The organism is Rathayibacter sp. AY1C6 (assembly GCF_002931535.1).
Lineage (GTDB): Bacteria > Actinomycetota > Actinomycetes > Actinomycetales > Microbacteriaceae > Rathayibacter.
Map to the genome: position 1 here is coordinate 1 of NZ_PSWC01000009.1, position 54448 is coordinate 54448.

The window sequence follows — 54448 nt, forward strand, 5'->3', positions numbered from 1 at the left end:
AGGCCGGGGTATAAAATTGGCATTGAACATAGTGCACGCTGTTGAGTTCTCAAGAATCGGACACATCCCGCCTCCACACCAGAACGGTGCTTCACAACGGAAGTGATCGAAGATATTGTTGCTTGCGTCATACGCGTCTTCTCGGTAGACTAGGAGAAGTTTCTTTCTCCCTGTCGCCGTGGCAACTTGTATAACTTAGCACATCCGCAGGCCGTGTCAAATCCGGCTTCTTCGCGATGCCGTCACGCTTATAGGCGCTCCGACGTTGCTCGGTTCAGGACCTGAGTCCTGCGCCGGGCGGCGAAGTTGCTGGATCCGAGGAATCCTGCGAAGGCTTTACATCCGCGCGGCAGACCTGCTCCTAAAAGCTGTCTTGCCGAGTGGATGGTCCCGATTGAGGCCGGGACGTCGGAGCTGCTGCTCTTTCCGTTTCCCTGCGGCCTTTGTGGCGACTCGGACTAAGTTACGCAGCGATCGCGGTGCTGTCAAACGACGGGCCGAAGTCGCACATCCCGGGCGTGTCGGGATCGGGGGTCCTCCCCGTCGGCGCCCGGTTCCGCGGGCGGATCTTGGGTCCGAGCCGGCTGCATCGGACCGAGGCGGGCACCCGCGCGCGGGATCCGACTCCACCGAGTGGAAGGACCCTCCCCGGAAACGACGAGGAGCGCGCGGCCCGGATCGCTCCGGTACCGCGCGCTCCTCGAGGGGATGCCGGGACTACGCCCCGATGCCGACCGCCTCGGGGGAGACGTCCGCACCGGGAGCCGAGGGCTCGAGCGCCTCGGCGACGCGCTGCGAGAGCGACGAGTCGACGTTCGCCCAGTACTGGAGCACGCGCTGCCGCAGCTCCGGACGGGTGACCTTCGACACGTGGCCGGCGATGTTCGCGACCAGGCGGGCGCGCGCGTCGTCGTCGAGGACCTCGCGGTAGAGCGTCCCCGCCTGACCGAAGTCGTCGTCCTCCGGGTGGAGGGTCGCCGCGGCGCGCGTCAGCTCGCCGTCGGTCTCCCAGCCGGCCGACTCCGCCGCCCGAGCGGGATCGGCGTGGGCGCCGCCCATCGTGTTCGGCGCGTAGACGGGCACCTCGGACTTCTGGAAGTCGAACCGCATGGGGCCGTCCTTCGAGTACGAGTGCACCGGCGACTTCGGCGCGTTCACCGGCAGCTGCGCGTGGTTGGTCCCCACGCGGTAGCGGTGCGCGTCGGCGTAGCTGAAGATGCGCGCGAGGAGCATCTTGTCGGGGCTTGCCGCGATCCCGGGCACGAAGTTCGAGGGGGCGAACGCCGCCTGCTCGATCTGCGCGAAGTAGTTCTCGGGGTTCCTGTCGAGCGTCATGGTGCCGACCTCGATCAGCGGGTAGTCCGCGTGCGGCCAGACCTTGGTGAGGTCGAACGGGTTGAACCGGTAGCTCTTCGCGTCCTCGTACGGCATGACCTGCACGGACAGCGTCCACGAGGGGAAGTCGCCGCGGTCGATCGCGGAGGACAGGTCGCGGATGTGGAAGTCCGCGTCCTCACCGGCGATCTGGTCGGCCTGCTCCTGGCTCAGGATCTCGACGCCCTGGTCGGTCTTGAAGTGGTACTTGACCCAGAAGCGCTCGCCGGCGGCGTTGATCCACTGGTAGGTGTGCGAGCCGAAGCCGTCCATGTGCCGCCACGAGGAGGGGAGGCCGCGGTCGCCCATGAGCCACGTGACCTGGTGGGCCGACTCGGGCGAGAGGGTCCAGAAGTCCCACTGCATGTCGTGGTCGCGCAGGTGGCTGCCGGGCAGGCGCTTCTGCGAGCGGATGAAGTCGGGGAACTTGATGCCGTCGCGGATGAAGAAGACGGGGGTGTTGTTGCCGACGAGGTCGTAGTTGCCCTCGCTCGTGTAGAACTTCAGCGCGAAGCCGCGGGGGTCGCGCCAGGTGTCGGGCGAGCCCTGCTCGCCGGCGACCGTGGAGAACCGCGCGAGCATCTCGGTCTCGACTCCGGGCTGGAAGAGCGCGGCACGCGTGTAGGCGCTGACGTCGGCGGTGGTGGTGAAGCGTCCGAAGGCTCCGCCGCCCTTGGCGTGGACGACCCGCTCCGGGATGCGCTCGCGGTTGAACTGGGCCAGCTTCTCGACGAGGTAGTGGTCGTGGAGCGCGAGGGGTCCGTCGGCTCCGACGCTCAGCGAGTGGTCGTCGCTCGCGACCGGTGCTCCGGAGTTCGTGGTGGTGAATCGTTCCTCGGTCATGTTCCTCCTGTCGGCGAGGGGCACGGAGCCCGCCGCTGCGGTGTAGCGGATGTCGGTCAGTGGGCCAGGGCCAGGCAGTCGGGGCAGGTGCCCCAGAACGTGACGTCGGCGGTGTCCACGGCGAAGCCGCTCGCGGTCTGCGGATGCAGGCACGGCGCCTCCCCGACGACGCAGTCGACGTCGGCCACGGCCCCGCAGCGCCGGCACACCACGTGGTGGTGGTTGTCGCCGACCCGCAGCTCGAACCGGCGGGGGTGGCCCTCCGGCTCGATGCGGCGGACGATCCCGGCGTCGGTGAACGCCGAGAGCACTCCGTAGACCGCCTGGGCCGAAGCCTCGGGGAGGCCCTCGCGCACTCGGGCCAGGACCGCGTCCACCCCGGAGTGCGGGTGCTCCTCGAGAGCGAGGAGCACCGCGCGCCGGGTGGCGGTGACCTTGAGCCCGGAGGCTCGGAGCCGCTCGTTCACTGTCGTCATGCCGAGGACACTACCCGAGTTGTCTTGAGCGGATCAAAACAACGGGCGGCGTGGCGCGCTCGTCCGGGTGAACGGCCGGGAACGCTCCGGCGGCCACGCGGAGGCTCCGATCAGGCGACCGGACCCTCGACCAGCACGACCTGGGCGGAGCGGGCGGCGCCCGCGGTGTCGGTCCACGAGATCGTCACCGACTCCCCGGGCTCGCGCTGCGCGAGCGAGGCGGACAGCTGATCGGCCGAGGCGACGGCGACCCCGTCGACCGCGGTGACGACGTCCCCCGCCTCGAGGCCCGCCTGCGCGGCCGGCCCGCCCTCGACGACTCCGCCGATCACGGCGCCGGACGCGGTGGTCGCGAGCGCGCGCGAGGTCGGCGACGCGGTGCCGGAGGAGAGGGAGACGCCGAGGAAGGCCGGGTAGCCGATCTCGACAGTGGCCGTGTCGGCGCCCGCCTCGATGGTGGCCACGATGTCCAGGGCCTTCGAGATCGGGATCGCGAAGCCGGTGATGTCGGCCGTCCCGCTGGAGGCGGCGGTGTCCATCCCCACGACGCGGCCGGCGGAGTCGACGAGCGGGCCGCCGGAGTCGCCGGAGACGATGTCGGCGTCGGTCTGGATCAGCCCGGTCAGCGTCTCGGCGGAGATCCCCGACTCGGAGCGGGTGGTGATCTGCTGATCGAGACCCGTGACCGTGCCGGTGGCGGCGACCAGGTCGCCCGTCCCTCCCGCGTTGCCGACGGCGGTCACGGTGTCGCCCACAGCGACCCCGTCCGTGTCGAGCGAGGCGGGGGTGAGGCCGGAGGCGTCCTCCAGCTGCAGGACGGCGACGTCGTTCGTCGCGTCGGTGCCGACGACGCGGGCGGTGTAGCTGCGGCCCGTCGACTCCACCGTGACCGAGATCGCGGTGGCGCCCTCGACGACGTGGTTGTTGGTGAGGATCATGCCGTCGGAGGTGAGGATCATGCCGGTGCCGGCCGAGCGGGCGCCCTGGTAGGTGAGCTCGGAGGTGATCGTGACCACCCCGGCGGTCTGCGCGGTGCTCGCGGCCACGGCGTCGGTCGCGCCGGTGGCCGGCTCGGAGGCGGAGGAGCCGCCCTGCGTCGAGCCGTACGGGGAGGAGCCGCCCTGCGTCGATCCGCCCTGCGTCGATCCGCCCCAGGAGGGGACGATCACGTACCCGCCGCCGAAGGATCCGCGCGAGCCGCCGGGGTAGACGATCGTGGTGGCGCCGGCCGAGGCCGAGGAAGCCGCCTCGGTGCGGCCGGCGGTGGCGACTCCGCCTGCTGTCACTCCGATCAGCACGGCGAGGCCGAGGCCGCCGGCGATCAGCGCCCGACGACGACGACGGCGGTCGTCCGCGCGCAGCGCGCGCACCTCGTCGGCGCCCGTCGCCTCGGTGGTGGCGGGCTGGTCGGTGAGCTCTCGCTCGTCGGATTCGTGTCGCTCGTTCATGGTGTCGTCCTCGTGCCGGGGCCGCCCCTGACGGCGACCGGTTCCCATTCCACGCCCGGCCTCCCGGCGCCGCCTGGATGCCGCTTATGCGGTTCCTATGAGCGCTCGCTCCTCTGAATGGTTGTAGCGTCAACCAAAAGCGGGTAGCGTCTCCGCCGTGACCACCTCCTCCCCCGACCTGCTCGCTCCCGACACCGCGATGGGCGCGGTGACCCTCCGCGTCGCCGACCTCGACGGGATGATCGCCTACTACCGCGACGCCGTGACGCTCGAGCTGCTCTCGCACGACGGACCGGTCGCGGTGCTCGGCCGCGGCGGAGTGCCGGCCGTGATCCTCCAGCACGCGCCCGAGCTGGTGCACGCCTCGCCGCGCAGCGCCGGCCTCTTCCACACGGCGATCCTCTTCGAATCGGAGGCGGCGCTCGCCGCGGCCGTGTACAGCGTCGCGAGCCGGCACCCCGGCTCCTTCACCGGCAGCTCCGACCACCTGGTCAGCAAGGCCTTCTACTTCGACGACCCCGAGCACAACGGCGTCGAGCTCTACTGGGACCGCGACCGCACGCAGTGGTCGTGGACGCACGGGCGGATCGAGATGAGCACGCTCTTCCTCGACCCGAACGCGTTCCTGCAGGAGCACCTCACCGAGGAGTCGATCGCGCAGCCGCGCCTCGGCGGCGCCTCCGTCGGCCACGTGCACCTGAGCGTGGGCGACGTCGCCACGGCGAAGGAGTTCTACGTCGACCGGCTCGGCTTCGAGACGACGATCGCGTACGGCGGGCAGGCGCTCTTCGTCTCGGCGGGCGGCTACCACCACCACATGGCGATGAACACCTGGAACTCGGCGGGCGCCGGACGCCGGCAGCAGGCCCTCGGCCTCGGACAGGTGGAGATCGTGGTGCCCGGCGCCGACGACCTCGGCGCGCTCGGCGAGCGGCTGGCCCGCTCCGGAGTCGCCACCCGCGACGACGGCCGCACCCTCGCCTTCGAGGACCCCTGGGCGAACGCGATCCGCGTCACGACCTCCTGAGCGCCGCCGATCGCGGGGACCCCCGCGGGTACGATGGTCGCGCGGAAGACCGCACTCCCCCGAGACTCCGGAGAACACGGTGCCCACGATCGTCGTTGAAGTCATGCCCAAGGCCGAGCTGCTCGACCCGCAGGGGAAGGCCGTCGCCGGCGCGCTCGCGCGGCTGGGCCACTCCGCCCTCCACGGCGTGCGGGTGGGCAAGCGCTTCGAGATCACCGTCGACGAGGTGACCGACGAGGTGCGCGCCTCGGTGCAGCGCATCGCCGACGAGATGCTCTCGAACTCGGTGATCGAGGACGTCGTCGGGATCCACTACCCGGCGGAGGCCGCCCGATGAGGATCGGCGTCATCACCTTCCCCGGCTCGCTCGACGACCGCGACGCCCAGCGCGCCGTCCGGTTCGCGGGTGCGGAGCCGGTCGCGCTGTGGCACGGCGACCACGACCTCGACGGCGTCGACGCGATCGTCCTGCCGGGGGGCTTCTCCTACGGCGACTACCTGCGCTGCGGCGCCATCGCCTCCCACTCCCCGATCATGCGCGAGGTCGTCGACGCGGCGAACGCCGGGACCCCGGTCCTCGGCATCTGCAACGGCTTCCAGATGCTCACCGAGGCGCACCTGCTGCCCGGCGGCCTGATCGCGAACGACATCGGATCCTTCGTCTGCCGCGACCAGCGCCTGATGGTCGCGAGCACCGAGACCGCCTGGACGAACGGCTTCGAGCCCGGCCAGGAGATCACGATCCCGCTGAAGAACGGCGAGGGCGGCTACATCGCCTCGGCCGCCACGCTGCTCGAGCTCGAGGCGGAGGGACGCGTCGTCGTCCGCTACCTCGGCCACAACCCGAACGGCTCCATGAACGACATCGCCGGCATCAGCAACCGCCGCGGCAATGTGGTGGGGCTCATGCCGCACCCGGAGCACGCCGTCGAGGAGGGCTTCGGGCCCGACACGGCCGCCGCGATGCGCTCGGGTGTGGACGGGCTGACCTTCTTCACGTCGGCGCTGAAGTCGCTGCTCGCCTCCGCCTGACGCATCCGGTCCGGGCGGCTCCGCCCGCCCGCGACGCACGAGACCCCCGGTTCCGGCCGGGGGTCTCGTGCGTGATGGGCGATGTTCGCGGGGCCGCTCAGGGCCCGGTCAGGACCTCGGGCTCGGGGGTCATCGAGATGGTGGGGATCGAGGCGGTGATCACGGTGCCGTCGGAGCGGCGGGTGCCCTCGATGTCGGACGTGGTCGGCGCGCCGTGCAGGCGGCGGCCCTGGTGCGTGAGCGGGACGCGCACGGGGCTGCCGGCAGCGACGTGCACGCGCTCGTCGCGGACGGTGATCGCGGCGGAGTCGCCGGTCTCGACCGTCAACAGGACCTCGGTCTGCGTCACCTCGACGCGCACGCGCGTGCCGTGGAGGGTGATGCGGAAGGCGAGGCGGTCCCAGTCGTCGGGCAGGCGCGGGTCGAGCGTGATCCGCCCACCGTGGTCGCGCATCCCGCCGAAGCCGTAGACGAGGGCGCTCCAGACGCCGCCCGTGGAGGCGACGTGGATGCCGTCCGCGGTGTTGCGGTGCAGGTCGGCGAGGTCGACGAACAGCGCCGACAGGAAGTAGTGGCGGGCCAGGTCGCTGTAGCCGACCTCGGCGGCGATGATCGACTGCACGACGGCCGAGAGGGTCGAGTCGCCGGTGGTCAGCGCGTCGTAGTACTCGAAGTCGGCGCGCTTCTGCTCGGCGGTGAACTCGTTGCCCTGCAGCAGCAGCGCGAGCACGACGTCGGCCTGCTTGAGCACCTGGAAGCGGTAGATCACCAGCGGGTGGAAGTGCAGCAGCAGCGGGCGCTTGCTCGCGGGGGTGTTCTCGAGGTCCCACAGCTCCTTCTCGAGGAAGGCCGCGTCCTGCGGGTGGATGCCCGCCCGCGCGTCGAAGGGGATGTGCATCTTCTCGGCAGCGCGCGCCCACTCGAGCACCTCGCCCTCGTCGAGAGCGAGGCGGTCGGCCATCCGCTCGTACGCGGCGGGCTCGACGGCCTTCAGCAGCTCGACGGCGCGGGCGGCCGAGCGGAGGTTCGCCCGGGCCATGACGTTCGTGTACAGGTTGTCGTTGACGACGGTCGTGTACTCGTCCGGCCCCGTCACTCCGTGGATGTGGAAGTGGTCGTCGCCGTTGCTGCGCCAGAAGCCCAGATCGGCCCACATCCGCGCGGTCTCGACGAGGATGTCGATCGCTCCGCGGGCGAGGAAGTCGTCGTCGCCCGTGGCACCCACGTACTGCATGAGCGCGTAGGAGATGTCGGCGTCGATGTGGTACTGAGCGGTGCCGGCGGCGTAGTACGCCGACGACTCCTGCCCGTTGATGGTGCGCCAGGGGAACAGCGCGCCGCGCTGGTTGAGCTCGGAGGCGCGCGCGCGGGCCGCCTCGAGCATGTTCTGCCGGAAGCGCAGGGCGTTCCGGGCGACGAGGGGCGCCGTGTAGCTGAGGAACGGGAGGACGTAGACCTCGGTGTCCCAGAAGTAGTGGCCGCCGTAGCCGGAGCCCGAGACGCCCTTGGCCGCGACTCCGCCGCCGTCGGTGCGGGCGGTGGACTGGGCGAGCTGGAAGAGGTTCCAGCGGGTGGCCTGCTGGATCGCGGGCTGGCCGTCCAGCTGCACGTCGGAGCGGGTCCAGAAGTCGTCGAGCCATTCGCGCTGCTTGACGAACTGCTCCTCGACCGGCGTCTCGCGGGCGCGGTCGAGCGTGCGGTCGCAGCGGTCGGCGAGCTCGCGCACGGGCACGCCGCGGGAGGTGTGGTAGGTCAGCGTCTTGACCAGGCGGACCGGCCGGCCGGCCTTGGCCTTCACGCGGTAGACGTGCTTGGCGAGGTCGTCGTCGATCTGGGAGGTCTGGTCCCACTCGTTCTCGGTCTCGAGCTGGTGCTCGGCGCCGCAGGCGACGGTCATCTGGGAGTTGGTGGTCCGGTAGCCGAGGAGGTAGCGGGTGCCGCTGACGCGCTTGAGGCGCGGCTGGAGCACGCGGTCCTCGAACGACTCCGCCTTGCGCGGGTCGAAGCCGGCCCCCTCGCTGCCGGAGGGGGCGTGGTACTCGTCGACGCCGTCCTGGCGATTGAGGATCTGGCTCGAGATCAGCACGGACGCATCGTGGTCGAGCATCTCGACCTCGTAGTCGAGGATCGCGAGGTGCCGGTCGGTGAAGGAGACCAGGCGGCGCGAGCGGATCAGGACGCGCTTGCCGGAGGGGGTGCGCCACTCCAGCTCGCGGGTGAGCACGCCGTTCGCGAAGTCGAGGCGGCGCGAGTAGGCGAGGACGTCGGCCTCGCTCAGCACGAAGGGCTCGTCGTCGACGTAGAGGCGGATGATCTTGGCGTCCGGCACGTTGACGATGGTCTGGCCGACGCGGGCGAAGCCGAACGCCTCCTCCGCGTGGCGGATGGGCCAGGTCTCGTGGAACCCGTTGATGAAGGTGCCGTAGGCGTAGCCGTCGCGCCCCTCCTCCACGTTGCCGCGGAGGCCGAGGTAGCCGTTGCCGGTGGCGAAGAGCGTCTCGGTGCGGCCCTGCAGCTCGGAGGCGAACTCGGTCTCGACGAGGGCCCACTCGTCGATCGGGAAGCGGTTCCGGTCGAGCGGGTCGGAGGTGATGGGGTTCATGCGGCGTCCTCGGGGGCGGGAGCGGTGGGGAGGAAGGGGAGCAGCTCGGCCAGGTCGTCCACGACCAGGTCGGCGCCGTGCTCGAGCAGGGTGTCGGCCCCGACTCCGCGGTCGACGCCGACGACGAGGCCGAAGCCGCCCGCGCGGCCTGCCGCGACTCCGGAGTGCGCGTCCTCGAGGACGGCGCACTCCGCGGCCGGGAGGCCGAGGAGCTCGGCCGCGTAGAGGTAGGTGTCGGGCGCGGGCTTGCCGGCGATCGAGCGCTCGGCGGCGAGGAGCCCGTCCACGACGACCTCGAAGCGGTCGCGGAGGCCGGCCGCCTCGAGCACCGGCACGCCGTTGCGGGAGGAGGTGACGACGGCGACCTGCACGCCCGCGGCGATCGCGGCGTCGACGAAGCGGAGCGAGCCCGGGTAGGGAGCGACGCCGGTCTCGGCGAGGGTGCGGTTGAAGGCGTCGTTCTTGCGGTTGCCGAGCCCGCAGACGGTCTCGAGCGACGGGTCGTCCTCGGGCGCGCCCTCGGGGAGGGTGATGCCGCGCGAGGCGAGGAGCGCCCGGACGCCGTCGTACCGCGGGCGTCCGTCGATGTACCGGAAGTAGTCGGCGTCGGTGTAGCCCTCGACGATCCCGCGCGAGGAGAGGTACTCCGTGAACAGCCGCGACCAGGCCTGCATGTGGACGTCGGCGGTCGGCGTGAGCACGCCGTCGAGGTCGAACAGGAGCGCGCGGACGCCGCGGAGGGCGGAGGCGTCGGGGCGCGTCGGGGATGCAGTCACGGCGGGGAGGACCTCTGATCGGGGGCAGGCGTTCGGCGGTTCCGCCGATGACGGTCGTCCGCCGCGGACTGCAGGTATCGTATACGCCCCCCGGCCGCCGTGTGGAACCGTTTACACGTCCGTCATCTGCGCGCCGCCGGGGGCGTCGATCCGCTCGGGGGCGAGGCGGTGCCGCCCGAGGGGGAGCATCAGCGGGGTGCCCGAGGTCGGGTCGGTGATGATGCGGCTGTCGAGGCCGAACACGGCGAGCACCGTCTCCTCGGTGAGCACCGCGGCCGGGGTGCCGGAGGCGTGCACCGCGCCGTGCGCGATGGCCACGAGGTGGTCGGCGTAGCGGGCGGCCAAGTTGAGGTCGTGCAGCACCATCACCACCGTCGTCCCGCGGGTGCGGTTGAGGTCGACGAGCAGGTCGAGCACCTCGATCTGGTGGCTGACGTCGAGGAAGGTGGTCGGCTCGTCCAGCAGCAGCACGTCGGTCTCCTGCGCGAGTGCCATCGCGATCCAGACGCGCTGGCGCTGCCCGCCGCTGAGCTCGTCGACGGAGCGGTCGGCCAGGGCGGCGGTGTCGGTCGCGTCGAGCGCGGTCGCGACGGCCTCGTCGTCGTGCGCGCTCCAGCGGCTCAGCATCCCCTGGTGCGGATGGCGGCCTCGGCCGACGAGATCCGCGACGGTAATGCCCTCCGGGGCGATCGGCGACTGCGGGAGGAGGCCGAGCGTGCGGGCGAGCTGCTTCGCCGGCGTCCGGTGCACGGCCCTGCCGTCGAGCAGCACGGCGCCGGAGCGGGGCGCGAGCAGGCGCGACATCGAGCGCAGGAGCGTCGACTTGCCGCAGGCGTTCGCTCCGACGATCGCGGTGATGCGGCCGGGCGGGACGACGAGGTCGAGGCCGTCGACGACCGTCCGGTCGCCGTAGCCGAGGGTGACCCCCTCGGCCGTCAGGGTGTGCGCGGTGGTCACAGTGAGCCTCCCGCTCTGTTGCTGCGGACGATGAGGTAGACGAGGTAGGGCGCCCCGAGGACGCCGGTGACCACTCCGACCGGGTAGCGCAGGCCCAGCCCGAACTGCCCGGCGAAGTCGGCGACGAGCACGAGCAGCGCGCCGACGAGGGCCGAGGGGATGAGGAGCGACGCGCCGGGCCCGATCAGGCGGGCGGCGATCGGGCCGGAGAGGAAGGCCACGAACGCGATCGGGCCGGCGGCGGCCGTCGCGAAGGCGATCAGCCCGACCGCGGCGACGATCACGACGAGGCGGGTGGCGTTCACGCGGATGCCGAGCGCGGAGGCGGTGTCGTCGCCGAGCTGCGTGGCGGAGAGGTCGCGCGAGCGCGAGAGCAGGACGGGGGTGAGGACGACGACCGCGGCGAGGACCGGCACGACCTCGCTCCAGCTCGCGCCGTTGAGGCTCCCGGTGAGCCAGCGGGACGCCTCCTGCAGGTCCCACGCGGCGGCCTGCGAGAGCACGTAGGCGGTGAGGGAGTCGAGCATGGCGGCGACCCCGATGCCGATCAGGATCAGCCGGGTGCCGGCGACTCCGCTGCGGTAGGACAGGGCGTAGACGAGCAGGGCGACCACGAGTCCCGCGACGATCGCGAGGGCCGAGACCTGCGCGGCCCCGAGCGAGAGCGTCACGATCGCGAAGGCCGCGGCGGCGCTCGCCCCGGCGCTGATCCCGATGATGTCGGGGCTGGCGAGCGGGTTGCGGAGCATGGTCTGGAAGCTCACTCCGCCGAGCCCGAAGCACAGGCCCACCAGCAGGGCGAGGACGGCGCGCGGGAGGCGGAGGCGCCCGACGGTGAAGCTCGCCCCGGGGACCTGCTCGCCGAGGATCACGCGCAGCACCTCGTCGGGCGAGTAGACGGTCTGGCCGACCAGCAGGGAGACGGCGAGGACGGCCGCGATCAGGACAGCGAGCACGGCGACGACGACCCGGCGGCGGGCCCCGCGGCGGCGGCGGCCGGCCGCGACGGCGCGGGCGGTGGCGGAGGGCGCCTCGAGCAGCGCGGTCACAGCTCGCGCACCTTCTGGCGGCGGACGATCGCGATGAACACCGGGGCGCCGACCAGCGCGGTGACGATGCCCACGTCGATCTCGCTCGGGCGCGCGACGACGCGGCCGACGATGTCCGCCGCGATCAGGAGCACGGCGCCGGTCACCGCCGAGAACGGCAGCAGCCAGCGGTGGTCCACGCCGACGAGGAGGCGGCAGGCGTGCGGGACGACCAGGCCGACGAAGCCGATGGGCCCGGTGACCGCGGTCGTCGCTCCGCAGAGCACGACCGCGCCCAGGGCGGCCCCGCCGCGCGCGAGGGCGACCCGCTCCCCCAGGCCCGCGGCGAGCTCGTCGCCGAGCGCGAGGGTGTTGAGGCTCTTGGCCGAGAGAACGCAGAGGACGAGGCCGGCCAGGAGGAAGGGGAGCACCTGCGCGATGCTCGCGGACGTGGCGCCGCCCACTCCGCCGATCTGCCAGGAGCGGATGCCGCCCGCGATGTCGGCGCGCGGCAGGACGATCGCGCTGATGACCGAGACGAGCGCGGCCGAGGTGGCGGCGCCGGCCAGGGCGAGCTTGAGCGGAGTCGCGCCGCCGCGCCCGAGCGAACCGACCGTGTAGACGAAGACCGCGGCGACCGCGGCCCCGCCGATCGCGACCCAGACGTAGGCGGCGGAGCTCGTCAGCCCGAAGAAGACGATGCCCGTCACGACCGCGAGCGAGGCTCCGGTGTTCACCCCGAGGATGCCGGGGTCGGCCAGCGGATTGCGGGTCACCCCCTGCATCAGCACGCCGGCGACGCCGAGGGCCGCGCCCGCGATCGCGGCGAGCACGGTGCGCGGGATGCGCTTGGCGACCGCGGCCTGCGCGAATCCGTCCGTGGACCCGCCGAACGCGGCGACCACGTCGCTCCACGCCACCTCCCGCGACCCCACCAGCACCGAGACCACGGCGGCGGCGAGCAGCACGGCCACGGCCGCGACCAGCCAGAGGGCGCGCAGCCGCCTCGGGCGGCGCACGGCGGCGACGCCCGAGGCGGCGGGAGGAGCGGCGAGGGTCACGCGGGTCGGGTCCCGGCTCAGGCGGCCGGAGTGCTCTGCGCGGCCTTGGCGGCGGCCTCGTCGAGCAGGTCCAGGTAGTCGTCGAGGACCCACGAGATCGAGAGCGGCGTCGGGTTGGCGGCGGTGCCGAGCGGGGTGGAGGGCAGGCGCACGATGGCGTCGTCGGCGACCGCGGGGATCTGCGAGAGCAGCGGGTCGGCCTTGAGGGTGCTCACGAGCTCGTCGTCGCCGTAGGTGACGATCACGTCGACGTCGCTGAAGGCGTCGGCCTGCTCGGCGCTCTGCGTGAGCGAGAACTTGTCGGTCGCGGCGGAGGCGGTGGCGATGCTGCCCGGGGTGGCCATGCCGAGATCCTCGAAGAACGCGGGGCGGGTGTCGTGCGAGGTGTAGAAGCTGACCTGGCTGAGGTCGGTCGGGTCGACGTGGGTGAGGAACATCGCAGAAGTGCCGGCCAGCTGCGGGTGCGCGGCGACCTTCTCCTCGATCTCGCTCTCGAGCTCGGTGATCAGGGCGGCGCCCTCGTCGGCCCTGCCCATCGCCTCGCTGTTCAGCGTGATCATGTCGCGCCAGGAGGTGCCCCAGGCGGTCTCGGGGTAGGCGACGACCGGGGCGATCTCGCTCAGGGTGTCGTAGTCCTCCTGCGTGAGGCCGGAGTAGGCGGCGAGGATGACGTCCGGGTCGGTGTCCGAGACGGCCTCGAAGTCGATGCCGTCGGTCTCATCGAAGAGGACGGGGGTCTCGGCGCCGAGCTCGTCGAGCTTCTCGCTCACCCAGGGGAGGAGTCCGTCGCCGTCGTCGTCGCCGAAGTTGGCGGCGGCCATGCCCACGGGGACCACGCCCAGCGCGAGCGGGACCTCGTGGTTGGCCCAGTTGACCGTCGCCACGCGCTCGGGCGCCGACTCGATGGTGGTGGTGCCGAGAGCGTGCTCGATCGTGATCGGCGTGAAGCCGCTGTCGGCGGCGGCGTCGTCTCCGGCGGCCGAGCCGCTGCAGCCGGCGAGGCCGATCGTCAGCGCGGTGGCGGCGAGCAGGGCGAGGGGCGTGGTGGCGCGGGGCATGGGTCCCTTTCGAGAGGCTGTGCGGGAGGCGGCGCAGGGTCCGAGTGGATCGGCACTAAGGACAGCCTAACCAAATAATGTGCGGGCTCTCAGCCCCGATTCCTCGCCTCCCGAGGTCGGAGGCGCCCGGAGGTGCCGCTCGCGAAGCCCGGACACGGCCCCGCCACGGCCGCGGACGTCACGCCGTCGCGAGCCTCTCGACGGTGCGCAGGTTCCGGGTCGTGGTGCTCGAGCGGTAGGCGGATCGGGCGAGGATCCGTGCGACCGGCGTGTCCGTCGAGGAGCCGCGCGGGCAGCGCCAGTAGAGGACACCGGCGCCCCGGGTGACGAGCTCGACCGCCGGATCCGGCTCGCCGATCGCAGCCTGCGCGGCGTCGAGCGCCTCCTCGTCCGAGCCGAAGACGACGTACGGATGCGCCTCCTCGTCGATCCGCGGGAACGGGTAGGCGGCGAGCACCGCGGCGAGCGCCTCCTGCGTCACGAGCACGATCCAGGCGTCGTAGCCGAACCGCTCGGCGAGCGCCGCCTCGAGCGCGGGCTTCAGCTCGGCGGCCGGGCGGTCGGAGTCGAAGGCCGCGTTGCCGCTCGCGAGGACCGTCCGCACCCGGTCCACGCCGATCCCGGCGACCGTCTCGGCGAGCTCGGCGCTGCGGACGGTGCGGCCGTTGACGTTCACTCCGCGGAGGAGGGCGAGGAACCGGGTCATGCGGCCGACGGTAGCGTGACGGCATGGCGCGCGGAAGCGGACGACGACGACCCCGGCGGACCCTCGAGGAGGAGATCCTGCGGGCGAGCGGGCGCGGACCCGGGGCGAGGACGCGGGCGGAGACCGTCCCTCCCTCCGGACGCCGGCTGGTGGCGCCGCCCGCCTCGGGCACCCTTCTCCACGTCGACGTGGACGCGCTGGTGGCGCTCGCCGCGCGGGAGGACCTGCTGATCGCGCTGGAGCGGCGGATCGGCGAGCACGCGGTGGCCGCGACTCCGGTGCTCTCGTGGTGGTCGGCGACTCCGTCGGTCCCGGGCGAGGAGGAGGAGCGCCGGCTCGACGCGCTCGTGCTGCGGACGGTGGAGCTCGGGGCGGGGCCGGCCGAGGACGTGGACTCGCGGCTGCGGGAGCTGGCGCACGAGGGCGGTCTGGACGAGCTGGGCGCCGCGCTGGCGCTGCTCGCCCGGATCCCGGATCCGCCGGCGGCGTTCCAGGATCCGGACGGGTTCCTGCGCGTGACGGTCCCGGAGTCGCCGTTCGAGCGGCGGCTCGAGGTCCTCGCGGAGGCGCAGGGCCGGGCGGGCGAGCTGCTGGTTCTGCTGCGCGACTGCGCGTTCACCGCGACCCTGCCGCGGCGGCGCTCGGCGATCGCGGCGATGAGCGGGCGGATCAGGGCGGCCGCGGACCCGGGGCGCCTCGACTCCCGGCGGCTGGACGAGCTCGCGGAGGCGGTGGACGCGGCGCTCGAGAAGCGGTGGACCGTGCTCTGACGGCGGTCCGCGTTACGGGCGCGCCCGTCGCGGTGACCGTTCGCGCACCGGTTCAGCCCCCGCGCACCCCGGGTGAATAGGCTGGACGGATGCCTCTCACCGGTCTCGACCTCCGCCGCTTCCCCGCCGCCCTGAACGACGAGGGCGGTCCCGATGCCGCCACCGCCGCGTGGGCCACCGCGATCAACGCGGGCTTCCACGAGAAGGAGTTCACGCCGGAGAAGCTGCGCGACTGGGCCGAGCACATGGTCGCCGACCAGCGCGTGCTCACCGCGGTCGTCGACTCCTCCGCCCCCGAGGGGCTCGACGGCGCGGGCGTGCCGGTCGGCACCTACGCGGCGTTCCCCGGGGCCCTGCAGGTCGGCGGCGGACGCGAGCTGCCGGCGCACCTCGTCTCGCAGGTGACCGTGCGGCCCACGCACCGGCGCCGCGGCATCCTGCGCGCGATGATCACCGAGGACCTGCGCCTGGCGAAGGAGGCCGGCACCCCGGTCGCCGCGCTCACGGCGAGCGAGGCCTCCATCTACCGCCGGTTCGGCTTCGGCCGCTCGGCCTTCACCCGCTCGATCCGCGTCGACACCGGGCCGCGCTTCGGCCTGCAGACCGAGCCCGCCGGCCGCGTCGAGGTGGTCGCGACGAGCTGGCTGCAGCCGCGCATCCCCGCGGTGTTCGCCGCGTTCCAGGCGTCGACCCCCGGCTCGCTGACCCGCCAGTCGCGCTACGAGGCGAACTCCGTCGGCACCGCGTCCGGCGAGACCACGCCCGGCCTCGACGTCCGCTCGGCCGTCCACCTCGACGAGGAGGGGACGCTCGACGGCTTCGTGACCTACCGCGCGGTCGGGCCCGAGGACGACAAGACCCTCGAGATCGTCGACCTCGTCGCCCCCGGCGCCGACGCCTACCTCGCGCTCTGGGGCTACCTCGGCGCGGTCGACCTCGCCTCCGCGGTGACCTGGGACATGGCGCCGGTGGACGATCCGCTGACCTGGGCGCTCCGCGACGCGCGCGTGGTGCAGGTGAGCCACGTGGGCGACCTGATCTGGCTGCGGATCCTCGACGTCGCCGCCGCGTTCTCGGCCCGGCCGTGGACCGCTGACGGCTCGGTCGTCGTCGAGGTGGCCGACGGGCTCGGGCTCGCCGACGGCCGCTACCGCCTCACCGCCTCGGGCGGCTCCGCCACTGTGGAGCGCACCGGGGACGAGGCCGAGCTCGCGCTGGACGTGGCCGACCTGGGCTCGCTGCTGCTGGGCTCGGTGCGGCCGTCGATCCTGGCGAAGGCCGGGCTGGCGCGCGTCACGGGCGAGGCGGGGCGGATGGACCGCCTGTTCGCGCCGATCGCGACGCCGTACTGCATCTCGTTCTTCTAAGAGGCACCGCCCTCCCGGCGGCACCGCCCTCTCGGCGGCAGCGCGCGGCCGGCGGTGTCCGGCTCCCGCGCCGCCGCCGCCGCCGCCCCCGCGCATCCGCAGCCGCCGCGGACTGCCAGCCGCCTCCGGGCGTCCGCGCATCCCGCGTCGGTCATGCTGGAGGACCCGTCCCCGACACCGGCAGGAGTTCCGCGTGGGTGCATCCGTGATCGTCGACGTCATCGTCGTGCTGAGCCTCATCGGCGCGCTCGTCGACGGTCTGCGGCGCGGTCTGCTCCGGACCCTCGGCGGTCTCGCCGGGATCGTCGCGGGCGCGATCGGCGCCTCGTTCGCCGTGCCCGCCGTCTCGTCGTGGGCGGCCGGCAGCGAGTGGCGCCTGCTCGCCGTGATCGGCACCGCCGTGCTGCTGCTGGGCGTCGGCTACGCGATCGGAGCGACGCTCGGCGCGGTCATCGGCCGCGGAGCCGACCGCGTGAAGCTCGGCCTGCTCGACCGGCTCGCGGGCGGCGTCGCCGGCGTCGCGATCTCCGGCCTGGTCTGGATCGCCGTCACCTCGGCCGTCTCCCTCCTCGGCGTCCCCCTCGTCACGACCTCGGTCGCCGGATCGACGGTCATCCGCACGATCGACGACCTCACCCCCTCCCCCGTCCGCGCCTTCCTCGCCCAGCTGCAGTCGACCGTGGTCGACGAGGGCACGTCGTGGGTCGTCGAGGCGCTCGACGCTCCCACCCAGGCGCCCGCGATCCCGGACGTCTCGACCGACGACCCGGAGGTCGCCGCCGCCACCCGCTCGGTCGTGCGCGTCTCCGGCACGGCCTGGGCCTGTGACGTCGGAGTGACGGGCAGCGGCTTCGTCGTCTCGGACGACCGCGTGATCACCAACGCGCACGTGGTCGGCGGAGTCTCGCAGCCGGTCGTCGAGGCGCCGGGCGAGGCCCCGCGCACCGGCCGAGTCGTCTACCTGGACCCGGCCGCCGACCTCGCCGTGATCGCCGTCGACGGGCTCGACGCCTCCCCGCTCCCGCTCGACGACGCCGTCGCCGCCGGGGACGACGCGGTGGTCGCGGGCTACCCCTTCGGCGGCCCGCTGACCCTCGGCTCGGCCGAGATCTCCTCCGACGCCACGGTCTCGCTGATGGTCGACGGAGCACCGACCTCACGGGAGGTGCTGACCCTCGCCGCCGTCGTCAACCAGGGCAACTCGGGCGGCCCGCTGCTCTCTCTCGAGGGCACCGTGTCGGGCGTCGTCTTCGGCAAGGCCGCCTCCGTCGACAACGTCGGCTACGCCATCCCGCTCTCGGTCCTCACTCCCGTGGTCGAGCAGGCCGCCTCGCTGACGGACGCCGTCGATCCGGGGGCCTGCCGCTCGAAGTGAGCGGTCACGGCAGTGGTCCGTCGACCAGCACGAGGGTGAGGTCGTCGAGCCGCACCGTCTCGGGCCGCGCCGTCTCGAGGTAGGCGGACACGCGGGGATCGACGGGGAAGCGCGCCGACCGCTCGATCGCGATGGCGACGATCCCGGCTGACGACGGATCGGTCGTCACCCGGTCGCCGATGTAGGGCACGTAGACGCCCGAGGACATGCCCTGCGCGAGGACCAGGCCGCCGTCGAGGCCGCGCTCGCGCAGCACGTCGGCCACCCGCGCGATCCCGGTCGGCCGCTCCTGGGCGATCCCCGCCGTGGTGGCGATCGCGATCACGAGGGAGGCGGCCAGCAGCACCGCGCCGGCGCCGCGGGCGAGGGGTGCGGGCAGCACGATCCCGCCGCGCAGCGCCTCCGCGATGCCGATGCCCGCCAGCGCGCAGAGGAGCCACGCCCACGCCGCGTAGTAGTGCGGCAGCGCGACCGAGCTGATCGCCAGGTGGAACACGAGGAGGAGCAGCGTCGCGGCGCTCAGGTAGAGCACCAGCGCGCGGCGCCGCGGAGCGAGCAGGGCCAGCAGGGTCCCGAGGAGCAGCACGGCGAGCGCCGCCGGCCCGATGCCGACGACCATGAACCAGAGGTTCGCCCACCACGGAGGGAAGACGTACGCGGTCCCGGCGACCTCGATCAGGTGGCCGTCGGCGTTGTGCTCGGACTGGAACTCGAGCAGGTACCGGACCGCCTCGACCGGGTGCACCGGCAGGTAGGCGAGCACCCCGGTGACGACGAACGCGACGGAGAGGGCGAGGCCGCCCCGCAGAGCCCGGGCCCTGCTCCCCGACCAGAGCAGCGGCAGCAGGAGCACGGGCGCGAGGACCGCGGTGGTCAGCTTCGAGGTGACCGACAGCGCCAGCAGCGCACCGGCCAGCGCGATCAGCCAGCCGCTCCGCCTGCCCGGGGAGGCGCGCGACCAGGTCCACGCCGCCGCCATCGCCGCGACGGCGAAGAGCACCATGAAGGGCTCCAGGAGCGCGAGGCGGTCGATCCGGGTGCCGGCGCCCACGGCGGTGCGCGGGAGGAGGAGGAACAGGCCGGCCGGGACGAGCGCGAGCGTCGGGCCGAGCTCGCGCCGGAACCAGAGCCAGAGCACCACCCCGGTGAGGAACGCGGCCGCGCCGGCGGCGATCCTGCCCGCGAGCAGCCCCTCGCCGAGCAGCACCTGCGCGAGCCCGATCAGGTACTTCGCCGTCGGCGGATGCTCGAGGTTCGCGCTCACGTCGCCGTGCAGGTAGTCCCAGCCCGCGGCGAGGTACACGGGCTCGTCCGACGAGATGTTCGCCGCTCCGAGGTTCCCGAAGCACTGGTAGAGCCCCCACAGCACGGTCCCGATCAGAGCCGCCCGCTTCACCCGCCCGATCCTAGGCGCCGGTGCCCGCACCGCTCCACCGGAGGGCCCGGACCCCGGCGACCGCGGCGGGTAGGATCGACGCGCATCCCGTCCCCCTCCCCTGGAGCCTCCAGCACATGGCAGACAGCCGCACCGCCGTTCCCGACACCACTGCGAACGCGGAGGCGACGCCCGAGCGGGAGCAGCCCTACGCGGCCCTCGGACTCAAGCCCGACGAGTACGCGAGCATCCGCGAGATCCTCGGCCGCCGCCCCACGAGCGGCGAGCTCGCGATGTACTCGGTGATGTGGAGCGAGCACTGCTCCTACAAGTCGTCGAAGATGTACCTCCGCCAGTTCGGGCAGAAGGTCTCCCCCGCCATGAAGAAGAACCTCATGGTCGGCATGGGCGAGAACGCCGGAGTGGTCGACGTCGGCGAGGGCTGGGCCGTCACCTTCAAGATCGAGAGCCACAACCACCCGAGCTACATCGAGCCCTTCCAGGGTGCGGCGACGGGGGTCGGCGGCATCGTCCGCGACATCATCTCGATGGGCGCCCGGCCGGTCGCGGTCATGGACGCGCTGCGCTTCGGGGCGATCGACGACCCCGACACCGCGCGCGTGGTGCACGGCGTCGTGGCCGGCATCTCCTTCTACGGCAACTGCCTCGGCCTGCCGAACATCGGCGGCGAGACCTACTTCGACTCGGTCTACCAGGGCAACCCGCTCGTCAACGCGCTGGCCGTCGGCGTCCTCCGCCACGAGGACCTGCACCTCGCGAACGCCCGCGGCGTCGGCAACAAGGTCGTGCTGTTCGGGGCGCGCACCGGAGGCGACGGCATCGGCGGCGCGTCGATCCTCGCCTCCGACACCTTCGCCGACGGCGGACCGACCAAGCGTCCCGCGGTGCAGGTCGGCGACCCGTTCGCCGAGAAGGTGCTCATCGAGTGCTGCCTCGAGCTGTTCCGCAAGGACCTCGTCGAGGGCATCCAGGACCTGGGCGCCGCGGGCATCTCCTGCGCCACCTCGGAGCTGGCCTCCAACGGCGACGGCGGCATGTTCATCGAGCTCGACTCGGTGCTGCTGCGCGACCCCTCGCTCACGGCGGAGGAGATCCTCATGTCGGAGTCGCAGGAGCGGATGATGGCCGTCGTCACGCCCGAGAAGCTCGACGCGTTCCTCGAGGTCGTCGGCAAGTGGGACGTCGAGACCAGCGTGCTCGGCGAAGTCACCGACTCCGGCCGCCTCATCATCAACTGGCACGGCGAGGAGATCGTCAACGTCGACCCGCGCACCGTCGCGGTCGACGGCCCGGTCTACGAGCGCCCGATCGAGTACCCCTCCTGGCTCGACGCGCTGCAGGCCGACTCCTCCTCCCGACTGCCCCGCTCGACCGGCGGCGACGCGCTGCGCGCCGAGACCCTGGCGCTCCTGGGCTCGGCGAACCTCGCCGACAAGAGCTGGATCACCTCGCAGTACGACCGCTACGTGCTCGGCAACACCGCGCTCAGCTATCCCGACGACGGCGGCATGGTCCGCGTCGACGAGGAGTCGGGCCTCGGCTTCGCGGTCGCGACCGACGCGAACGGGCGCTGGTGCCAGCTCGACCCGGCGCAGGGCGCCCGCCTGGCGCTGGCGGAGGCGTTCCGCAACGTCGCCGTCACCGGAGCGACCCCGGTCGCCGTCTCGGACTGCCTCAACTTCGGCAGCCCCGAGAACCCCGAGGTGATGTGGCAGTTCCGCGAGGCCGTGGGCGCGCTCGCCGACGCCTGCCTCGAGCTCGAGATCCCCGTCACCGGCGGCAACGTCTCGTTCTACAACCAGACCGGCGACGTGCCGATCTTCCCGACCCCCGTCGTCGGCGTCCTCGGCGTGATCGACGACGTCGCGCGCCGCATCCCCTCCGGCTGGCAGGACGAGGGCGACAACCTCTACCTCCTCGGCACCACCCGCGACGAGCTCGACGGCTCCGCGTGGGCCGGCACGATCCACGACCACCTCGGCGGGCTGCCCCCGCAGCTCGACCTGGCCGCCGAGCGCGCGCTGGCCGAGCTGATCTCGGCGGGCGCGAAGGAGTCGCTCATCGCCTCCGCTCACGACCTCGCCGACGGCGGGCTCGTGGTGGCGCTGGCCGAGTCGGCGCTGCGCTTCGGCGTCGGGGCGCGCATCTGGCTCGACGAGCTGATGGAGCACGACGGCGTCGACGCGACGGCCGCGCTGTTCTCGGAGTCGACCGGCCGCGTGCTCGTGTCGGTGCCGCGCGAGGACGACGTGAAGTTCCGCGGGCTCTGCGAGGGCCGGGGCTACCCGGTGCTGCGCATCGGCGTGACCGACGCGGCGACCCCCGCGGTCGAGGTGCAGGGCCTCTTCACGCTGCCGCTGGACGAGCTGCGCTCGGTGAACGGCGCCGTGCTGCCGCGCCACTTCGGCTGAGCCTCCGGGCGATCCGAGTCCGCAGGAGTCGCGGTGGTCGAGCTGGACCACCGCGACTCCTGCGGTACCGGTCAGCTCCGGAGTTCCGTGATTACGGAATGTTTGCAATAGTGGAGGCATGACCTCCTCCCGAGACCTCGCCGGCGAGGTCGACGAGCTCCGAGCGCGGCTGGACCGCCTCGAGCGCGCCGACACCCCCGCCGCGCCCGCCGCCGACGATCCGCTCTGGGCCTTGACCGCTCTCCGCGAGCGCCTGCCCTCTCCCGGCGGAGTCGTCTTCGCCGGCTCGGTCGCCACTCCGGCCGGCCCCGTCGAGTGGCAGTACGGCCTCAGCACCGACGCGTTCTTCGAGCGCGACTGGGGAGCGAGCCCCGGGCCGACCGCGCTCGCCGCGCTGGGCAGCCCCGTGCGCCTGCGGTTCCTGCAGGCGGTGGCCGGCGGAGTCGAGACCGTCGCGCAGCTCGCCGAGAGCGAGGGCGCGGGTACCACCGGACAGATCTACCACCACGTCAACCAGCTGGTCGCCGCCGGCTGGCTGGAGGCGCGCGGCCGCGGCCGCTACGGCGTCCCGCCGGAGCGCCTCGTCCCCCTGCTCGTGATCCTGCTCGCCTCCGGAGGACCCCGATGACCCGCCGCCGCCTCGCTCTCGCCGCCGCCTCCGCCGCGGCCGTCGTCCTGCTCGGCGGAGTGCTGCTCCGCCCCTCCGCTCCCACCCTCTCGACCGAGGCGACGGGCGACGCCGAGATCGCCGGGTGGCTCCGGACCGACGTCGGAGACGGGGCGCGGAACCACCTCGTCGCCGCCGTGATCACGCCCGACGGCGTGCGCTACGGCGGACTCGGAGCCGACGAGCGGACCGAGGTCGAGATCGGATCGGTCACCAAGACGATGACCGCGCTCCTCCTCGCCCGGAGCGTCGCCGACGGGACCGTCGGGCTCGAGGACCCCGCCGCCGAGCACGCCGACGTCGGCGGCTTCACCGGGACGCTCGAGGAGCTGGCGACCCACCGCTCCGGCCTGCCGCGCCTCCCCACCGGTGTCGGCGACCTCGCCTCGACGCTGTTCGCCCAGCTGCGCGGCACGGACCCCTACGCGGGCTGGTCGGCCGACGACGTCCTCCGGCAGGCCGCCGAGGCGGACCAGGGCGAGCACGTGCACGCCTACTCGAACCTCGGTGCGGCGGTGCTGGGCCAGACGCTCGCCCGCGCCGAGGGCCGCGACTACGCCGACCTCCTCCGCGAGCGCGTCCTCGATCCGCTCGGGATGACCGCGACCTCCGTCCCGGAGACCGCGGACGCCCTCCCCGCCGACGCGCCGACCGGCTTCTCGGCGAGCGGGCGGTCCGTCGACGCGTGGACGATGGCGGGCTACGCGCCGGCGGGCGGCGTCCGCTCCACGGCGGCTGACATGGCCCGCTACGCGCAGGCCCTCCTCACCGACAATCCCGCACTGGGGGTGCCCGCGGCGAGCGTCCTGGATCCCCGGTTCGACGCCGACGGGGCGCGGATCGGCCTCGGCTGGTTCACCTCGGAGTCGGAGGACGGCGGATCCGTCACCTGGCACAACGGAGGGACCTCCGGCTACTCGACGATGCTCGCGATGGACCGGGAGCGCGGCGTTGCCGTGTTCGTCAACGGGGACACGGCGAGCTCGGTCGACGAGCTCGGCCTGCGCCTGCTGGAGCGCGCCGGGGAGGAGTCGTGATGATCGCTTCGATCCTCGTCCTGCTCGTCGTCGCGTTCACCGTCGGCCGCTTCGCCCTGGGGAGCATCCCCCGGCGCCGGGCGGCCGGGCTCCTCGACCGCGACCGCGTCCGGACGCTCGCCCGTGGCGTCGAGGCCGTCGCCGTGCTGCTGCTCGGGCGGGCGCTCGTCGACTGGTCGGCGCTGACGCTGCTCCCCTGGGCCGCGCTGGTGGCTCTCACCGCGGCCGGGGCGGCCGGCGCCGTGCTGCGCTGGGGCGGGCTGCCGTGGTTCGAGGACCCGGCGCGCCGCCGCTCGCGGACGACCGGGCTCGCGGCGACCGTCGCCGTGTCGGCGGTCCTGATCGGCGTCCTGGGCTGAGCGCCGCGCACGTGCCGTCGGATCCGCGCCTTCCGCGGTGGTCGCGTGCTGCTGCGAGGCGGGAGGAGTGGCGGCGGCGGAAGCGGCGTCAGCCGGTCTGCGCGGGGAGGTCGTCGGGCTCGGCGTTGTCGAGGACGCGGCCGTTCTGGTCGCCGACGCTCAGGACGGTCGCCGGGCGGAGGTTGAGGGTGTCGCCGCCGTAGAGGCTGTCGATGTCGACGCCGTCGCGGCGCACCGAGTTCAGCGCGGAGAGGTAGTCGGAGCTGATGCAGAACCGGTCCGCGATCCGCTCGCTGATGTCGCCCGCTGCCACCAGGTAGGAGGCCGGGGCGCCGTCGGAGGCGGTGCTCGCCGTCCCGGTCGCGCCGACGCGGGTGCCGCGGTCGCGCACGCGCTCGAGGTCGACGCCGTCGAGCGTCCCCTCGTCGAGCGCCTGGACGACGCACTCGCCCGAGACGTCCTCGACGGGTGCGGGAGTGGTCGAGACGCTCGGCACCGGCCGCGGCGTGGACTCGGCTCCGGCGGCGGGCGGTGCGGTGGAGGCGGTCGGCTCGGCGGGTGGGGCGGCGGGGCTCGTCGCCTCCGCCGTGCAGCCGGCGAGCAGGACCACGGCGGAGAGGGCGATCACGAGGCGCTGCGTCGTCCGGACCATTCCGCGACTCTAACCCGGCACCCGGGCGGCCGGGCGCCACCGCGCCCAGCGGGCTGCGGGCGATCCGGTCGAGGCCGCTGGACCCGGCCGACGCGCAGGCCCGAGGCGGGGCGCGGGGTGGCCCCTGGACGGCGCGCCCCCGATTGACCTCCCCCGTCGATCGCACCCATGCCGAGCACCTGTTGGACACGCGGCCCGAACCGGAGTCGACTGGGACCATGCAGTACACGCACCTCGGCCGCACCGGCCTGTCCGTCTCCCGCACCGTCCTCGGCACCATGAACTTCGGCATGCAGACCGAGGAGTCCGACTCGTTCGCGATCATGGACCGCGCGCACGAGCTCGGCGTCAACTTCTTCGACACGGCCAACGTGTACGGAGGCGAGGCCGGCCGCGGTGCCACCGAGGAGATCGTGGGCCGCTGGTTCGCGCAGGGCGGCGAGCGCCGCGAGCGCACCGTCCTCGCGACCAAGGTCTTCGGCGACATGGGCGAGTTCGCCGCTCCCGGAGCCGAGCGCGGCCGCGACTCCTGGCCCAACGGCGGCCGCCTCTCGGCGCTCACCCTGCGCCGCGCGCTCGACGAGAGCCTCCGCCGCCTGCAGACGGACCACATCGACCTCTACCAGTTCCACCACGTCGACCGGACGACGCCCTGGGACGAGATCTGGCAGGCGATGGAGGTCGCCGTCCAGCAGGGCAAGGTCCTCTACGTCGGCTCCAGCAACTTCGCCGGCTGGCACCTCGCCCAGGCGCAGGAGGCGGCGCGCGCCCGCCGCTTCACCGGCCTCGCCTCCGAGCAGTCGATCTACAACCTGCTCGTCCGCGACGTCGAGCGCGAGGTCCTGCCCGCCGCGCTGCACTACGGGCTCGGCGTCATCCCCTGGTCGCCGCTGCAGGGCGGGCTGCTGGGCGGCGTCCTCGAGAAGACCGCGGAGGGCGGGCGCCGCTCCTCCGAGCGCACCCTCGCCGCGATCGAGGAGCACCGTCCCGCGCTCGAGCAGTGGGAGGCGTTCGCCCGCGAGCGCGGCGAGGCGCCCGGCGAGCTGGCGCTGGCGTGGCTCCTCCACCAGCCCGCCGTCACCGGTCCGATCACCGGGCCGCGGACGCTCGAGCAGCTCGAGAGCGCCGTCGCCGCCGTCGACATCACCCTCGACCCCGAGGCCCTCGCGCGCCTCGACGAGATCTTCCCCGGCCACCGGACAGCCCCCGAGGACTACGCCTGGTGACCACCCACCCCACTGCGAAGGAGCATTCATGAAGCAGCGCACTCTCGGCGACCTCCAGGTCGGCGCGATCGGACTCGGCGGCATGCCGATGTCGATCGAGGGCCGCCCGGACCGCGAGCGCTCGATCGCCACGATCCACGCCGCCCTCGACGCCGGCGTGACCCTGATCGACACGGCCGACGCCTACCACCTCGCCACCCAGGACGACCTCGGCCACAACGAGCTGCTGATCGCGGAGGCGCTGCGCAGCTACGGCGGCGACACCTCCGCCGTGCTCGTCGCCACCAAGGGCGGCCACCTGCGGCGCGAGCCCGGCCCCTGGGACCAGGACGGCCGCCCCGAGTACCTCAAGGCGGCGGCCCGCGCGTCCGCGAAGCGCCTCGGCGTCGACGCGATCGGCCTCTACCAGTACCACCGGCCCGACCCGGCGGTCCCCTACGCCGACTCGATCGGAGCGCTGGCCGAGCTGCTCGACGAGGGCGTCGTCCTCCGCGCGGGCATCTCGAACGCCGACCCGGACCAGATCCGCGAGGCGCACGGCATCCTCGGCGAGCGCCTGGTCTCGGTGCAGAACCAGTTCTCGCCGTCGTTCCGCTCCAGCGAGCCGGAGCTCGAGCTCTGCGCCGAGCTGGGACTGGCGTTCCTGCCGTGGAGCCCGCTCGGCGGCATCTCCTCGGCGGGCGAGCTCGGCTCGCGCTACTCCGCGTTCGCGGCGGTCGCCGAGGCCCGCGGCGTGACGCCGCAGGTCGTCTGCCTCGCCTGGGAGCTGGCGAAGGCCCCGGTCGTGCTGCCGATCCCGGGCGCCTCCCGCCCCGAGAGCATCCGCGACTCCGCCACGGCGGCCGACCTGGAGCTCACGCCCGAGGAGTTGGCCTCGCTCGACTGAGCCCGTTCATGACGGAGGAGGGATCCGGTCGAGGCACCGGTCCGACGCGCATCGCGGGATCTCGGCGCTGGTCCCTCCTCCGTTGTGAGCACGATCCCGCTCAGACCGCGTCCTGCAGCGGCTGCGGGAGGGCCGAGACGAACGCGCGGGCCGCGGCGCTCGGCCGCTCCGGCACCGCCACCATCGTCCGCCACACCAGGAGCGGATCGGCGAGCGCCACCGCCCGCAGCCCGGCCGGGCGCTTCTCGGCGAAGTGCGCCGGCACGACCGCGATCCCCATGCCGTACTCGACCAGGTCGAGCAGCGTGTGCACGTCGTTCACCTCGAGCTCGACCTCGAACGCGAGGCCGTGCGCCGCGAACGCCCGCGCCGCGAGGTGACTCGCCGCCCAGTGCTCCTGCAGCCCCACGATCGTCTCGCCCGCCAGGTCGGGGATGCGGCAGCCGACGCGGCTCGCGAGCGGGTGACCCGGGCGCACGAGCACCGCGAAGCCCTCGCTCGCCAGCGGCATCGTCCGCACGCCGCCCGGCACGGCTCCGATGTCGGCGACCAGCGCCAGGTCGAGGCGGCCCGCGGCGACGGAGTCGAGCAGCGTGCCGGACCCCTCGTGGATCAGCCGGAGCGCGACTCCCGGGTGCTGCTCGCGGAAGGTCGCGAGCTCGCGCGGCAGGTGCACGCCGCCGAGGCACTCCTCCGTGCCGACCGCGAGGCTCCCGCGGAGCACCCCCTGCACGGCGAGCACCGCGTCGCGGGCGGCGAGCGCGCTGGCGACCGAGCGCTCCGACTCCGCGAGCATCGCCCGACCGGCCGGCGTCAGCTCGACCCGGCGCGTGCTGCGGGTGAAGAGGGGGCTGCCCAGCTCGCTCTCGAGCGCGCGGATCGACGCCGAGAGGCCCGACTGCGAGATCTGCAGGGCGCTCGCGGCGCGGGTGAAGTGCTGCTCCTTCGCGACGGCGAGGAAGTGTTCGAGCTGTCGCAGTTCCATGGGTCCATCCTCGTCGCGCAGGCGGAGGAGCGGGGACCGGACCAGACACTCTCCAGCGGCCGCTCGGCCGCCGGGTGCGGAGCCGGCCGGCGGGTACGGCGGCCGCCGTCGCGAGAGCCGGCCCGGCTCAGGCGTCGGCGGACGAGATCGCGAGGACGATCGCCGTCAGCGTCGCCCGCAGGCGCTCGAGCGACGCGGGCTCCGACTCGTCCTCGAGGATCGACTGCTTGACCGCGTCGTCGTAGCCCGCCACCAGCAGGCGCACGGCGGTCGTGGGCTCGAGGGAGAACTCGCGGCGCACCTGGCGTAGCGCCCCGTGCACGATCTGCACGAGCGAGGCGTCGAAGCCGGCGCGGAAGTCGCGGTACTGCGGAGCGATCCGCGGGTCGCGGAGCGCGAGCAGCTCGAACTCCGACTCGACCACGCACCAGCGGCGGTTGTCGGTGGCAGGACCCTGAAGGAAGTCGAGGATGACCACGGCCAGCGTCTCGGCCGTCAGCGGCTCGTCGGCCGAGACGACGCGCGGGATCGTGCGGTCCATCTGCTCGACGAGGGCGGTCACCCGGGCGCCGTTCTCCCGCTCCATGAGCGCGAAGAACAGCTCCTCCTTGCTGGAGAAGTTGGAGTAGAAGGCGCCGCGCGAGAACCCGGCGCGCTCGCAGATCTGCTCGACGGACGCGCTGTGCACGCCGGTCTCGGCGAAGACGTCGTAGGCCGCGTCGAGCAGGCGCTCGCGGGTGCGGCCGCGGCGGGAGGTCTCGGGAGGGGTGGAGTCGATCGCCGTCATCACCAGCCTCCTGCCCGCCCTGTCAACACCTTCGACGCCGTTCACCTTATCCGATACATTCACGTATCGAATACGGTCCTGTATCGGATACGCTCGTGTATCGGAGCCCGGCTCCGCCCTGGTACAGAGACGTATCGCCATCCTCCCCACCCATCGTCAGGAGACCGCGTGTCGTCGCTGCTCTACCGTCTCGGTCGTCGCGTGTACCGCGCCCACCGCCTCGTCGCCGTCCTGTGGCTGCTGATCGTGGTGGCGGGCGGAGGAGGAGCGCTGCTGCTCAACCAGGGCACCGACAACACGTTCTCCATCCCGGGCACGCAGTCGCAGACCGCCCTCGACCAGCTCGAGCGCACCTTCCCCCAGGTCAGCGGCACGTCCGCGCGGTACGTGGTCGTCGCGCCCGACGGAGGCAGCGTCCAGGACGCCGACGTGAAGGGCCCCGTCAGCGACGCGGTCGCCGCGCTCGGCGACGTCGACGAGGTCGCGGCCGTCACGGACCCCTACTCCGACAGCGTGTCCGGCACGATCTCCGACGCCGGGAACGCCCTCGTCATCACCGCGCAGATGGACGGCTCCGCCACCACCACGAGCCCCGAGAGCCGCGATGCGCTGAAGGCCGAGGCGACGACCCTCCAGGACGCGCTGCCCGCCGGCTCCGTGGTCTCGCTCGGCGGCGACCTCTTCGCCCAGAACCTCCCCGGCGTGACCATCACGGAGGCGATCGGCCTCGTGGTCGCCCTCGTCGTCCTCGTGCTCACCTTCGGCTCGTTCCTGGCCGCCGGCATGCCGCTGGTCACCGCACTGCTCGGCGTCGCCCTCTCGATGTCGGCCATCTTCATCGCCACCCGCTTCGCCTCGATCTCCTCGACCACGCCGCTCCTGGCGCTGATGCTGGGCCTGGCGGTCGGGATCGACTACGCCCTCTTCATCATCAGCCGCCACCAGGACCAGCTGAAGCAGGGCATGGACCCGGAGGAGTCGACCGCGCGGGCGACCGCGACCGCGGGCTCCGCCGTCGTCTTCGCGGGCCTGACCGTGATCATCGCGCTCGTCGGCCTCTCGGTCGCGGGCATCCCGTTCCTCACCACGATGGGCGTCGCAGCGGCGGGCGGAGTCGCGATCGCCGTGGTCATCGCGCTCACCCTGACCCCCGCCCTCCTCGGCTTCGCCGGCGCGCGGCTGCGCCCGAAGGAGCGCCGCGCGAAGAAGAAGGCCGCGAAGGCCGCCGCCGCCGCGGGCACCCACGTCGACACCGAGGCGCACGAGGAGGCGGCGACCGCCTCCCCCGGCGGCCACGTGCACGCCGAGGTCCCGCGCGGGTTCTTCCGCGGCTGGGTCCGGGTCGTCACGCGCTTCCCGATCGTGACGATCATCGCGGTGATCGGCGTGCTCGGCGTCGCGAGCATCCCGGCGCTCAGCCTCCGCCTCGCCCTGCCGGACGCCGGCTACCAGGCCGAGGGCACTCCCGCGCGCACCACCTACGACCTGCTCGCCGAGAACTTCGGCGCCGGCTACAACGGCCCGCTCATCGTCACCGGCACGATCATCGGCTCGACCGATCCGCTCGGCCTGATGGACGGCCTCAAGGGCGAGATCGAGAAGCTCGACGGAGTCGCCTCGGTGCCGCTCGCGACGCCCAACGAGACCGCCGACACCGGCATCATCCAGGTGATCCCCGAGGGCGGCCCCGACTCCGAGGCCACCAAGGCGCTGGTCGCCGAGATCCGCGACAAGCACGACTACTTCCAGCAGGAGTACGGCGTCGACCTCGCGGTGACCGGCCAGACCGCGGTCGGGATCGACATCTCGGACACGCTCGCCAAAGCCCTGCTGCCGTTCGGCCTGCTCGTCGTGGGCCTGTCGCTGGTGCTGCTGACGATGGTGTTCCGCTCGCTCTGGGTGCCGATCAAGGCGACGCTGGGCTACCTGCTGTCGGTCGGTGCGTCCTTCGGCGCAGTGGCGGCGGTGTTCGAATGGGGATGGTTCTCGGACGCTCTGCACGTCGACAAGACGGGCCCGATCATCAGCTTCATGCCGATCATCCTGATGGGCGTGCTCTTCGGCCTCGCGATGGACTACGAGGTGTTCCTGGTCTCGCGGATGCGCGAGGACTACGTGCACGGGAGGCCGGCGCGCGCCGCTGTCGAGTCGGGCTTCGTCGGCTCGGCCAAGGTGGTCACGGCCGCCGCGGTCATCATGTTCTCGGTCTTCGCCGCCTTCGTGCCGGAGGGGGACACCAACATCAAGCCGATCGCGCTCGGGCTCGCCGTGGGCGTCTTCGTCGACGCGTTCATCGTGCGGATGACGCTGGTGCCCGCCGTGCTGCACCTGCTCGGCGACCGCGCCTGGCACATGCCGCGCTGGCTCGACCGCGTCCTGCCGTCCTTCGACGTCGAGGGCGAGGGCCTCACGAAGGAGCTCGCGCTGGCCGACTGGCCGGAGCCCGGATCCACGGACGTGATCGCGGCCGAGGACCTCCGCCTCGACGGACCCGACGGTCCCGTCTACAGCGGCGTCTCGCTGCGGGTCGCTCCCGGCTCCTCCCTCGTGGTCCACGGGCCGCACCGCTCCGGCCGCACCGCGCTGCTGCTGAGCATCGCCGGCCGGCTCGCCCCCGACTCCGGGCGCCTGAAGGTCGCGGGCCTTGTCGTGCCGATCCGCTCCGCCGCCGTGCGCGGCCGGGTCGGGCTGGTGCGCCTCGCCGGAGCCGCCGACCCCGTCGCCGACGTCCGGTCGGCCCTGGAGTCGGCCCCGCCGATCCTGGTGCTCGACGACCTCGACACGGTCACCGACCCGCATCTGCGCGGCGCGATCCGGGCCGAGCTCGACGCCGCCCGCGCCGCCGACGACGCGTTCACCGTGGTCGCCTCCTCCGTCGATGCCGAGGCGCTCGACGACCTCCTCCCCTCCGACCGCGGCGTGCTCGCGGTCTCGCCCGCGGCCGAGCGCCGCGCGATCGCAAAGGTCCTCTGACAGATGGCTCTCCTCTCCCTCGAACGCCCCCGCGGCGTCAAGAAGGTGTCCTGGCTGACCCTTCTCGGGATCGTCCTGGTCCCCCTCGTCATCGGCGGCCTCCTGGTCTGGGCGCTGTGGAACCCGACCGAGCGCCTCGACATGATCACGGCCGCCGTGGTCAACGAGGACACCCCGGTCGAGATCAACGGGCAGACCGTGCCGCTCGGGCGCCAGCTCGCGGCCGGCCTGGTGACGGGCGGCACCGACTCCGCGAGCTCGGACGCCCCCTCCTCCGCCCCCTCGGCGAGCGCGACGCCGTCCGCGAGCACGACCCCGGTGCCCAACGTCTCCGGCTCGGACTCGACGGGCAACTTCACCTGGGTCCTCACGGACAAGGACGACGCCGCGAAGGGCCTCGCCGACGGCAGCTACGCGACCGTCGTGACGATCCCCTCCTCCTTCTCCGCCGCCGCCACCTCGTACTCCGGCGACGCCGCGGAGGCGACGAAGGCGACCATCGACATCGCCACCAGCGAGAAGGCCAAGCTCGTCGACGACGCCATCTCGGCCACCGTGACCAGCACCGCCACCTCGCTGCTCAACACGCAGCTGACCACGGCCTACCTCGAGAACGTCTACGTCGGCTTCAACACCCTCAACGAGCAGATCGGCCAGGCGGCCGAGGGCGCGGGCACGCTCGCCGACGGCGCCGACCAGCTCGGCACCGGAGCCTCGACCCTCGCCGACGGCACGAGCAGCCTCGCCGACGGGATCGACGAGCTGGCCACCGGCGCCTCCTCGCTCTCGGACGGCGTCGGGCAGATCGGCACCGGAGCCTCGTCCCTCGCCGACGGCGTGGGGCAGCTGGGCACCGGAGCCTCCGACCTCTCCGGCGGAGTCGCGCAGCTGGCCACCGGTGCGCGCGGCCTCTCCGGCGGAGTGGGACAGCTCGCGACGGGCGCCCGCGACTCGGCGACCAAGACGACCGCGCTGCAGGGCGGCGCCTCCGACCTGGCCGACGGGCTCGACCAGCTGAGGGAGGGAGTGGTGAGGACCGGCGACGGGACCCAGCAGGTCGCCGCCCTCAGCGCCGGCGCCGCCGCCGCCACTGCGGGGACCTTCGAGGCGCTCAGCGCCGCGCTCGAGGGCTGCGAGACGACGCAGTGCCTCGCCGCGCGCGCCGTCATCGCCTCGGCGGGCGGACCCACCGGCGCGACCACCCTCGCCACGACGACCGCGGGAGCCGTCGCCGGGATCGACGCGGGCATCCGCCTCGGCGGCGACGGGCAGCCCTCGCTGATCGACGCGGTCGGGCAGTCCGCCACCGGCGCGCGCACTCTCTCGGGGGGCATCGGACAGCTGTCCGGCGGCCTGACGCAGCTCGCGGACGGCGCGGACGACGCCGCGGACGGAGCGTCCCAGCTCGCCGACGGCCTCGACACCACGGCGGCCGGGTCCGCGCAGCTCGCGACCGGCGCCACCACCGCCGCGGCCGGCGCCCGCGACCTCGCGACCGGCGCGACCACCGCCGCGGGCGGTGCCGCCGACCTCGCCGCGGGAGCCTCCTCCGCCGCCGACGGAGCCGACCAGCTCGCCGACGGCGCGAGCGGGGTCTCGGACGGCGCCGTGCAGCTCGCCGACGGCACCCGCACGCTCGCGACCGGCCTCGACGCCGCGGTCGCGCAGCTCCCGACCTACACCGAGTCGGAGTCGACGAACCTCGCCGACGTCGTCTCGGACCCGGTCGAGAACGCGAGCAGCGCGACCGACCTGTTCGGAGCCTCCAGCGTCCCGTTCTTCGCGACGATCGCCCTCTGGCTCGGCGCCCTCGCGACGTTCCTGGTGCTCGCGGCGTTCTCGCACCGTGCACTCTCCTCGACCCGCTCCTCCGCGGCGCTCGCCCTCTCCTCCTACGTGCCGGCGCTCGTGATCGGCGTGGTGCAGGGACTCGCGGTCGCGATCGTGATGAGCGGCGTCGCGGGCCTGGAGCCGGGCCGCTGGGTCGGCTTCGCCCTCCTGGCGATGCTCACCGGCGCCTCGTTCGCCGCGGTGAACCAGGGGCTGGTCGCCCTGCTCGGAGGGATCGGCCGCTTCCTCGCGATGGTCGCGGCGGTGATCGCGCTCGGCGCGGGCATCATCTCGACGGTCCCCGGGCTGTTCGACGACGTGCTCGGGTTCCTGCCGCTCTCGGCGGCGCAGAACGCGCTGTCCGGAGTGGTCGAGGGCACCGACGGCACGGCCGGCGCCGTCGTCGGCCTGGTGATCTGGCTGCTGTTCGGGCTGCTGCTCACCGTCGCCGCGATCGCCCGTCGCCGGGTCGTCTCGGTCCGCGCCCTGCACCGCACCGCGGAGGCGTAGGCCGCGCCTCGCGCCACTCCTCCCCCGAACCGGGGACGGGTGGCGCGAGGATCGCGCCACCGACGCGCCTCTCCGGGCGACCGGTCCCGGCCGGGGCTAGCCTGACGCGATGGAGTCGGAACCGATGGCGATCCGGACGCGACGGGTGTACGGCCCGTCGGTCCTGCGACGCCTCCGCGCCCTCCTCCTGCGGCTCCTCGGCGCCGGCCTCGCGGCCGTGCTCATCCCGTTCGCCGTCCTCGCGGACCGCCGCGGCGTCCTCGACGAGTCGGTGCTCGCGCTCGGGCTCCTCGCCCTCACCGTCGTCATCGGACTGGCCTCGGCGGTCTCGCTCTTCGTCGTCTCCCCCACCCGCGTGATGACGACCGAGACGCAGGTCGTGCTGATGCGCGGCCGCCGCCGCCGCGAGCAGTGGCCCCGCCGGTCGGTCCGCTTCCTCGAGTCCGCCGACGGCGACGGCTTCGTCGCCTGGTGCCGCGGAGACGGAGTCGAGGTCCGCTGCGGCCACTTCCGCCCGGAGGACCTCGCCGCCCTGCTCGCCGACCTCGGCGCCGCCGCCCGCGTCCGCGACGCCCTGCCGCCCGCTCTGGCCGGGCCCGCCTCGGCCGTCCGCTTCCGGCCGCACCGCGCTCCGCTCCAGCGCCGGGCGGTCGCCCTGGTCGTCGTCGCCACGGAGGCGTTCGCCGCCGGCGTCCTGGCCGTCGCCCTCGCGGGATCCCCGTCGGGCGACCGCGCGCAGATCGCGCTGGGGGCGGTCGTCGTGGCGCTCTCCCTCCCGCTCGGGCTGGTCGCCGCGCGGCTGGCGCTGCGGCCCGGGCTGCCGGGCTCGATCGTGGTGTCGGAGTCGGCCATCCAGATCGACGGGCTGATCTTCCCGCTCGAGGCTCTGCGCTCGGTCGTCGCCTCGAGCCCGACGGGGAGCCGGAGCCTCCGCCTGACCCTCACCGAGACGAACGGCCGCATCACGGAGGTCCCCCTCGGGCTGCGGGTGCCGACGCTGCGGCGCGACCAGCTCTTCCCCGACTACCCGCTGCTGCTCGGCGTGCTGCGCGAGCGCACGGCGGGGCTGCTGCGGATCGAGGGCTGAGGCTCAGTCCTCGGCGCCGTCGGCGATGCGCTGGTGGTGGTGGATGACCTCGGCGACGATGAACCCGAGGAACTTCTCGGCGAACGCCGGGTCGAGGTGCGACTCCTCGGCGAGCGCCCGCAGCCGCGCGATCTGGCGCGCCTCGCGCTCGAGGTCCGCGGCGGGCAGCCCGTGCGCGGCCTTCAGCCGGCCGACCTTCTGCGTGAACTTGAAGCGCTCGGCGAGCAGGTGGATCAGCGCCGCGTCGATGTTGTCGATGCTCTGACGGATCTGCACGAGCTCGGCCCGCGCCAGGGACTCCTCGTGCGACGGCTCCTCGTGCGACAGCTCCTCGGTCATGCCCCGACCCTAACGGACCGCCCCCGGACACGACGACGGCCCCTGCCCGGAGTCCGGGAGGGGCCGTCGAGAGGGCCCGGTCAGTCGACCAGGTTGATCTGCACGGGGATGTTGCCGCGGGTGGCGTTGGAGTACGGGCAGAGCTGGTGCGCCGCATCGGCCACCTTCTGCGCGTCCTCGGAGCTCGCCTTCGGCACGTAGACGTCGAGCTCGACCGAGAGGCCGAAGCCGTCGGAGTCGTTCTTCCCGATCGAGACGCTGGCCGAGACGGCCGCGTCGGTCGTGTCGATCTTCAGCTGGCGACCGGCTCCGTGCAGGGCGCTGAGGAAGCAGGCGGAGTAGCCGGCCGCGAACAGCTGCTCGGGGTTGGTCCCCTCGCCGGAGCCGCCGAGCTCCTGCGGGGCGCGGGTGTCGAGGTCGAGACGGTCGTCCTCGGTGCGGACGTGGCCGTCGCGTCCTCCACCGGAGGCGTGGGCGATGGCGGTGTAGAGAGCATCCATCCCCCCATCCCACCACTCGGCCGCCGTGAGTCGGGTGAACGCGGGATGCACGTCCGTGCGTTCTCCCGGGAATCCCCCTCGGGAACGCTCCGGGGAGCGTCAAGCCCCTCCCCCTCGGCGCCCTCCGGGTGTGCGGTGGAGGGACACCGACCCCGACCGGCGCGAGCCGGAGAACGGACACGAGCATGCGAGCACTCACCTGGCAGGGCATCGAGAAGGTCTCGGTCGAGACCGTCCCCGACCCCCGCATCCAGCAGCCGACCGACGCGATCGTCCGGATCACCTCGACCGCGATCTGCGGCTCCGACCTGCACCTCTACCGCCTCCTCGGGCCCTACATCGACCGCGGGGACGTGCTCGGCCACGAGCCCATGGGCGTCGTCGAGGAGGTGGGCTCCGGAGTCACCACCCTGAAGCCCGGCGACCGGGTCGTCGTGCCCTTCACCATCGCCTGCGGCGAGTGCTTCATGTGCCGCCGAGGGCTGCAGTCGCAGTGCGAGACGACGCAGGTCACCGAGTACGGCTCGGGAGCGGCGCTCTTCGGCTACACGAAGATGTACGGCCAGGTCCCCGGAGGGCAGGCCGAGCTGCTCCGCGTGCCGCTGGCCGACTACAACACGATCGTCGTCGGCACGGACCTGCCGGACGAGCGCTACCTCTTCCTCAGCGACATCGTGCCCACCGCCTGGCAGGGCGTGGAGTACGCGCAGGTGCCCGACGGCGGGACCCTGGTCGTCTTCGGACTCGGCCCGGTCGGCCAGTTCGCGGCGCGGATCGGCGCCCACCGCGGCTACCGCGTCCTCGCCGTGGAGCCCGTCGCCGAGCGGCGCGCGATGGCCGAGCGGTACGGCGTGGAGACGTTCGACCTGTCCGATGACATCGCCGCGCAGCTGCGCGACCTCACGGACGGGCGCGGCCCCGACTCCGTCGTCGACGCGGTCGGCATGGAGGCGCACGGCTCGCCGGTCGGCTCGTTCGCGCAGTCGATGGCGGGGCTCCTGCCCGACCCGATCGCCCGCAAGGCGATGGACACGGTCGGCGTCGACCGCCTCGCCGCGGTGCACGCCTCCCTCGACCTGGTGCGCCGCGGTGGCACCGTGTCGCTGAGCGGGGTCTACGGCGGAGAGGCCGACCCGATGCCGCTGAAGTCGATGTTCGACAAGCAGGTGACGGTGCGGATGGGCCAGTGCAACGTGAAGCGCTGGATCGACGACCTGCTGCCGCTGGTGGAGGACTCCTCCGATCCGCTCGGCGTGATGGACCTCGTGACCCACCGGGCGCCGCTCGAGGACGCTCCGGCCCTCTACGAGACCTTCCAGAAGAAGGAGGACGGCTGCATCAAGGTCGTCCTGCACCCCTAGCCGGGGAACAGCGAAGGCGGCGCCCCCCGAGGGGAGCGCCGCCTTCGCGGTACTGCCGAGACCTACTTGAAGACGTCCTTGACGTCCTCGCCGGCCTTCTTGGCCGAGGCCGCGGCCTGGTCCTTCTGGCCTTCGGCCTTCAGGCTGTCGTCGTTCTTGTGGTCGCCCAGGGCTTCCTTCGCCTTGCCGGCGATGTCCTGAGCGGCGTTCTTGATCTTGTCATCGAGCCCCATGGTGGTGCCTCCTTCGCTGATCGTTGGCACGACCGTAGGACCGGGAACTGCCCGCTTCCTGGGAGCGGGAAGGGGCTTGCCCGGGCGCCCGCTGGACTGCGATGATTCGCGCCCTCGACCGGTGCCGGCCGGTCGAGGGCGCGGGATCAGGTCGCCGGGGTGGCGGACTCGGACGGAGCGGACTGCGAGGGCGCGTTCGTGGGCGTCTGCGACGATCCGTCGTCGGCGCTGGTGGGCACCGCGCTCCCCGACTGGTACGGCGTCTGGGCGTCGCCGGTGCAGCCGGCCAGCAGGCCGATCGTCAGAGCGCAGGCGCCGAGCGCCCCGAGGACCCGTGCGGCGCTCACTTGCCCGTCACCGCGTCCTTGACGGCCCCCACTGCCTTCTCGACGATGTTCGGCTTCGGGTCGGTGCCGTAGAGGCGCTCGTCCGGCTGCGTGGGCGGGGGCATCGGGACGTTGCCGCCGGGCTCCGCGACGCGGTAGCTGAACTCTCCCTTGCCGTCCGGGGTCGGGCCCGAGGCCCAGCTGCCCTCGGAGGCCGCTGCTCCGTCCGAGAAGTTGATGTACTCGTACGACACGGAGCGCTCCTCCTTCGAGATCGGGAAGTTCGAGGGCACGGGCAGGTCCTCCCGGCCCTCCGCGCGCAGCTCGGCGGCTGCCGCGATCCACTGGTTCTGGTGCATGGTGTCGCGGGCCAGGAGGAACGACAGGAGGTCGCGCACGCCGTGGTCGTCGGTCATGTGGTAGAGCCGGGCGACCTGGAGCCGACCCTGCATCTCCGCGTTCGCGTTGGCGGTGAAGTCGGCCAGCAGGTTGCCGCTGGCGGTGATGTAGGAGCCCTGCCACGGGTTGCCCATGCTGTCGACGGGGCGCGCGCCGGCGCCGGCCACGATGGCGTGCTGCACGTCGGAGCCGCCGATGACCGCCGCGAGCACGGGGTCCTTCTTCATCGCGTCCTCGGACTGCTCGACCGGGGCCTTCTCGAGCAGCTGGGCGATCATCACGGCGATCATCTCGACGTGGCCGAACTCCTCGGCGCCGATGCCGAAGAGCAGGTCCCGGTACTTGCCCGGGTCGTGGGCGTTCCAGGCCTGGAAGCCGTACTGCATCGCCACGGTGATCTCGCCGTACTGGCCGCCGAGCACCTCCTGGAAGCGGCGGGCGAAGACCGCGTCGGGCTTCGAGGGCGTGGACGTGAACTGGAGTTCCTGACGGTGGAAGAACATGACTGGTTGCCTTTCCGGGGTAGCCGGGCGGATCCGGGTGCGGACGTCCGATGTCTGTCCTCTCGACGCTAGGGAGCCCTGTTCGCGGGTCAGAAGGGGCTTGACGCGGTGGCGGAGCAGTCGATCCACGGGCCCTCGGGACCCGCCCTCGTGGGCGCGGGATGGTAGCCCCATCGGGGGGTCAGCCGCTATGCCCTTCCCGGTACTCGAGGGCCCGAACAGACTGGCGACGCCGGCACGCATTCATCCCCCACTCGATCCTGGAAGGGACAGACGATGTCGAACATCGATCCCGCTTCACCTCCGTTCGGAGACGGCGCCGCGAACTTCGGCGCGACCGAGACCCCCACCGACAGCGGGGCGCACGTCGCCCCCACGGACACGTCCTCCGGCTCCTCCACGGGCGGCACGGCCGACTCCGCGAAGGAGAAGGCGAGCGCCGCCGCGGGCACCGCCAAGGACCAGGCCGGCGCCGTCGCCGGCAACGCCAAGCAGGCCGCGAGCGAAGTGCTCTCGACCGGCAAGGACGAGGCCGCCAACGTGGTCCAGGAGGCCAAGGTCCAGGTCAAGGACCTCTACGACCAGAGCCGCACCCAGCTCACCGAGCAGGCCCACGCCCAGAAGGAGAACGCCGCCAAGGGCGCCCGCGCCTTCAGCGACGACCTGACCGCGCTGGCCAACGGCGAGGGCGGCAGCGACAACGCCGCCGCGAAGCTCGTCTCCCAGGCGGCCACCCGCGTGCAGGGTGTGGCCTCGTGGCTCGAGAACCGCGACCCGTCCGAGCTCCTCGACGACGTCCGCGCGTTCGCCCGCCGCCGCCCGGGTGCCTTCATCCTCATCGCCGCGGCGACGGGACTCGTCGGCGGGCGCCTCATCCGCGCCCTGACCGCCGAGGCGAAGGACGAGAAGGAGGCGACGAGCACCCGCACCGACGGGCCCGAGTTCGACGCCCCCGCCTCGACCACCGCGTACTCCGACGCCTCCGCGTACGACGCGCCCGTCGCGTCCGCCTACGGCACCGTCGGCTCGAGCTCCCTCGAGCGCGACTACGCGCCGACCGAGCCCGTCGCCGACCCGCTCGACGGCGGCTTCCCGAACGGCGGCCGGCTGTGACCGACCCGACGGGCGTCCACCGCTCGACGGAGACGCCCGACCAGCGGGCCGGGTCGACGTCGCTGGGCGATCTGCTCGGCGAGGTCTCGCGCGACCTCTCCACGCTGATCCGCCAGGAGATGGCCCTCGCGAAGGCCGAGCTCAAGGAGTCCGCCGGCAAGGCGGGCAAGGGAGCGGGCCTCCTCGGCGGGGCGGGCTACGCCGCGCTGATGGCCGTGCTCTTCCTCTCGATCGCCCTCTGGTGGGGCCTGGGCACTCTGATCGGCAACGGCTGGTCCGGAGTGGTCGTGGCCGTCATCTGGGCGATCGTGGCCGCGATCCTCTACGCGGTGGGCCGCAAGAGCCTGAAGCAGGTCGACGGCGCTCCCGAGACGGTCGACTCCCTCAAGAAGATTCCCGACACCCTCAAGCCGAACGGGGCAGGACGATGACGTACGACGCAGGACAGAACAAGACACCCGAGGAGATCCGGGCGGACATCGAGCGCACGCGCCTCGAGCTGGGCGGGGACGTCGACGCGCTGGCCGAGAAGGTCAGCCCGTCCGCCATCGCGCAGCGTCAGACCGACAAGGTCAAGTCGGCCGTGGGCTCCGTCCGCGACCGGGTGATGGGCTCGGCGCACGACGCCTCCGACTCGCTCTCGAGCGGTGCGGGCTCGGCGAAGGCCAAGGCCGAGGGCAACCCGTTCGCCGTGGGGCTCATCGCCCTCGGCGCCGGACTCCTCGTCGCCTCGCTCATCCCCGCCTCCAGCAAGGAGAAGGAGGCGGCGAGCCGCGTCAAGGAGCAGGCCCAGCCGGTCGTCGACAAGGTGACCGACGCGGCCAAGGAGGCGGCGAGCGAGCTCCGCGAGCCCGCGCAGCAGGCCTTCGCCTCCGTCAAGGAGACCGCGACCGACGCCGCGCAGAACGTCAAGGAGGCGGGCACCTCCGCCACTGACGACGTGAAGGACTCGGCCCGCGAGGCCAAGCACGCCGTCCAGGAGGACGTGCAGCACTGATCCGTCGGCGCTGACAGGGCGGTGGGCCTCCGGGCCCGCCGCCCTTCGTCGTGCCGCCGGGAATACACCGCCGCCCGCACTCCTTGCCCTCCGTATGCGATCGATCGTCTACTCCCGCACCGGTGACTCCTCCGTCCTCTCCCTCGTCGATCGGGAGGAGCGGGCGCCGGGCGCCGGCGAGGTCCGCGTCCGCGTCCTGGCGTCGGGCGTGAATCCGACCGACTGGAAGGCGCGCGCAGACGGCGACCTCGCGTTCGACGAGGTCGTGCCGAACCAGGACGGCGCCGGTGTCGTCGAGGCGGTCGGCGAGGGCGTCGAGGGCCTGGCCGTCGGCGACCGGGTCTGGATGTACCTCTCCGCGCACCGCCGCCCCACCGGCACCGCGCAGGAGTCGGCGGTGCTCGCCGCCGAGCACGTCGTGCGCCTGCCCGTGGGCGTCGGCACCGACGTCGCCGCGAGCCTCGGCGTCCCCGCGATGACCGCCCACCGCGCCCTCACCGTGCACGAGCACGGCCCCTCCCGCCTCGCGCCCGGCGCCCTCGCCGGCCGCACCGTCCTGGTCCAGGGTGGCGCCGGAGCCGTCGGGCACGCCGCCATCCAGCTCGCGGTCTGGGCCGGGGCGACCGTCATCGCGACGGTGAGCAGCGACTCCAAGGAGCGGCTCGCCCGTGCGGCCGGCGCGCAGCACGTGCTGCAGTACCCGGACGACGCTCTCGCCGACCGGATCCGCGGGCTCGCCCCTGAGGGCGTCCAGCACGTGGTCGAGGTCGCACCGGCTCAGAACGCCGCGCTCGACGTCGAGGTGCTCGCCAACCACGGCAGCATCGGGTACTACGCGAACAACAACGGCGACGAGTTCACCGTGCCGATCGTCGCGAGCTTCGCGAAGAACGCCCGCTGGCAGGGCCTGCTGCTCTACACCGTGGGCGAGGAGGCGCTGCAGGCCGCGGCCGAGGACATCACCGCGGCGCTCGTCGACGGCGCGCTCCCGGTGGGCGAGGAGGCGGGCCTCCCGCTGACCTGGTTCCCGCTCGAGGAGACCGCGGCCGCCCACGACGCGGTCGAGCAGGGAGCGACGGGCAAGGTGCTCATCCGCGTCGCCGACTGACCGGGAGGGCTCGCCTCCGATCGACGACCGGCTGGATCATCCCCGGAGCGGGGGTGAGCCCGGGACGGTCGAGCGGTCGGCCAGGCCGGCCACGAGCTCGGCGAGCGCCTCCTCGGCCGTGCGGGTCGGCGCCCAGCCGAGCTCGGCGCGGGCGCGCTCGGTCGACATCACCGGGACGTTGCCCGCGATGTCGAGCCAGCCCGCGTCGGTGCGCTGCAGGCGCAGGTGCCAGGTCGCCGAGACGACGGAGCGGAGCAGCCCGAACGGCACCGTGACCAGGCGGGCGCCGAAGGCGTGCGCCAGCCGCTCCGGAGTGAGGACCGGCTCGGCCGCGATGTTGAAGGCCCCGCCGGCGCGCCGGTCGAGCGCGCGCCAGAAGGCGTCGGCCACGTCGTCGGCGTGCACGCCCTGGAAGACGATGCTTCTCGGCAGCGGAAGGACCGGGATCCGGACCGCCTTCAGCCACCGCGTCGGGTAGTGGGGTCCGGCGAAGAGCCCGGCGATCTCGGTCGCCGCTCCGCGCTGGAAGACGAGCCCCGGGCGCAGGCGCGTGACGACGATCTCGGGGTGCCGCTCCTCGAAGGCGTCGAGCTGCCGCTCGTTCGCGGCCTTGTGGCGGCTGTAGGTCGAGGTGTGCAGGCCGCCCGTGGGCCAGTCCTCGGTCACCCGGATCGACTTCGGCGCCGCGCTGTAGGCACCCACGGACGAGGCGACGGCGACCTGGCCGACTCCCGCGGCGGCGACCGCCTCGAGCACGGCCGCGGTGCCTCCGACGTCGACCAGCCGCTGGAACGGCTCGTCGTGGCTGGGCTGCAGCGCCCAGGCGAGGTGGACGACGGCGTCGACGCCGGCGAAGGCCTCGCGGAGCCGCCGCGGGGCGACGCTCGACGCGAGGTCGATCTCGACCCAGCGCACGTCGCGGTACTCCTCCGAGCGGAGCCGAGGGGCCCGGCGGGCGATGCCTACGATCTCCTCCACCCCGGCCTCGCCGTGCAGGCGCCGCAGCAGGGCCGTCCCCAGGTTGCCGGTCGCCCCGACGATCGCGATCCGCATGGCGTCATCCCTCCGGGAGCGGCGCACGCCGGCCCCCTCCTCCGAGGCTAGGCAGGGGTGCCGCCGCGGAGGAGCCGCTTGACAGCGGGCACGACGGGACGCTCGGCGGGGACCGCCGGCGGCCGGCGGGGTGAATGCTCCTCCCCAGGGTGGATGCGGCCTAGACCACGGCGGGAGCGGGCGCATCCCCCCGCGCGGCCGGCCGCCGATCCCTAGCCTGGGACGATGCTGCCGACACCGCCCCGCCGCGTCCTCCCCGTGCGACACGAGGTCGAGGGCGTCACGCTGCGGACGGTCGACACCGGTCCGGCCGGAGCGGGCGCGGTGTTCGTCCTGATCCACGGGATCGGGATGTCGCACCACACCTTCTCGCCGCTCGCCGCCCGCCTGAAGCGGCACGGCCGGGTGATCGGCGTCGACCTCGCCGGCTTCGGCGCGAATGCGCGCCCGCGGCGGAGGGTCGGCCTCGAGGACCACGCGCGGCAGGTCGAGCAGGTCCTCCGCGGACTGGGCGTCTCGCGCGCGGTCGTCGTCGGGCACTCGATGGGGTCGCAGGTGGCGGTCGAGCTGGGGCTGCGCGCGCCCGGCCTCGTCGACGGCGCGGTGCTCATCGGGCCGGTGGTGGATCCGCAGCGGCCCGGAGCGGTCCGCCAGGGGCTCGCGCTGCTGCGGGACTGCCTCGGCGAGCCGGTGGGCGTCGACGCGATCCTGCTGGCCGACTACCTGCGCGGCGGCCTGCGCTGGTACCTGCGCCAGCTGCCCGAGATGCTGCGGCATCCGGTCCAGGTGCGCGTCGCCGAGCTGGAGGTGCCGGTCCTCGTCGCCCGCGGCCGCGACGATCCGATCGCCACCCGTGACTGGTGCGAGCGGCTCACGGCCCACGCGCGCGAGGGGCGGCTCGTCGAGTTCGCCGGCTCGCGCCACGTCGTCCCCCGCACCGAGCCCGGAGCGCTCGCCCGCGAGATCCTCCGCTTCGCCGCCGCGCTCGGCGAGAGGCCCGCCGCCCCGCTCCCCCTCCGGTCGGAGCCGGCCGCATGAGCCGGCTCCGGCGCCTGGTGCGCGACGCCGTCTGGTGGATCCGCGACTACGCCTACGCCGTCGCCTGGCAGGTGCGCGGCGTCCTCTCGCGCCGTGCCCCGGACGACTACCTCGACGGCGACCGGCGGCCCGTCGTGGTCCTGCCGGGGATCTGGGAGACCTGGTCCTTCCTCCGCCCGATCATCGATCCGCTGCACGAGCGCGGGCACCCTCTCCACGTGCTGACGAGCCTCGGCCGCAACGGCCGCCCGGTCGCCCGGACGGCCGAGGACGTGGCCGCCTACCTCGCCGAGCACGGGCTCCGCGACGTGGTGATCGTCGCCCACAGCAAGGGCGGACTGATCGGCAAGTACGTGATGACCGAGCTCGACCCGGACGGCCGGGTCGACCGGATGGTCGCCGTGGCGACCCCGTTCGGCGGCTCCCGCTACGCGCCCTACCTGGTCCTCCGGAGCCTGCGCGCCTTCTCGCCGCGCGACGCCACGACCCTGCTGCTGTCGAGCCGCTCCGGAGCGAACGCGCGGATCACGTCCGTGTTCGGCCTCTTCGATCCGCACATCCCCGAGGGCAGCATGCTCGAGGGCGCGGTCAACGTCCGGATCGAGACCGGCGGGCACTTCCGCATCCTGAGCGACCCCGAGACGCTCACCGCGGTCGTCACGGCGGTCTCGGCGGAGGAGCGCGCCGACGGAGAGGCGCCCTGACGACGGCGGAACCCCTGACGACTCCGTAGCAACCCGCGTCGCCGCGGCGGAACCCCCTGGCGCCTCCGGCCCGCGAGGCGGAGCGTGGAGCCATGCCCGCCTCCTCCACCGGCCCGACCGAGCTCCTCCTCGTCCGTCACGGCGAGAGCCTCGCCAACATCGCGGCGAGCGCCGCCGAGGCCTCGGGGGCGCACGAGATCGCCGTCGACCGCCGCGACCCCGACGTCGAGCTCTCCCCCGCCGGCGAGGAGCAGGCGCGCGCGCTCGGCCGCTGGCTGGCCGAGGAGGCGCGGCCCGCCTCCGCCTGGACGTCGCCCTACCGCCGCGCCTCCGCGACCGCCCGCCTCGCCCTCGGCGAGGCCGGCATCGACCTGCGGCTGCGCCCCGACGAGCGCCTGCGCGACCGCGACCTCGGCGTCACCGACCGCCTCACCTCCGCCGGCGTGCGGGCCCGGATGCCCGAGGAGGCGGCGCGGCGCGAGTGGCTCGGCAAGTTCTACTACCGGCCGCCGGGAGGCGAGGCCTGGACGGACCTCGCGCTCCGCATCCGCGCCTTCGTCGACCACCTCGCCGTCGCCGCGCCTCCCGGGCCGGCGATCCTCTTCTGCCACGACGCGGTCGTCCTCGTCCTCCGCTACGTCCTCGAGGGCCTCTCCGAGCACGAGCTGCTCGACATCGGCGCCTCGACGCCCGTCGCCAACGGCTCCGTCACCCGTCTCGTCCGCGACGGCGACGCGTGGCGCCTCGAGCTCTTCAACCGCACGTCCCACCTCGAGCGCTCCGGCGCCCCCGTCACCCGGCACGACGACCGAGCGGACGGAGAAGGAGACCCTCATGAGTGACCTCGTCTCCCGCGCCCTGCTCGAGCAGCGCTGGCCCCTCCCGGAGCCCGGAGGCTCGAAGCACTCCCGCGGCGACGTCGTCGTCGTCGGCGGCGCCCGCAAGACGCCCGGAGCCGCGATCCTCGCGGGGATCGCCGCGCTGCGGACCGGCGCGGGTCGCATCACGCTCTGCGTCGCCGAGTCGGTCGCGTCGGCCACCGCGGTCGCGCTGCCGGAGTGCGGAGTGGTCCCGCTCGCGGAGACGCGCACCGGCTCCGTCTCGGGCCGCGGGCTCGACGTCCTGGCCGGCGAGCTCTCCTCCGCCGACGTCGCCCTGATCGGACCCGGCCTGGACGACCCGCGCGCGACCGCCGCGACCCTCCGTGCCCTCGCTCCGCTCCTCTACGATGTGCCGGCCGTGCACCTCGACGCCTTCCCGCTCGGAGTCCTGCCCGGACAGCGCCGTCTCGCACGGAGGCTCGCGGGCCGGCTCCTGCTGACCCCGAACTCGGAGGAGGCGTCCCGGCTCCTCGGCGAGGAGGTCGACGACGTCGAGCGGGCCGCCCTCGCGGTCGCCGAGCGCTACGGCGCGGTGGTGAGCCTGTTCAACACGATCGCCTCGCCCGACGGCGACGCGGTGCGGATCGAGGGCGAGCACCCCGGGCTGGCCACCGCGGGCAGCGGCGACGTGCTCGCCGGAGCGACGGCGGGCCTGCGCGGGCGCGGCGTCGATCCGATGGGCGCGGCCGCGTGGGGCGCGTTCCTGCACACGGAGGCGGACACGCGCCTCTCCGCGCGGATCGGACCGGCCGGGTACCTCGCGAGCGAGATCCCGGGGGAGTTCCCGCGCGTGCTGGCGGGCTGAGCGGCGCGGGTGCGCTGAGGACGGCAGTCGTTCCGAGGCGGGCCGGCGGTGCGAGCGCCCCGGACCGAGCCGGCGGCGTGAGCGGCGGCGATCACCGTGACCGCGGCGTCGACCTCAGTGCGCGACGTCGGCGACCGAGAACGCCACTCCCGGCGTGATCAGGATCGAGGTCTCGCGAGGCTCGCCCTCGCCCTGGTTCACCGTGATCCAGCGCGACGCGGAGCCGTCCAGGGCGCGGTCGATGCTCTCGCGCACCTCCGCGGCCGACGTCTCGCTCAGGCTGAACGGCGCTCCGCCGTAGATGATCTCGACGCGCTTCACAGCATGCTCTCCTCGCTCTGACGGGCGGTCCCGTGGGGCTCCTCGCTGATCCGCAGCCCGTGCGCCGTGTGCGAGTCGGCGAGCAGCTGTCGGATCCAGTCCGGGTTGATGTTCGGGGCACGGCCGCCGTGGTACTTGAAGCGCAGCGGGATGGCGGGGTGCAGCCAGATCGACGTGCGTCCGTCGCCGACCGCCTGCGAGTCCTTCCACGAGAAGTAGAAGGACTCGTTGCGCGCGAGCTTCGAGCCGATCACGATCTGCAGGTGCGCCAGCAGACGGTCGTCGAAGTCGGCCTCGAGGGTCGAGTCGTAGATCAGTCGCCCCATCAGGCGGTTCTCCGTTCGGGAAGTCGCCCGTCCGCGAAGGATCGGGCGGAGTCGTGAGTGTCGATCCTACCGGCGCCCCGGATGCTCACCAGGAGTCGTCCTCGCCGTGGAAGTGCGGGATCTCGGTGTCGACGGCGGAGAGGGGCCCGGCGCCGCCGTCCTCCTCGGCCACGGGGTGCGAGACGCCCAGGCGGGCCGTCTCGCGGGTGAAGCGCTCGACGAGCTCCTCGTCGAGCAGCTCCTCGGCTCCGTCGTCCTCGGACTCCGAGAACAGCTGGCTCGCCGGTCCGATCAGCAGCGCCGCCCGTCCGGGCCGGCCGGACTCCTGGCGGATCGGGATGTCGACCGTGATCGACCCCTTGGTGAGCGCCAGCGCCTCCGCGTAGGCCAGCAGCGACCGCGCGATGGCGGTACCCGTCAGCACGGAGCTGCCGGCGTAGTGGATGCGTTCCATGCCTCCTTCCTACTCCTCGGGCGGCCGCCCGGTCAGCGGTTGCGCGGTCGAGGCGGGGAGCGCTAGCGCCGCGTCGATCCGGCGGTCGAGCGCGTCGCGGACGGCCGGCCACTCGGCCGCGAGGATCGAGTGGACGGCCGTGTCGCGCCACGAGCCGTCGGCCCGCCGCTGGTCGTGGCGGAGCACCCCCTCGAACACGGCGCCGAGACGGAGGATCGCGGCCCGCGAGCGCGCGTTCACCGCATCCGCCTGAAGCTTCACCCGCTCGTAGCCGCTGTCGAAGGCGAGCCCGAGCACCAGCCGCTTCGCCTCCGGGTTCACGACGGTGCCCCACGTCTCGGGCGCGTAGGCCGTCCAGCCGAGGTGGGCCGCCTCGCGCGTCTCGTCGAAGTCGGCCAGCGAGGTCGTGCCGACGACGCGCCCCTCCTGCAGCACGGCGAACGGCAGGCCCGTCCCCCAGGGGTAGTAGCGGTCGACGAAGGCGCGGAACTCCTCCGGGGTGCCGGGGAGGCCGGACGGTCCTCCTCCGTAGCCGCCGGCGAACACCTCCGGACGCCCGATCGCCCGCCCGAGCGGCTCGACGTGCTCGACGGCGAGCGGCTCGAGGACGATCGAGCGGCCGACGAGCGTGACGGGACCGGGGCGGCGGGGACTGCTCATGCGATCAGTGTGGGGCACCGTGCCAGCATGGCTCCATGAGCACCGCCGCGCTGTTCGAGTCCGCCGCCGCCGCCCTCGTCGGCCTGCTCGCGCAGGTGCGGGACGACCAGTGGGAGCAGCCGGGGCTCGGCGTCTGGGACGTCCGCGGCCTCGCGGGCCACGCGTCGCGGGCGGTGCTGACGGTCGAGGCGTACCTCCTCGCTCCGGAGCCGCCCGAGCCGACCATCGAGGACGCGCTCGACTACTACGCCGCGCTGGCCGGGAACGTCGCCGACCCCGTGGCGGTGGCGCGGCGCGGGGTCGAGGCGGGGCTGCTGCTCGGCGACAGGCCGGCTCAGGCGCTGGCGGAGGCGGCGGGCCGCGCGGTCGAGCTGGTCGCCGCTCAGCGTCCCGGCCGCCTCGTCGCCGTGGGCGGCCACGCGATCGAGCTGGACGAGTACCTCCGGACCCGGCTGCTCGAGCTGGTCGTGCACACGCTCGACCTCTCGCGCGCCACCGGGATCCCGCACGTGCTGCCCGCCGAGGCCGTCGAGGCGTGCTGCGCGCTGACCGGCGGGCTGGCCGCTCGAGCGGGACGCGGCGAGGAGCTCCTGCTCGCGCTGAGCGGGCGGGAGCCCCTCGCCGCGGGGTTCTCGGTGGTGTGAGGGCGCCGGCCCTCCGGCTGCGGGTCCTCCGCGGCGCCGGCCCTCGGGGCACCGGGTCCTCCGTGGTGAGGGCGCCGATCCTCACGCCGCGGGTTCTACGTGGTGCCGGCCCTCAGGCCACGGCGAGAGCGGCGACCGGCGACACCTTCGTGGCGCGGCGGGCGGGCAGCACGGCCGAGACGACCGTGATCACGACACCGACCACGAGCACCGCCACCAGGATCGGCACCGGGACGGTCGGCGGGATCAGTCCGATGCCCGGCAGCGAGCCGAACACCGAGATCGCGCCGCACCAGCCGTAGACGATCCCGAGCACGATGCCGAGCACCGCGGCAGCGATGATCATCTGCGCCGCCTCGAGCACCACCATCGACCGCACCTGCGAGCCGGTGAAGCCGAGCGCGCGGAGCAGGCCCAGCTCGCGCCGGCGCTGCAGCACGCTGAGCGACAGCGTGTTGACCATGCCGACGGCGGCCAGGACGACCGAGAAGCCGAGCAGGACGCTCATCACCGCGGTGCTCACCTGGATGAACTGCTCGAACGCCGCGATCACCTCGGGGTTCGTCTCGCCCGAGCGCTCCATGATCGTGCCGAACGTGGCGGCGGCGACCGCGAACATCGTGACCAGCGACACTCCGATGACCAGTCCGATGACGGCGCGGGCGCTGCGCGCCGGATTGCGGACGGCGTTGGCGGACGCCAGTCGGGCGACGGGGCCCCGGCCGAAGGCGCGGCCCACGAGGGCCGTGAGCGGAGGGAGCAGGACGGGCGCCCCGAGGATCACGCCGGTGAAGGACGCCATGCCTCCGACGAGCCCGAGCAGGACGCCGCCGGGGTTGGCGAGCCCGAGGACCACGCCGGCGGCGAGCAGCAGCGCGCCGATCACGACGAAGACGATCGCCGTGACGTTGCGGGCGGTGCGGCCGTGCAGCTCCTCGTAGCGGGGCTCGGCGGAGGATCCGGCGGCCTGCGACGGCGCGACCGCGAGCACGCGGCGCGATCCGGACCACGAGGCGATGACCGTCGAGGCGACCACGGCGATCAGCGGCAGCACGAGGCCGGGCGAGACGAGCGGGTAGTCGAAGCGGGGCAGGGTGCCGCTCCGGATGGCGAGCTCCGCGGCGAGCGCCACGAGAGCGACGCCGGCGACCAGGCCGATCGCCGCTCCGAGGAGCCCCTGCAGGAGGCCCGTGCGGACGATCCCGCTGCGCAGCGACCGGCCGGAGGCGCCGAGCAGGCGCAGCAGGGCGATCTCGCGGGTGCGCCCGGCGATGACGGTCGAGACCGCGTTGGCCGTGACGATCCCGCCCACGAACACCGCGATGCCGAAGAAGACGGCGCCGACCATCCCGAGCATGAGGGCGACCTGGCCGATGCCGTCGATCCCCGCTGCCGCGAAGGCCGCGACCATGTCGGCGATGACCTGCACCAGCACGGCGCCGAACGCCGCGGCGAGTGCGGCGACGGTGACGATGGCGCCCCCGCCCTGGCTCGAGCCCGTGCGCACGCCGCTCACGCCGCGCCCTCCATCGTGAGCATCGCGCGCGAGATCTCCTCGGCGCTCATCCCGCGGCGGTCGTCGACGACGGCCCCGTCGCGGAGGAAGACGATGCGGTCGGCGTAGGCCGCCGCGATCGGGTCGTGGGTGACCATGGCGATCGACTGGCCGTACTCGCGGGTGGAGGCCCGGAGCAGGCTGAGGACCTCGCGGCCGGTGCGCGAGTCCAGGTTGCCGGTGGGCTCGTCGGCGAAGATCAGCTGCGGCCGGGTGGCGAGGGCGCGGGCGATCGCCACGCGCTGCTGCTGCCCGCCCGAGAGCTCGTGGGGCCGGTGCGTGAGGCGCTCGCGGAGCCCGAGGGACTCGATCAGCCGGGCGATCCACTGCTCCTCGTCGCCGGTCACGGAGCGGCCGTCGAGCTCGAACGGGAGGCGGATGTTGCCGCGCACGTCGAGCGTGGGGACGAGGTTGAAGGCCTGGAAGACGAAGCCGACGCTGCGGCGGCGGAGCACGGTCAGCTCGGCGTCGCTCATCGAGGTGATCTCGGCGTCCCCGAGGAACACGCGGCCGGAGGAGGCGGTGTCGAGGCCGGCGAGGACGTGCATGAGCGTCGACTTGCCGGATCCGCTGGGGCCCATCACCGCGGTGAACTCGCCCCGCTCGATCGAGAGCGTGACGTCGTCGAGGGCGACGACGGGCGGCGTGCTGCCGTAGAGCTTGCGCACGCCCTCGACGCGCGCCACGACGGAGGAGGTCTGGTTCTGCATGTCCTCGACGCTACGGAGGCACCCGTGTCGCCGGCGTCGTCCGCAGTGGCTCGCGGCGTCATCCCTCCGGTGGACCCGCGATGGTCCTGCGGAGTCAGCGGGGCCGGAGCCCCGCCCGGCGGAGGGCGAGGGCCGCCAGCGCGGCGGTGACGGCGGGGTCGCCGGCCCGCCAGCCCGCGGCGGCGTCCGGGTGCGCGGCGAGGATGTCGCGGGGGGACGCCTTGGTGAGCGCGCGCAGGGCCAGCAGCTCGGTTCCGCCGACGGTCGAGCCGAGGGCGCGCAGCTCGGCGGTCCGGCGGGCGAAGCGGAGCCGGGGCCGGAGCCAGAGCACGGCCAGGAGCAGGAGCGGGAGGCCCCCGACGGCGAGCCCGGCGACCACGGCCAGGGCGCTCGCGAGCTGCTGCTGGTCGCGTCCGGCGGCGGCCAGCACGGAGCCGGCCCCGCTCGCCTCGTCGAACGGCGCGCGCACGGCGTCGCCGAGCAGGGGGATGCCGCCGAGGGTGGTCCCGGCGTCGCTCATGGTCGAGCCGAAGCCGCTGCCGGCGCTCTCGAGCCGACGGCCGATCTCGGCCAGGCCGGCGATCAGCGTGCCGACCGCGATGCCCGCGGCGATCGCCACGACGGCCACGCCGAGAGCGAGGGCGTCGGCCAGGATCTGCCGCGCGCGGACGGCCGGGAGGTCGGCGTAGATCTGCATGCGCCGATTATCCGGCGCGCTCGGCGGCGGTCGTGTCCACACCGGAGGAAGAATTCGTCGAGAGGGCCCGGGATCCGCGTCACTCCGCGAGGTCCCCGACGTTCTTCCTCGGTTGTGAACACGTCGGCCGCCTCCGAGAGGGCTGCCCGACCCGGCTCCTCGCCGCTTCTAGTCGAGCAGGTCGTGCAGCACGACGACCTGCTCGCGCTCCGGGCCGACGCCGATCGCCGAGAACCGGGCGCCGCTCATCGCCTCGAGCGCGCGCACGTAGTCCTGCGCGGTCTGCGGCAGGTCCGAGAACTCGCGGCAGCCGGAGATGTCCTCCTGCCAGCCGGGGAACTCCTCGTAGATCGGCTTCGCGTGGTGGAAGTCGCTCTGCGAGACCGGGACCTCGTCGTGGCGCACGCCGTCGACGTCGTAGGCGACGCAGACGGGGATGGTCTCGAGGCCCGAGAGCACGTCGAGCTTGGTGAGGACGAAGTCGGTGACCCCGTTGATCCGCGCCGAGTAGCGGGCGATCGGGGCGTCGTACCAGCCGCAGCGGCGCGGGCGGCCGGTCGTGGTGCCGAACTCGAAGCCCTGCCGGCGGAGGTACTCGCCCCACTCGTCGAAGAGCTCGGTCGGGAACGGTCCGGCGCCGACACGGGTCGTGTACGCCTTGATGACCGCGATGACGCGGTCGATGCGGTTCGGCGCGACTCCGGAGCCGGTGGCCGCTCCTCCCGAGGTCGCGTTGGAGGAGGTGACGAACGGGTAGGTGCCGTGGTCGACGTCGAGCATCGTGGCCTGGCCGGCCTCGAACAGCACCGTCCTGCCGGCGTCGAGCGCCTGCGAGAGGACCAGCGACGTGTCGGCGACCATCGGGCGAAGCCGCTCGGTGTACTGCAGCAGGTCCTCCAGCACCTGCTCGACCAGGATCGCGCGGCGGTTGTAGACCTTCACCAGCAGGTGGTTCTTCTGGTCGAGGGCGCCCTCGACCTTCTGGCGGAGGATGTTCTCGTCGAAGAGGTCCTGGATGCGGATGCCGACGCGGTTGATCTTGTCGGCGTACGCCGGGCCGATGCCGCGGCCGGTGGTGCCGATCTGGCGCTTGCCGAGGAAGCGCTCCGTCACCTTGTCGAGGGTGCGGTGGTAGCTGGTGATGACGTGCGCGTTGGCGCTGACGAGCAGCTTCGACACGTCGACGCCGCGGGCGCTCAGCGCCTCGAGCTCGTGGAACAGCACCTCGATGTCGACGACGACGCCGTTCGCGATGACCGGGACGACGCCCGGGGTGAGGATGCCGGAGGGGAGAAGGTGCAGGGCGTACTTCTCGTCGCCCACGACGACGGTGTGCCCGGCGTTGTTGCCCCCGTTGAACTTCACGACGTAGTCGACGCGGCTGCCGAGGAGGTCGGTGGCGCGTCCCTTGCCCTCGTCGCCCCACTGGGCGCCGGTGATGACGATTGCTGGCATGGCGTGTCCTTCTCGACGGGAGGGGCGGGGGTGGGCGGGTGCGGCGCGGCAGTCGTGCCGCCTCCGCGCGACCAGCCGCTCGATTCTAGCGGAGGGGCCGGAGGACGGCTCCAGCGCGCGGGGGCGGCACCGCGGACTCCCCCGGCTCCGGCCGGCACCGCGGACGCATCGCCGAGCAATGCTCTCGATCCCGTCATGCGCAGTTCACACGCGACGCATAGATTCGAGGACGTTCACACTCCACTCATCACGCGAACAGGACCACGATGCGCAGACTCCGCGCCGCAAGCCTCCTCGCCGTCGTCGCACTCGGAGCCGCCACCGCCGCTCCGATCGCCTCGGCCGCCCCTCTCGACGACGGCGTCGAGCTCACCCTGGTGTCGACGACCGACACGCACGGGCACGTCTACGACTGGGACTACTTCGCGAACGCGCCGTACCCGGCCGCCGGTGCGCTCGGCCTCACCCGCGTCGCGACCGAGGTCGACCGCCTCCGCGCCGAGAAGGGCGAGGAGTCCGTGCTCGTCATGGACAACGGCGACGCGATCCAGGGCACGCCGCTCACCTACTACTACGGCCTCGGCGACGGCGCCGCAGGCGTCCTCTCCGGCGAGACGACGCACCCGATGGCCACCGCGTTCAACACCATCGGCTACGACGCGCAGGTCGTCGGCAACCACGAGTACAACTACGGGCTCGACATGCTCAGCGCGTACGAGGGCGACCTGAACGCCCCGCTGCTGGGCGCGAACGTCGTCGACGTCGCCACCGGCAAGCCGTACCACGACCCCTACACGCTGATCGAGCGCGAGATCGACGGGAAGACGGTCACCGTCGGCGTCCTCGGCCTCGTCACCCCCGGCGTCCGCGTCTGGGACAAGCAGTACGTCGACGGCGTCCTCGAGTTCCAGGACATGGTCGCCGCCGCGAAGCAGTGGGTCCCGATCGTGCAGGAGCAGGCGGACGTGGTCGTCGTCCTCGCGCACACCGGCCAGGGCACGGTGCCGGACGCCGAGTACGACGCCGCCGACCTCAACGAGGACGTCGTCAACAACATCGCGACGCAGGTCCCCGGCATCGACGTGGTCGTCGCCGGCCACAGCCACAAGGACCTGCCGCAGACGCTGTTCACCAACGTCGCCGGCGAGCAGGTGCTGGTCACCCAGCCCGAGTTCTGGGCGCAGGGCCTCACCGAGGTCACCCTGAACCTGGTGCCGGACGCCGCGGGCGGCCTCGAGGTCGACTGGTCGGCCGGGAACGCGCCCGTCACGCAGCCCGTCTACGCGAAGGACATCGCCGAGGAGTCGCCCGCACTGGTCGACGCCCTCGCCGAGCAGCACGCCGCCACGATCGAGTACGTGAACACCCCCGTCGCCGACTCGGTCGAGGAGCTCTCGGCCGCGACCTCGCGCTACGAGGACACCCCGATCATCGACTTCATCAACACCGTCCAGGCCGAGACCGTCGAGACGGCTCTCGAGGGCACCGAGTGGGCCGACCTGCCGGTGATCTCGCAGGCGTCGCCGTTCTCGCGCACCGCCGTCTTCCCGAAGGGGCAGG

Annotated in this window: 54 protein-coding genes (1 of these 54 cut by a window edge); 26 read left to right on the top strand and 28 right to left on the bottom strand. The window is 73.3% G+C overall.

All coding sequences use genetic code 11. The features are described from left to right. Nucleotides 1-717 precede the first annotated feature (717 nt). From C5D36_RS07380 to C5D36_RS07390, 3 genes are all read right to left on the bottom strand, one after another. Nucleotides 718-2217 (bottom strand): catalase, encoded by a 1500-nt coding sequence (locus tag C5D36_RS07380; protein WP_104269005.1) that lies wholly within the window; start codon nucleotides 2215-2217, stop codon nucleotides 718-720. Nucleotides 2218-2273: 56 nt separating this feature from the next. Next, nucleotides 2274-2693, bottom strand: a complete 420-nt coding sequence (locus tag C5D36_RS07385; RefSeq protein ID WP_104295536.1) for a Fur family transcriptional regulator — start codon at nucleotides 2691-2693, stop codon at nucleotides 2274-2276. Between the two features lie 110 nt (nucleotides 2694-2803). Further along, nucleotides 2804-4141 (bottom strand): S1C family serine protease, encoded by a 1338-nt coding sequence (locus C5D36_RS07390; RefSeq protein ID WP_104295537.1) that lies wholly within the window; start codon nucleotides 4139-4141, stop codon nucleotides 2804-2806. A gap of 199 nt (nucleotides 4142-4340) precedes the next feature. On the opposite strand from C5D36_RS07390, the gene C5D36_RS07395 reads away from it, so the two are divergent. From C5D36_RS07395 to purQ, 3 genes are all read left to right on the top strand, one after another. Further along, nucleotides 4341-5168: a VOC family protein gene (locus C5D36_RS07395; RefSeq protein ID WP_104222842.1), complete on the top strand. Its 828-nt coding sequence runs from the start codon at nucleotides 4341-4343 to the stop codon at nucleotides 5166-5168. A gap of 79 nt (nucleotides 5169-5247) precedes the next feature. Beyond that, entirely contained in the window at nucleotides 5248-5505 is a 258-nt protein-coding gene (gene purS, locus C5D36_RS07400) for a phosphoribosylformylglycinamidine synthase subunit PurS (protein ID WP_104222736.1), read from the top strand. After that, a complete protein-coding gene (purQ, locus tag C5D36_RS07405) occupies nucleotides 5502-6200 on the top strand; it encodes a phosphoribosylformylglycinamidine synthase subunit PurQ (protein ID WP_104295538.1) in 699 nt (232 codons plus the stop codon). Before purS ends, purQ begins: the two co-directional genes overlap by 4 nt. A 97-nt stretch (nucleotides 6201-6297) precedes the next feature. On the opposite strand, the gene C5D36_RS07410 is transcribed toward purQ, so the two are convergent. The 7 genes from C5D36_RS07410 to C5D36_RS07440 all read right to left on the bottom strand — a co-directional run bounded on the left by C5D36_RS07410 (nucleotide 6298) and on the right by C5D36_RS07440 (nucleotide 14388). Further along, nucleotides 6298-8802: a glycoside hydrolase family 65 protein gene (locus C5D36_RS07410; RefSeq protein WP_104222738.1), complete on the bottom strand. Its 2505-nt coding sequence runs from the start codon at nucleotides 8800-8802 to the stop codon at nucleotides 6298-6300. Further along, nucleotides 8799-9578 carry an HAD family phosphatase gene (locus C5D36_RS07415; protein ID WP_104295539.1) on the bottom strand — a complete coding sequence of 260 codons (780 nt, stop codon included), beginning with the start codon at nucleotides 9576-9578 and terminating at the stop codon, nucleotides 8799-8801. The genes C5D36_RS07410 and C5D36_RS07415 overlap by 4 nt, the downstream gene beginning before the upstream one ends. 111 nt (nucleotides 9579-9689) lie before the next feature. Then, nucleotides 9690-10535, bottom strand: a complete 846-nt coding sequence (locus C5D36_RS07420; protein WP_104273138.1) for an ABC transporter ATP-binding protein — start codon at nucleotides 10533-10535, stop codon at nucleotides 9690-9692. Further along, a complete protein-coding gene (locus tag C5D36_RS07425; protein ID WP_258062886.1) occupies nucleotides 10532-11584 on the bottom strand; it encodes an iron chelate uptake ABC transporter family permease subunit in 1053 nt (350 codons plus the stop codon). The genes C5D36_RS07420 and C5D36_RS07425 overlap by 4 nt, the downstream gene beginning before the upstream one ends. Next, complete coding sequence (locus C5D36_RS07430; protein ID WP_104234258.1) at nucleotides 11581-12624, bottom strand: iron ABC transporter permease; 1044 nt, start codon at nucleotides 12622-12624, stop codon at nucleotides 11581-11583. The genes C5D36_RS07425 and C5D36_RS07430 overlap by 4 nt, the downstream gene beginning before the upstream one ends. Before the next feature lie 17 nt (nucleotides 12625-12641). Continuing rightward, the gene (locus tag C5D36_RS07435) at nucleotides 12642-13682 is read right to left on the bottom strand and encodes an iron-siderophore ABC transporter substrate-binding protein (RefSeq protein ID WP_104295540.1); all 1041 of its coding nucleotides are present in this window, start codon (nucleotides 13680-13682) and stop codon (nucleotides 12642-12644) included. A gap of 178 nt (nucleotides 13683-13860) precedes the next feature. Further along, a complete protein-coding gene (locus tag C5D36_RS07440) occupies nucleotides 13861-14388 on the bottom strand; it encodes a DUF1697 domain-containing protein (RefSeq protein ID WP_104225684.1) in 528 nt (175 codons plus the stop codon). Between the two features lie 23 nt (nucleotides 14389-14411). Here C5D36_RS07440 and C5D36_RS07445 point away from each other — a divergent pair, with 23 nt between their 5' ends. From C5D36_RS07445 to C5D36_RS07455, 3 genes are all read left to right on the top strand, one after another. Beyond that, nucleotides 14412-15158 (top strand): DUF2254 family protein, encoded by a 747-nt coding sequence (locus C5D36_RS07445; protein ID WP_104262641.1) that lies wholly within the window; start codon nucleotides 14412-14414, stop codon nucleotides 15156-15158. Between the two features lie 89 nt (nucleotides 15159-15247). Then, nucleotides 15248-16525, top strand: coding sequence for a GNAT family N-acetyltransferase (locus C5D36_RS07450; protein WP_104222746.1), 1278 nt, complete (start codon nucleotides 15248-15250; stop codon nucleotides 16523-16525). Nucleotides 16526-16718: 193 nt separating this feature from the next. Beyond that, nucleotides 16719-17900, top strand: coding sequence for a MarP family serine protease (locus C5D36_RS07455; protein WP_258060556.1), 1182 nt, complete (start codon nucleotides 16719-16721; stop codon nucleotides 17898-17900). 4 nt (nucleotides 17901-17904) lie between these two features. Here the strand turns inward: C5D36_RS07455 and C5D36_RS07460 are convergent, their stop codons facing one another. Further along, nucleotides 17905-19296 (bottom strand): glycosyltransferase family 39 protein, encoded by a 1392-nt coding sequence (locus C5D36_RS07460; protein ID WP_181072811.1) that lies wholly within the window; start codon nucleotides 19294-19296, stop codon nucleotides 17905-17907. Between the two features lie 116 nt (nucleotides 19297-19412). On the opposite strand from C5D36_RS07460, the gene purL reads away from it, so the two are divergent. The 4 genes from purL to C5D36_RS07480 all read left to right on the top strand — a co-directional run bounded on the left by purL (nucleotide 19413) and on the right by C5D36_RS07480 (nucleotide 23770). Beyond that, nucleotides 19413-21707, top strand: coding sequence for a phosphoribosylformylglycinamidine synthase subunit PurL (gene purL, locus C5D36_RS07465; RefSeq protein ID WP_104295542.1), 2295 nt, complete (start codon nucleotides 19413-19415; stop codon nucleotides 21705-21707). 118 nt (nucleotides 21708-21825) lie between these two features. Beyond that, entirely contained in the window at nucleotides 21826-22335 is a 510-nt protein-coding gene (locus tag C5D36_RS07470; RefSeq protein ID WP_104222749.1) for a helix-turn-helix transcriptional regulator, read from the top strand. Next, entirely contained in the window at nucleotides 22332-23411 is a 1080-nt protein-coding gene (locus tag C5D36_RS07475) for a serine hydrolase (RefSeq protein WP_104295543.1), read from the top strand. The genes C5D36_RS07470 and C5D36_RS07475 overlap by 4 nt, the downstream gene beginning before the upstream one ends. Further along, complete coding sequence (locus C5D36_RS07480) at nucleotides 23411-23770, top strand: hypothetical protein (protein WP_104267811.1); 360 nt, start codon at nucleotides 23411-23413, stop codon at nucleotides 23768-23770. Before C5D36_RS07475 ends, C5D36_RS07480 begins: the two co-directional genes overlap by 1 nt. An 88-nt stretch (nucleotides 23771-23858) precedes the next feature. Here C5D36_RS07480 and C5D36_RS07485 read toward each other — a convergent pair whose 3' ends face one another. After that, nucleotides 23859-24422: a hypothetical protein gene (locus C5D36_RS07485; RefSeq protein ID WP_104267810.1), complete on the bottom strand. Its 564-nt coding sequence runs from the start codon at nucleotides 24420-24422 to the stop codon at nucleotides 23859-23861. Between the two features lie 218 nt (nucleotides 24423-24640). On the opposite strand from C5D36_RS07485, the gene C5D36_RS07490 reads away from it, so the two are divergent. Together C5D36_RS07490 and C5D36_RS07495 are read left to right on the top strand one after the other, a co-directional pair. Continuing rightward, nucleotides 24641-25648, top strand: coding sequence for an aldo/keto reductase (locus C5D36_RS07490; RefSeq protein WP_104295544.1), 1008 nt, complete (start codon nucleotides 24641-24643; stop codon nucleotides 25646-25648). A gap of 28 nt (nucleotides 25649-25676) precedes the next feature. Then, on the top strand, nucleotides 25677-26534 hold the full coding sequence (locus tag C5D36_RS07495; protein WP_104295545.1) for an aldo/keto reductase: 858 nt from the start codon (nucleotides 25677-25679) through the stop codon (nucleotides 26532-26534). A gap of 100 nt (nucleotides 26535-26634) precedes the next feature. Here C5D36_RS07495 and C5D36_RS07500 read toward each other — a convergent pair whose 3' ends face one another. Beyond that, nucleotides 26635-27519, bottom strand: coding sequence for a LysR family transcriptional regulator (locus C5D36_RS07500; RefSeq protein ID WP_104222755.1), 885 nt, complete (start codon nucleotides 27517-27519; stop codon nucleotides 26635-26637). A 127-nt stretch (nucleotides 27520-27646) separates the two neighbouring features. Next, on the bottom strand, nucleotides 27647-28306 hold the full coding sequence (locus C5D36_RS07505) for a TetR/AcrR family transcriptional regulator (protein WP_104234269.1): 660 nt from the start codon (nucleotides 28304-28306) through the stop codon (nucleotides 27647-27649). 168 nt (nucleotides 28307-28474) lie between these two features. On the opposite strand from C5D36_RS07505, the gene C5D36_RS07510 reads away from it, so the two are divergent. The 3 genes from C5D36_RS07510 (at nucleotide 28475) to C5D36_RS07520 (ending at nucleotide 34706) form a co-directional block, all read left to right on the top strand. After that, entirely contained in the window at nucleotides 28475-31279 is a 2805-nt protein-coding gene (locus tag C5D36_RS07510) for an MMPL family transporter (RefSeq protein ID WP_104295546.1), read from the top strand. Between the two features lie 3 nt (nucleotides 31280-31282). Further along, on the top strand, nucleotides 31283-33619 hold the full coding sequence (locus C5D36_RS07515) for a YhgE/Pip domain-containing protein (protein WP_104295547.1): 2337 nt from the start codon (nucleotides 31283-31285) through the stop codon (nucleotides 33617-33619). 109 nt (nucleotides 33620-33728) lie between these two features. Further along, nucleotides 33729-34706, top strand: a complete 978-nt coding sequence (locus C5D36_RS07520) for a hypothetical protein (RefSeq protein ID WP_146076942.1) — start codon at nucleotides 33729-33731, stop codon at nucleotides 34704-34706. A gap of 3 nt (nucleotides 34707-34709) precedes the next feature. On the opposite strand, the gene C5D36_RS07525 is transcribed toward C5D36_RS07520, so the two are convergent. Both C5D36_RS07525 and C5D36_RS07530 read right to left on the bottom strand, forming a co-directional pair. Beyond that, nucleotides 34710-35045, bottom strand: coding sequence for a chorismate mutase (locus C5D36_RS07525; RefSeq protein ID WP_104222760.1), 336 nt, complete (start codon nucleotides 35043-35045; stop codon nucleotides 34710-34712). 80 nt (nucleotides 35046-35125) lie between these two features. Next, nucleotides 35126-35545: an organic hydroperoxide resistance protein gene (locus C5D36_RS07530; RefSeq protein WP_104222761.1), complete on the bottom strand. Its 420-nt coding sequence runs from the start codon at nucleotides 35543-35545 to the stop codon at nucleotides 35126-35128. Between the two features lie 185 nt (nucleotides 35546-35730). On the opposite strand from C5D36_RS07530, the gene C5D36_RS07535 reads away from it, so the two are divergent. Beyond that, on the top strand, nucleotides 35731-36906 hold the full coding sequence (locus C5D36_RS07535; RefSeq protein WP_104222762.1) for a zinc-dependent alcohol dehydrogenase: 1176 nt from the start codon (nucleotides 35731-35733) through the stop codon (nucleotides 36904-36906). Nucleotides 36907-36968: 62 nt separating this feature from the next. Here C5D36_RS07535 and C5D36_RS07540 read toward each other — a convergent pair whose 3' ends face one another. The 3 genes from C5D36_RS07540 to C5D36_RS07550 form a co-directional block, all read right to left on the bottom strand. Further along, on the bottom strand, nucleotides 36969-37139 hold the full coding sequence (locus C5D36_RS07540) for a CsbD family protein (RefSeq protein ID WP_104222763.1): 171 nt from the start codon (nucleotides 37137-37139) through the stop codon (nucleotides 36969-36971). A gap of 146 nt (nucleotides 37140-37285) precedes the next feature. Beyond that, the gene (locus C5D36_RS07545) at nucleotides 37286-37486 is read right to left on the bottom strand and encodes a hypothetical protein (protein ID WP_104295548.1); all 201 of its coding nucleotides are present in this window, start codon (nucleotides 37484-37486) and stop codon (nucleotides 37286-37288) included. Further along, nucleotides 37483-38367 (bottom strand): manganese catalase family protein, encoded by an 885-nt coding sequence (locus C5D36_RS07550; RefSeq protein ID WP_104222765.1) that lies wholly within the window; start codon nucleotides 38365-38367, stop codon nucleotides 37483-37485. Before C5D36_RS07550 ends, C5D36_RS07545 begins: the two co-directional genes overlap by 4 nt. Before the next feature lie 276 nt (nucleotides 38368-38643). Here C5D36_RS07550 and C5D36_RS17130 point away from each other — a divergent pair, with 276 nt between their 5' ends. The 4 genes from C5D36_RS17130 (at nucleotide 38644) to C5D36_RS07570 (ending at nucleotide 41585) form a co-directional block, all read left to right on the top strand. Then, nucleotides 38644-39480 carry a hypothetical protein gene (locus C5D36_RS17130; RefSeq protein ID WP_104295549.1) on the top strand — a complete coding sequence of 279 codons (837 nt, stop codon included), beginning with the start codon at nucleotides 38644-38646 and terminating at the stop codon, nucleotides 39478-39480. Next, nucleotides 39477-39911, top strand: coding sequence for a phage holin family protein (locus tag C5D36_RS17135; RefSeq protein ID WP_104222767.1), 435 nt, complete (start codon nucleotides 39477-39479; stop codon nucleotides 39909-39911). The genes C5D36_RS17130 and C5D36_RS17135 overlap by 4 nt, the downstream gene beginning before the upstream one ends. Beyond that, complete coding sequence (locus tag C5D36_RS07565; protein ID WP_104222768.1) at nucleotides 39908-40477, top strand: DUF3618 domain-containing protein; 570 nt, start codon at nucleotides 39908-39910, stop codon at nucleotides 40475-40477. The genes C5D36_RS17135 and C5D36_RS07565 overlap by 4 nt, the downstream gene beginning before the upstream one ends. Before the next feature lie 94 nt (nucleotides 40478-40571). Then, nucleotides 40572-41585 (top strand): NADPH:quinone reductase, encoded by a 1014-nt coding sequence (locus C5D36_RS07570; RefSeq protein WP_104295550.1) that lies wholly within the window; start codon nucleotides 40572-40574, stop codon nucleotides 41583-41585. A 36-nt stretch (nucleotides 41586-41621) separates the two neighbouring features. On the opposite strand, the gene C5D36_RS07575 is transcribed toward C5D36_RS07570, so the two are convergent. Beyond that, nucleotides 41622-42638: an NAD-dependent epimerase/dehydratase family protein gene (locus C5D36_RS07575; protein ID WP_104295551.1), complete on the bottom strand. Its 1017-nt coding sequence runs from the start codon at nucleotides 42636-42638 to the stop codon at nucleotides 41622-41624. Between the two features lie 225 nt (nucleotides 42639-42863). Here C5D36_RS07575 and C5D36_RS07580 point away from each other — a divergent pair, with 225 nt between their 5' ends. From C5D36_RS07580 to C5D36_RS07595, 4 genes are all read left to right on the top strand, one after another. Next, entirely contained in the window at nucleotides 42864-43676 is an 813-nt protein-coding gene (locus C5D36_RS07580; RefSeq protein ID WP_104295552.1) for an alpha/beta fold hydrolase, read from the top strand. After that, nucleotides 43673-44380: a triacylglycerol lipase gene (locus tag C5D36_RS07585; protein WP_104239324.1), complete on the top strand. Its 708-nt coding sequence runs from the start codon at nucleotides 43673-43675 to the stop codon at nucleotides 44378-44380. The genes C5D36_RS07580 and C5D36_RS07585 overlap by 4 nt, the downstream gene beginning before the upstream one ends. 92 nt (nucleotides 44381-44472) lie before the next feature. Beyond that, entirely contained in the window at nucleotides 44473-45222 is a 750-nt protein-coding gene (locus C5D36_RS07590; protein WP_104295553.1) for a histidine phosphatase family protein, read from the top strand. Beyond that, complete coding sequence (locus tag C5D36_RS07595; protein WP_104295554.1) at nucleotides 45215-46066, top strand: NAD(P)H-hydrate dehydratase; 852 nt, start codon at nucleotides 45215-45217, stop codon at nucleotides 46064-46066. The genes C5D36_RS07590 and C5D36_RS07595 overlap by 8 nt, the downstream gene beginning before the upstream one ends. A gap of 114 nt (nucleotides 46067-46180) precedes the next feature. Here the strand turns inward: C5D36_RS07595 and C5D36_RS07600 are convergent, their stop codons facing one another. The 4 genes from C5D36_RS07600 to C5D36_RS07615 all read right to left on the bottom strand — a co-directional run bounded on the left by C5D36_RS07600 (nucleotide 46181) and on the right by C5D36_RS07615 (nucleotide 47827). Further along, nucleotides 46181-46387 carry a hypothetical protein gene (locus tag C5D36_RS07600; protein WP_104222775.1) on the bottom strand — a complete coding sequence of 69 codons (207 nt, stop codon included), beginning with the start codon at nucleotides 46385-46387 and terminating at the stop codon, nucleotides 46181-46183. Beyond that, nucleotides 46384-46713, bottom strand: coding sequence for an ATP-dependent DNA ligase (locus tag C5D36_RS07605; protein WP_104222776.1), 330 nt, complete (start codon nucleotides 46711-46713; stop codon nucleotides 46384-46386). Before C5D36_RS07605 ends, C5D36_RS07600 begins: the two co-directional genes overlap by 4 nt. Nucleotides 46714-46798: 85 nt before the next feature. Further along, the gene (locus tag C5D36_RS07610; RefSeq protein ID WP_104222777.1) at nucleotides 46799-47167 is read right to left on the bottom strand and encodes a hypothetical protein; all 369 of its coding nucleotides are present in this window, start codon (nucleotides 47165-47167) and stop codon (nucleotides 46799-46801) included. 9 nt (nucleotides 47168-47176) lie between these two features. Further along, nucleotides 47177-47827, bottom strand: a complete 651-nt coding sequence (locus C5D36_RS07615; RefSeq protein WP_104295555.1) for a GNAT family N-acetyltransferase — start codon at nucleotides 47825-47827, stop codon at nucleotides 47177-47179. Nucleotides 47828-47862: 35 nt separating this feature from the next. On the opposite strand from C5D36_RS07615, the gene C5D36_RS07620 reads away from it, so the two are divergent. Next, nucleotides 47863-48471 (top strand): maleylpyruvate isomerase N-terminal domain-containing protein, encoded by a 609-nt coding sequence (locus C5D36_RS07620; protein ID WP_104295556.1) that lies wholly within the window; start codon nucleotides 47863-47865, stop codon nucleotides 48469-48471. A 112-nt stretch (nucleotides 48472-48583) separates the two neighbouring features. Here the strand turns inward: C5D36_RS07620 and C5D36_RS07625 are convergent, their stop codons facing one another. The 4 genes from C5D36_RS07625 to C5D36_RS07640 form a co-directional block, all read right to left on the bottom strand. After that, entirely contained in the window at nucleotides 48584-49987 is a 1404-nt protein-coding gene (locus C5D36_RS07625; RefSeq protein ID WP_104295557.1) for an FtsX-like permease family protein, read from the bottom strand. Next, the gene (locus C5D36_RS07630) at nucleotides 49984-50736 is read right to left on the bottom strand and encodes an ABC transporter ATP-binding protein (protein WP_104222781.1); all 753 of its coding nucleotides are present in this window, start codon (nucleotides 50734-50736) and stop codon (nucleotides 49984-49986) included. Before C5D36_RS07630 ends, C5D36_RS07625 begins: the two co-directional genes overlap by 4 nt. A 94-nt stretch (nucleotides 50737-50830) precedes the next feature. Further along, nucleotides 50831-51433: a hypothetical protein gene (locus tag C5D36_RS07635; RefSeq protein WP_104295558.1), complete on the bottom strand. Its 603-nt coding sequence runs from the start codon at nucleotides 51431-51433 to the stop codon at nucleotides 50831-50833. 168 nt (nucleotides 51434-51601) lie between these two features. After that, nucleotides 51602-52888: an adenylosuccinate synthase gene (locus tag C5D36_RS07640; protein WP_104222783.1), complete on the bottom strand. Its 1287-nt coding sequence runs from the start codon at nucleotides 52886-52888 to the stop codon at nucleotides 51602-51604. A gap of 266 nt (nucleotides 52889-53154) precedes the next feature. On the opposite strand from C5D36_RS07640, the gene C5D36_RS07645 reads away from it, so the two are divergent. Further along, on the top strand, nucleotides 53155-54448 hold the 5' portion of the coding sequence (locus C5D36_RS07645; protein WP_104295559.1) for a bifunctional UDP-sugar hydrolase/5'-nucleotidase. 731 nt of this gene lie beyond the right edge of the window; the window shows 1294 of its 2025 coding nt (coding positions 1-1294); it begins with the start codon at nucleotides 53155-53157; the stop codon falls past the right edge of the window.

Excerpts from the sequence above, each read along its gene's own strand:
- C5D36_RS07485 (WP_104267810.1), bottom strand. The coding sequence starts at position 24,422 with ATGGTCCGGACGACGCAGCGCCTCGTGATCGCCCTCTCCGCCGTGGTC.
- C5D36_RS07620 (WP_104295556.1), top strand. The coding sequence starts at position 47,863 with ATGAGCACCGCCGCGCTGTTCGAGTCCGCCGCCGCCGCCCTCGTCGGC.
- C5D36_RS07515 (WP_104295547.1), top strand. The coding sequence starts at position 31,283 with ATGGCTCTCCTCTCCCTCGAACGCCCCCGCGGCGTCAAGAAGGTGTCC.
- C5D36_RS07575 (WP_104295551.1), bottom strand. The coding sequence starts at position 42,638 with ATGCGGATCGCGATCGTCGGGGCGACCGGCAACCTGGGGACGGCCCTG.
- C5D36_RS07505 (WP_104234269.1), bottom strand. The coding sequence starts at position 28,306 with ATGACGGCGATCGACTCCACCCCTCCCGAGACCTCCCGCCGCGGCCGC.
- purL (WP_104295542.1), top strand. The coding sequence starts at position 19,413 with ATGGCAGACAGCCGCACCGCCGTTCCCGACACCACTGCGAACGCGGAG.
- C5D36_RS07615 (WP_104295555.1), bottom strand. The coding sequence starts at position 47,827 with ATGAGCAGTCCCCGCCGCCCCGGTCCCGTCACGCTCGTCGGCCGCTCG.
- C5D36_RS07585 (WP_104239324.1), top strand. The coding sequence starts at position 43,673 with ATGAGCCGGCTCCGGCGCCTGGTGCGCGACGCCGTCTGGTGGATCCGC.
- C5D36_RS07480 (WP_104267811.1), top strand. The coding sequence starts at position 23,411 with ATGATCGCTTCGATCCTCGTCCTGCTCGTCGTCGCGTTCACCGTCGGC.
- C5D36_RS07445 (WP_104262641.1), top strand. The coding sequence starts at position 14,412 with ATGGCGCGCGGAAGCGGACGACGACGACCCCGGCGGACCCTCGAGGAG.
- C5D36_RS07410 (WP_104222738.1), bottom strand. The coding sequence starts at position 8,802 with ATGAACCCCATCACCTCCGACCCGCTCGACCGGAACCGCTTCCCGATC.
- C5D36_RS07570 (WP_104295550.1), top strand. The coding sequence starts at position 40,572 with ATGCGATCGATCGTCTACTCCCGCACCGGTGACTCCTCCGTCCTCTCC.
- C5D36_RS17130 (WP_104295549.1), top strand. The coding sequence starts at position 38,644 with ATGTCGAACATCGATCCCGCTTCACCTCCGTTCGGAGACGGCGCCGCG.
- C5D36_RS07390 (WP_104295537.1), bottom strand. The coding sequence starts at position 4,141 with ATGAACGAGCGACACGAATCCGACGAGCGAGAGCTCACCGACCAGCCC.
- C5D36_RS07590 (WP_104295553.1), top strand. The coding sequence starts at position 44,473 with ATGCCCGCCTCCTCCACCGGCCCGACCGAGCTCCTCCTCGTCCGTCAC.
- C5D36_RS07540 (WP_104222763.1), bottom strand. The coding sequence starts at position 37,139 with ATGGGGCTCGATGACAAGATCAAGAACGCCGCTCAGGACATCGCCGGC.
- C5D36_RS07475 (WP_104295543.1), top strand. The coding sequence starts at position 22,332 with ATGACCCGCCGCCGCCTCGCTCTCGCCGCCGCCTCCGCCGCGGCCGTC.
- C5D36_RS07385 (WP_104295536.1), bottom strand. The coding sequence starts at position 2,693 with ATGACGACAGTGAACGAGCGGCTCCGAGCCTCCGGGCTCAAGGTCACC.
- C5D36_RS07635 (WP_104295558.1), bottom strand. The coding sequence starts at position 51,433 with ATGCAGATCTACGCCGACCTCCCGGCCGTCCGCGCGCGGCAGATCCTG.
- C5D36_RS07535 (WP_104222762.1), top strand. The coding sequence starts at position 35,731 with ATGCGAGCACTCACCTGGCAGGGCATCGAGAAGGTCTCGGTCGAGACC.
- C5D36_RS07530 (WP_104222761.1), bottom strand. The coding sequence starts at position 35,545 with ATGGATGCTCTCTACACCGCCATCGCCCACGCCTCCGGTGGAGGACGC.
- C5D36_RS07470 (WP_104222749.1), top strand. The coding sequence starts at position 21,826 with ATGACCTCCTCCCGAGACCTCGCCGGCGAGGTCGACGAGCTCCGAGCG.
- C5D36_RS07630 (WP_104222781.1), bottom strand. The coding sequence starts at position 50,736 with ATGCAGAACCAGACCTCCTCCGTCGTGGCGCGCGTCGAGGGCGTGCGC.
- C5D36_RS07565 (WP_104222768.1), top strand. The coding sequence starts at position 39,908 with ATGACGTACGACGCAGGACAGAACAAGACACCCGAGGAGATCCGGGCG.
- C5D36_RS07440 (WP_104225684.1), bottom strand. The coding sequence starts at position 14,388 with ATGACCCGGTTCCTCGCCCTCCTCCGCGGAGTGAACGTCAACGGCCGC.
- C5D36_RS07495 (WP_104295545.1), top strand. The coding sequence starts at position 25,677 with ATGAAGCAGCGCACTCTCGGCGACCTCCAGGTCGGCGCGATCGGACTC.
- C5D36_RS07595 (WP_104295554.1), top strand. The coding sequence starts at position 45,215 with ATGAGTGACCTCGTCTCCCGCGCCCTGCTCGAGCAGCGCTGGCCCCTC.
- C5D36_RS07550 (WP_104222765.1), bottom strand. The coding sequence starts at position 38,367 with ATGTTCTTCCACCGTCAGGAACTCCAGTTCACGTCCACGCCCTCGAAG.
- C5D36_RS07380 (WP_104269005.1), bottom strand. The coding sequence starts at position 2,217 with ATGACCGAGGAACGATTCACCACCACGAACTCCGGAGCACCGGTCGCG.
- C5D36_RS07640 (WP_104222783.1), bottom strand. The coding sequence starts at position 52,888 with ATGCCAGCAATCGTCATCACCGGCGCCCAGTGGGGCGACGAGGGCAAG.
- C5D36_RS07490 (WP_104295544.1), top strand. The coding sequence starts at position 24,641 with ATGCAGTACACGCACCTCGGCCGCACCGGCCTGTCCGTCTCCCGCACC.
- C5D36_RS07525 (WP_104222760.1), bottom strand. The coding sequence starts at position 35,045 with ATGACCGAGGAGCTGTCGCACGAGGAGCCGTCGCACGAGGAGTCCCTG.
- C5D36_RS07520 (WP_146076942.1), top strand. The coding sequence starts at position 33,729 with ATGGAGTCGGAACCGATGGCGATCCGGACGCGACGGGTGTACGGCCCG.
- C5D36_RS07610 (WP_104222777.1), bottom strand. The coding sequence starts at position 47,167 with ATGGAACGCATCCACTACGCCGGCAGCTCCGTGCTGACGGGTACCGCC.
- C5D36_RS07500 (WP_104222755.1), bottom strand. The coding sequence starts at position 27,519 with ATGGAACTGCGACAGCTCGAACACTTCCTCGCCGTCGCGAAGGAGCAG.
- C5D36_RS07435 (WP_104295540.1), bottom strand. The coding sequence starts at position 13,682 with ATGCCCCGCGCCACCACGCCCCTCGCCCTGCTCGCCGCCACCGCGCTG.
- C5D36_RS07605 (WP_104222776.1), bottom strand. The coding sequence starts at position 46,713 with ATGGGGCGACTGATCTACGACTCGACCCTCGAGGCCGACTTCGACGAC.
- C5D36_RS07450 (WP_104222746.1), top strand. The coding sequence starts at position 15,248 with ATGCCTCTCACCGGTCTCGACCTCCGCCGCTTCCCCGCCGCCCTGAAC.
- C5D36_RS07395 (WP_104222842.1), top strand. The coding sequence starts at position 4,341 with ATGGGCGCGGTGACCCTCCGCGTCGCCGACCTCGACGGGATGATCGCC.
- purQ (WP_104295538.1), top strand. The coding sequence starts at position 5,502 with ATGAGGATCGGCGTCATCACCTTCCCCGGCTCGCTCGACGACCGCGAC.
- C5D36_RS07580 (WP_104295552.1), top strand. The coding sequence starts at position 42,864 with ATGCTGCCGACACCGCCCCGCCGCGTCCTCCCCGTGCGACACGAGGTC.